This window comes from Nostoc sp. DedQUE04, from assembly GCF_034530995.1.
GTDB lineage: Bacteria > Cyanobacteriota > Cyanobacteriia > Cyanobacteriales > Nostocaceae > Nostoc.
In genome coordinates this window covers 1-57671 of the sequence record NZ_JAVRCA010000033.1, presented here as the reverse complement: position 1 = coordinate 57671, position 57671 = coordinate 1, and the positions used below count along the sequence as shown (strand labels likewise).

Here is a 57671-nt window from a genome sequence, read left to right as displayed (position 1 = left end):
CCAATCCCACCTAATACTCGCCAAAAGATAAAATCCCAGATAGTGAAGGCAATCCCAGAGCCAATGGCACTGATAGTAAACAATGCCGAAGCAACCACCATTGCGTTGACTCGACCATAACGGTCTGCAATCTGTCCGGCAAAGAAGGCTCCGATGGCAGACCCCAGCAACGCTAGGGATACTGCCAGCCCTGTCACCCAACTACTGGTATTAAAAGCTTTTGCTAAAGATAAAACCGCACCGTTGATTACAGCAGTATCAAAACCGAATAAAAACCCGCCGAGGGCAGCGGCACCAGCAATCAAAATTACATAAAACGTGCTGGCTTTACGACGAGTAGTAGTGGAGGTCATAGTTTATATATTTATTATTGGGGATGGGGCATTGGGCATTGGGCATTGGGAATTGGGAATTAGGAATTAGTTCTTTTCCCTCTGCTCCCTGCCCCCTGCTCCCTTGCTTGTTTACCGTCTAGAACGTCTGCGTAACCGATCGATAGTTACTGCCAAAATAATTACTAGTCCTTTGACGACTAGTTGCCAGAAGTAAGATAGGTTCAACAAGGTTAAGCCGTTGTTGAGAATCGCAATAATCAATGCACCGAGAAGAGTGCCGCCAATGGTGCCAATACCGCCTGTAAAGCTGGTTCCACCTAGAATAACAGCTGCGATCGCATCTAATTCATAACCCTGACCTATTACGCCACTGGCACTATAAAGACGGCTGGCGCTCATGATTCCTGCTAAACCTGCCAGTAATCCGCTAATACCATAGACGAATAGCAACACCCGATTAACTTTAATCCCTGTTAATCTGGCTGCCCGTTCGTTACCACCCACAGCATATATCTGCACTCCTAAAACAGTTTGCCGCAGGATAAACCAGCTAGCTATCACAGTCAGTAGCGCAATTATCACTAGCCAAGGAATGGGGCCGATATATGTATTACCCACCCAAGCAAAATTTATGTCAGGGTTAATCAGGGTTGTACCTTTGGCAATTAAAAAAGCAACACCCCGCAAGGCTGTAAGTGAACCCAGCGTCACAATAAAAGGTGGCACATCCAAGAAGGTAATGAGCGCACCGTTGAGTAAGCCTAACAGCAATCCTGCAAGTAACGCAGCAGGTACAGCCGCCCAACTTAAAGCCGGTAGTAGCGATACCAGTAATGCAACTACCGCAGAAACAGCTAAGATTGACCCAACTGAAAGATCAATACCGCCAGTGAGAATTACAAAGGTCATTCCTGTCGCTAGCACAATATTGATTGATGCCTGACGCAAGATATTGACGATGTTAGCACCGGTGAGGAAGTTGGGAGAAAGGAATGTAAATAAGATGCAGATAATTACTAAGATTGGCAAAATACCCGCAACTTCCAACAGGGTGCTGATTGATTTCCGGTTGCGAGCTGCGGGATTGTTGGCTGATTTATTGATAGGCGGTCTGACTGTCTGACTCATAATCCTGATACCTCCGATGCTCCAGTTGCGTAGTGCATAATCTTTTCTTGGGTGATTTCTTTGCCAAGACTGCCATCCAGTTCGCCTACCAGCTGTCCTTCTCGCATCACTAAGACGCGATCGCTCATGCCGACAATCTCCGCTAGTTCGCTGGAAACCATTAAAATAGCAACACCTTGCGCTGCTAATTCGCTCATAATTCGGTAAATTTCGCTTTTGGCACCAATATCTACGCCGCGTGTCGGTTCATCTAACATCAACACTCTCGGTTTAATGGCTAACCAACGCGCTAGCAGTAGCTTCTGTTGATTACCACCAGAAAGATCCAATGCTCTAATTTCCAAATTGGCTAGGCGGATATTGAAGTTTTCCACCGCGTCTGTTGACAGCCGATTCACTGAAGGCCAGTTAACAATTCCACCCCTTGCATCCTGCTTGAGTGTATTGATAGCAATATTCTTGCGGGCGCTCATTTCCAGAAATAAACCTTGGTCTTTGCGGTCTTCTGGAACATAGCCAATTCCGGCTGCAATGGCATCACTGGGCGTATTAATTTCCAGTTTTTTGCCATTCAAGAATACTTCGCCACTAGCTTTACGGTCTGCACCAAAAATCAGCCGGGATAGTTCTGTGCGTCCGGCACCAACCAACCCAGCTAAACCCAGAATTTCTCCAGCATGAAGTTCAAAACTAGCCGGCTCAATCTTCTTGCGGGCATCGCTCATATTTCTGACTGACAGTACCACTGGGCCAGGATTCATTTGCCGTTGATGTTCGTAAAAGTCTTGCATGGAGCGACCAACCATCATCTGCACTAATCGCTGGGGAGAAATTTCACTGCGTGTCAGACTGCCAATATATTGACCATCACGCAACACGCTAATCCGGTCAGCTAAGGCATAGATTTCTTCCATGCGATGGCTGATGTAAATAATCGCAATACCATCACGCCGCAGTTTGCGAATCACCTCAAATAAATGGTCGCTCTCGCGGTCAGACAATGCTGCTGTTGGTTCATCCATCACCAAAACGCGGCTTTTATCCTTCAGCGCCCTAGCAATTTCCACTTGCTGCTGTTCGGCGATGGACAAAGTACCAACTATAGTCTGCGCGGTAAAATTGGCTCCAAGGCTGTCCAGCACTTCCTCTGCTTCTAGTTGCATCGCTTGGCGGTCTAAAAGCTGACCTCGCCGCAACTCGCTACCCATAAACATATTTTCGGTAACGGTTAAATTCGGTGCAACATTCAATTCTTGATAAATGAGATTAATACCCGCTTTGCGTGCTGTCGCCGGATCGGTAATTTTCAAGGGTTGACCATTGATGCGAATTTCTCCTTCATCGGCAATGTAAGCCCCTGCCAAGATTTTCATCAATGTGCTTTTACCCGCTCCGTTTTCACCCATGAGGGCGTGAACTTCTCCTGGGTAAATCGTCAGATTAACATTTTGGAGCGCAGATACACCATGAAATCGTTTTGTAATCCCTTGCATTTCTAACACTGGGGTGCTAGTTGGTGTATCAGAACGTGAAGTTTCAATATTGGTTGTCATCAGCAAAACCTGTAAAAACTATTTAAAATTCGCGAATCTGAATTAGAAATGAATAAAGTCATATTTTATCGATTGCAAAATCATGTTTTAAAAGCTGAATATGAGTGGGAAAGAGATATTTTCATCCTTTGTTATTAACGTTAGTTCAGAGAGATTGTTGGGAAAGTTCAAGTACTATAAATAGACACTCAAACTTTCCACTGATGCACATACATAGCGGTTATCAATTCGGTGCAGCAGAGTTTTAACCTCTTTATAAATCCATCTTTCTATTAAACAAAAGCCAAGAAATAGAAATGAGGTTTGGTATTAATTTAAATGAAAACTGTCGGACATTCTAGGTATGTGCAAAAACTTTACAAATGCGCCAAAAGAGTTATATCAAAAGACATAATTTTCAATTGCAAATTCATAATTTTTATTACTCCCAGCCTTTTTCCGTGCTGACGTTATCTTTTGCGATCAACTTAACTGGAATCAGAATGGTTGGATTAGCAGGTTTCTTACCATTTAAAATGTCATTCCCAACCTGAACTGCTTTTTGGGCCATTCCTCGTGGATTTTGAGTAGCAGTTGCTGCATATAAACCATCTTTATTGGCGATCGCAGTTATTGCTTCTGGCGCACCATCAACTCCTACAATAAAGAAATCTTTACGTTGTGCTTGCTTTGCTGCTAGTTCTGCACCAAGTCCACTCGGATCGTTAATGGCAAAAACAGCATCAATCTTCGGAAAGGTTGTGAGCAAATCAGTCATAACTCTCAGTCCTCCATCCCGGCTACCATCTGCATTCTGGTTTTTAGAGAGGATTTTGATATTGGGATATTTGGATAACACATTTTCGCAGCCACTAACTCGCTGAATTACTGAGTCCACCGGCGGCCCGTTAACTATTACTACATTGCCTTTACCCTTGAGGCGATCGGCAATATATTTGCAACTAACTTCTCCAGCTTGGACATTATTAGTTGTGATGGTGGCATCTACGCCTCCCTCTGCACCTGTGTCTACGGCAATAACAATTTCACCTGCTTTTTTTGCTCTTTCAACTATTGGTCTAATTCCACTTTTATCAGCAGCATTTAAAACAATAACATCAGTATTTGCAGCAGTAAAATTTTCAATTTGGTTGGCTTGTTGATTAAGGTCATAAGCACTGGAAGCTATAATAACATTGACATCTTTTCCGCCAATTCTCTTCGCTTCTGCCTCAACTGCTTGTCCCATAACGACGAAGAAAGGGTTACTCAGATCGCCAACAGTGAAGGCAACCGATCGCAACTTTCTATTCCCAGTGGCGGTTTTAGTTTCTGCACTAATATTCGTAGCAGGTTGAGTATCAATGTTAGTAGCTGTGTTGTCATCGGGAGAACCATTTGTACAGCCGATAAGACTGCCACTGATGATACTTAATAAGCTAGCTGTAATTACGCTTCGCGTAACGCCAGAGGTGAACGCAATCTTTTTCACATTCATATATCTCCTACAAGTCATTCTGACTTACACAAATTTGAAAACGACGTACTAAAAAACAGGGTAAAATGTTCTAATCTTCCTGTATCAAGCCTTTTGTGTGTTTTGTAATTACGAATTACGTTAGCGTAGCGTTAGCGAGTCTTCGTTCGCTTTTAGCGTCTCGTAGAGAGCGTCATTACAAATTACCAGCCTTGATAGCTGCTGAGGTTCTCTCTAGTAACCAACTTGACTGGAATTAGAATCTCAGATGACTCAGGTTTTTTACCCTGAATGATATCGTTGCCAATCTGAACCGCTTTTTCAGCCATCCCTGCGGGATTTTGAGCCGCAGTTGCAGCAAATACACCATCCTTATCTTCCATTGCTTTGGTTGCATCTGGCGATCCGTCAACCCCAACAATAAAAAATTCATTGCGTCTTGCTTGTCTAGCTGCTAAATCTGCACCAACACCGCTTTGATCGTTCGTAGCAAAAACGGCATCAATTTTCGGAAAGGTTGTCAGCAAATCGCTCATGACTCTCAGTCCTCCATCCCTAGTCCCTTCAGCGTTTTGCTCTTTAGAGATGAGTTTAATATTCGGATATTTAGACAATGATTTCTCACAGCCACTCACTCGCTGATTGATTGAGTCCATTGGAGTACCGTTGAGGATGACTACACTACCTTGACCTTTGAGGCGATCGGCAATATATTGGCAAGCAACTTCACCAGCTTGGGTATTGTTGGAACTAATCATCGCATCCACATCTGCATCAACGGCTGAATCTAATGCAATCACAACCCTACCTGCAAGCCTTGCTTGGTCAATAACTGGTTTAACTCCTTTTTTATCAACAGCGCTGAGGATAATTAGGTCAGTATTTGCAGCCGTAAAATTTTCGATTTGATTGGTTTGTTGATTTAGGTCAAAGGCACTGGAAACTGCATTAACTCTGATATTCCCTCCGATTTTTTGGGCTTCTGTTTCGGCCCCCTTCTGCACAGCATTATAGAAAGGATTGCCTAAATCACCCAAAGCTACACCGATTGTTTGCAATTTTCTATTTGAAGTACTAAGACTCTCTGCACTGATATTAGTAGCCTTGTTAGTAGTATTAGTAGCAGTGTTGTCATTATGAGCGCCATTTGTACAACCAACAACCACAAAACCTAATATACCAGCTATGAGCAAAATTCTTTTCATATTCATCTATTTCTAACAACTGATTTAATTTGAGAAAGGCGATCGCAAGATAAACTAAGTCTTAAAAACTTAGACCTAACCTAGTGATACTACTAGCTTTTGCAATTTAAACTCCAAAGGTATTGGATTTGGAAGTAGTGGAGTTATTGCTATTAGTTTCACAAAACAAAATGGGTTATTTTTAAAGCAGAATTACGAACATTACACTACTTAAAATACTCACATTCTTTTGGTGAGATGACTTTGTAGTGCATAGCCTGAAAACAGCTTTTAAGTGAAAATTCCAAAAATTAGTATTATTAAAGTTGTCAATCTTTATTTATTTTGACTTTTTTCATTTTATCCCGATCCAGTGCAAAAATTATTTTTGTTTATCGAACTTTACAAATATAAAAGGTTTTAAATCTCTCGATAGAACCCAAAGTCTTTATTCCAAAGTATTTGGATAAGTTAGGCTATTCAATATTAGGATTGATGTTAAAAACGTTAACATTTCTCAATCAATCTTTTTCAGAAAAGATACTATTAGAGTAGAGAGCTTTTTGATTGTTAGTGCGAAATTTCGGAAAATGTAAACATCCTTTGGTTAGATTTTTAAAATCAACTTTCATCAGCTTGACAAGTGTATTTGTTTGTTATTGCTCTTCTTTCATATGCAGGCAATAAAAGAGTAAACAAGATGATATTTGTAAGCTTGATTAGGGATAAAAAAAGTTTGCATATCAATTCTTGTTCTTATTTTATCTCCCCAAAATAGAAGATTACAAATTCTTCTAGCAGTTTAAAACTTTAATGTTGTCGGTAAATATTTAGCCACCAAATCTTCATAGTATGGTTTTAATTTCTGCCAATCAGGAGGAATAGGGTTTTTGGAATACAAATCGTAGGGATTGAATAAACGTACCCATTTAAACATTTCTCGATCGTGTTTATCCATCAAATGCTCATAGGCATTTTCACGATGTTGAGGATAAAATGAGTGATAGCGAAGCATATACAATGCAGGTTCGGGCAAATAGTTTTTCATCATCTGATAAAAATACTCATCATGCCCCCATGATATATGTACATTACTTAATCCACAGTTAGGCTCGTAAATGCCATATTTAGTGTTGTAATCGGGGTTATTATAATCAAGATTTTCTTTAAAGAATTCTGAGAAAACAATTTTATTAGAAAATGCACAACCTACAGGATAAGTATCCCCTACGGTAGCCCATTGAGGTTCACCAAACAGACAAAGCACTTTCCCCATATCGTGAAAGAAGCCAGTAAGTACCATCCAGTCAGGATGACCATCAGCGCGAATCGCTTCTGATGTTTGCAATAGATGCTGTAACTGATCCATGTCTGTATCAGGATCGGAATCATCAACTAATTGATTCAAAAATTCGACCGCATCCCAAACAGACATTTCTTTTTTATCAAACTTTAAAAATTCTTTTTCTTTTTGAAGGACAAAATTATATGTTTGATTAATATGATTTAACCGATAAAACTCTTTTACCGTATATCTAATAGTAGTTTCGTAATTCCTGTACTCTTCGGTGGTTTTACCTTCTTTAACGATGTTATCTGGATTGGGATAGCGATTTAGTAAGTCTTCTTCCCATTCTTCTAGCGAACGTAAGGGATTGTTTTGAACTTGAGCAATGGCATTATTTAGAGTTTGAGACATATCTTCCTAGTTGTCGATATTGTATTTGTTAAATCGTACTTTCGCACTCTATTATGCACAGGTGTGCAAAACCTGTATTAGACTTATTTATTATTTTCGCACACGTGTGCAAAAATAGGTGTTAAGTTTCATTTCGTCTTTGCATACCTGTGCATAATTCAACCTGAGTTCGACAGACCTCTTCCTCCCAGCCTCCCTCTCCTTTTAGGAGAGGGAGGAGTAACAAGTAAGGAGGGTTTTTGCTCCCCTCTCCTGGTAGGAGAGGGGCTGGGGGAGAGGTCAAAATAGCACTCGTCGAACTCACGTTAATTTATTTCTTCCAGTGTTTTATCCAATCTGCTTGGATCGGAGTTAAGACGAAGCACTGATGCGATCGCTAATTAATTCTCAGAGACTTTGATGCCTTCTGGGTAGCGACAACCTTGTACCACAGCACCCAATCGCCCAGCGTCGGCATATTGCTACGCCTCTATAGCTGATTTTTGTGTTGGATAGATTTTTGAAAAGGCTTGTGTATACGCGTACACAAGCCTTTGATTATATATAAGCTTCTCTTTTGTTTTACACACGCGTGCAAAACCTCTGTTAATTTTTTATCGAACTCAGCCAAGGGAGTCGTTAACTATTTTATTAATTGTATGACAGTGGAATCCTTGACAATATTAGCCAACTCTTGTAGCTGGTTTATCGCTTCTGCACCCTCCAACTTCATTAATTCGCGATCGTCCCACAATTCCATCCAAGTAATTCCGTAATCAGACACTAAAAACCGAATTAGGTGCTTTTCTTTCAGGCTAACCATAAATGAAGCACTGTTCATTTGCTCGCCGCATGTATAACAAGACGCAGTATAGCCATGCCGCTCAAGTATAATTGTCAAGGCTTGCAGGTTCATTACCAAGTCTTGGACGAATTCCTGATGCTGTTGCGCTAATCTTATAAACACTACTTTTCTCCTACCATTACAGTTATCTGCTTGCTTTTATATTTTTTTAGACTTACATCTGATGTGATTTAGTTGCCAAAAATTCGTGTTTTCCTAGATACGTGATTAATCTTAATATTACGGTTGCACCACTCAGCTAAATTTCTAAAGCAGTTCTAATGTTTTGGACAATTATCTGGGGTGGCTGTGCAACATCCATAGATAGAGTATCTACTGGTTCTTCAAGTGTATAAAACTGACTATTGAGTAGTTTTTCACTCATGTAATGATTGCTACGCTCTTTTAAACGCATTTGAATCAACTCGTAAGATCCTTTGAGGTAAACTAACTTGATGCGATCGCTATCCACTACCAAAAATTGCCGATAGCTATTTTTTAAAGCCGAACACGCCAGCACTACATTTTTATTTTCTTGCAACCAATGCTTGATGGCTGTTTGCAAATCTTGTAACCAAGGTATTCTGTCCTCTTCACTCAGAGGGATACCGCGCCGCATTTTCTCAACATTTTCTGGCGAGTGGAAAGTATCAGCGTCGCTAAATTCCCATTCTAAGGAGTTTGCTAGTAGTTTTCCGATGGTGGTTTTTCCCGAACCAGATACACCCATGACGATAATAATCATTTTTTTCTTAATAAAAGTTCAACTAATTCGGAATTTGTAATTTGTAACTTGTAGTTGTAATCATTGACGGAGGTGAGAGTGAGGATTTTTAACTCCTTGCCACGCAAAATGTGAGTTGTATTCAAATCTCTTGACAAATGACGATTATTTTCTATAATACATACAAATGCACACGTGTGCAATATTTAAAACCTAAAATAAAATAATGAATAAACGAAGAATTTCAATTGAAGATATTGCCCGCAGAGCAGGGGTTTCTCATTCTACAGTTTCACGCGCTTTGCGAGATAATGCTCTCATTAGCCCGAAAGTGCGAGAAGAAATTAAGCGACTGGCAGAGGAGATGAGTTATGTGCCAAATGCTATTGCTCAAAGCTTGCAAAATAAACGTACTAATACTATTGGTGTAGTAGTAACTTCAATTTCAGATCCCTTTTACGCTGAGGTGGTAGAGGGAATCGAGAAGATAGCCAAACCAGCAGGTTTGAGTGTTTTGTTGAGTGCTTCACACCGAGATTTTGAGGAGGAAATGGCAGCTATTGATACTTTTCATCGCCGCAGGGTAGACGGGATTTTAATAGCTGACTCGCGAATTAGTAAACAGCATACTAAACAACTCACACAAATTGCTGTACCAACAGTTCTAATTAATAGTCAAACTGAAGACCAATCAGAAATATTTCATTCAGTTGCAATAGACGATCGCTTAGGTGCTAAATTAGCGACAGAGCATCTAATTAGTTTAGGACACACGGCTATTGGTTATTTGGGTGTAGGCGATCGCAGCAGATCGAACCAGCAGCGCCTAGAAGGATATCAAATGGCCCTTGCAGAAGCTGGTATCCCACAAAATACTGATTGGGTTTCAATTAGTGACGAATATAATACCAGAACCAGCGACGTAAACACCGGACAAAATATGCTATCTAAACTATTGACTGCGGAAGTTACAGGCATATTTTGTTACAACGATATGGTGGCAGTTGGCGCTCTGTTAGCTTGCCAAGAATTAGGTATTTTAGTACCGCGAAATTTAAGCCTCGTTGGATTTGATGGTATTGCTTTGGGCGGTTACGTTACGCCGCCGCTGACCACAATTAGTCAGCCAATGTTGGAAATTGGTGGCTATGCCATGCAAATGTTACTCGATTTAATAGAAGAAAAAACTGTGGAAAACCTCGTTTTATCTCCTTTTCTACTAGAGCGTGGTAGTAGTGCAGCATTATTAACAATTTAAAATTTAAAACAATTTATACAAAAATTATGTTAACTAAAAAACTGGGTTTATCTCCCGATCGCTGCTTTTCTCCTGAACCAGTTCAAAGACGATTAGCTCATCAATTTTTTGACAGTATATCTGCGTTACCTCTAGTTTGCCCACACGGACACGTAGATCCAGCTTTGTTAGCTAATCCGGCAGCCCGTTTTGGTTCGCCCACGGAATTACTGATTATCCCTGACCACTACCTTTTGCGGATGCTCTATAGTCGGGGCGTATCTCTGCAATCTTTGGGCATACCAAGCAATGATGGTTCGCCAGCAGAAACCGACCACCGTAAAATCTGGCAATTGTTCGCCGACCATTTTTATCTATTCCAAGGTACTCCGTCAGGGTTGTGGCTGAAAGAGGAACTAACTAACGTCTTTGGGGTGGATGAACCTTTAAATTCTCACAATGCCGGACGTATCTATGATTATCTGGAAGGTTTGTTAGCCTCACCGGAGTTTTCCCCTCGTGCTTTATTCAAACGCTTTAACATCGAAGTGCTTTGTACTACCGATGCCGCCAGTGATAACCTAGAGAATCAGCGATCGCTCCACGAAGAAGGTTTTACTCAAATTAGACCAACTTTTCGCCCTGATGCAGTAGTTAACCTGGATGCTCCTGGTTGGCGCGAAAATCTTTCCAAGTTGGAAAGCACTATTGGTAGAGAAATTAACACTTATGCCAATTTTGTAGAAGCTTTAGAAGAACGTCGAGCTTTCTTTAAAAAAATGGGTGCGACAGCTACCGATCAAGGTGCAGCTACACCTTATACCACACGCCTTTCTGACCAAGAAGCTGAAGCTATCTTTGCGAGAGCATTAGCCAGTAAGCTGAATTTAGGTGATGTAGAACATTTTACCGGTCATATCTTCATGGAAATGGCGCGGATGAGTGTGGAAGATGGGTTAGTGATGCAAATGCATTGTGGTGTGATGCGTAATCATAACCCAGCTTTATTTGAGAAATTTGGAGCTGATAAAGGTGCTGATATTCCCGTAAAAATCGAATGGACTCACAATCTACGCCCATTGTTATCAGCTTACGGTAGCGATCGCCGCTTCCATTTAATCATTTTTGGTATGGATGAAAGCACTTATAGCCGCGAGATGGCTCCGTTAGCTGGTTATTATCCCAGTGTATTGCTCGGCCCGCCTTGGTGGTTTCACGACAGCGTAAATGGTATGGAGCGTTATTTCAATCAGGTTATAGAAACTGCGGGAATTTATAATACTGCTGGATTTAATGATGATACACGGGCTTTTGTTTCGATTCCGGCTCGTCACAATGTTTGGCAGCGGGTAGCTTGTAATTGGTTGGCTGGATTGGTCGCACGGGGATTGGTTGAGGAAGAGGAAGGGTATGGTATGGCTCGTGCTTTGGCTTATGACCTCGCTAAGGTTGCTTATAAGTTTGAGGGGAGTTGAAACGCAAAGGGGCGCGAAGGGAAGCGCAGAGGTACGCAGAGAATTTTACTAAGTGGGGGAATCATTTTGATTTTAAGTAAACTTTTTAGTTTGAAGGAGCGGGTTGCGGTAGTTACGGGTGGTTCTGGTGTGCTTGGTGGGGCTATGGCAAAGGGTTTGGCTCTGGCTGGAGCGCGAGTGGTGGTTTTGGGTCGCAATGGAGTCAGGGCGGGGGCGGTGGTGGCTGAGATTACTGCTAACGGTGGAGAAAGTATGGCTGCGATCGCAGATGTTAGCGATCGCTCTCAATTAGAAATCGCTAGGGATGTTATTATACAGCGCTGGGGTGAAATAGATATCTTGGTAAATATGGCTGGCGGTAATATTCCGGCTGCCACAATTACTGCTGATGGGAATATTTTTGAGATGCCACATACAGCTTTTGAGGAAGTAGTTAGCCTCAATTTAGTTGGCACTCTCCTACCTTGTCAGGTTTTTGGTCAAGCAATGGTGGAAAGAAGTCAACCCCACGGTTGCATTGTAAATATTTCTTCTATGTCTGCTATCCGAGCGATTAGCCGCGTGGTTGGTTACTCAGCTGCGAAAGCGGGAATAGATAACTTTACTCGTTGGCTAGCCGTAGAACTCGCCCAAAAGTATGGTGATGGAATGCGAGTAAATGCGATCGCACCAGGTTTTTTTATTGGGGAACAAAATCGAGATTTACTCTTAAATTCTGATGGTAGTTTGACCGAACGCGGACAAAAAATTATTGACCATACTCCCGCCGGACGTTTCGGGAAACCAGATGAATTACTCAGCACCTTAATCTGGTTATGTAGTTCTGGTTCTAGTTTCGTCAACGGGGTAGTTGTGCCGGTAGATGGTGGATTTAGTATCTACAGTGGAGTTTAATAATGTATTCACTGGCTGTAAATAATGGGACACTTTCAAATGAGCAAGTTTCCGAGCTAGTTCATCAAGCTTTCGCAAACCCTAAATTTGATGGACAGCGCATCTTGGTGTTAATTCCAGATAGTACCCGTACTGCTCCCATCCCGCAAATGTTTCGATTGCTGCATCAGGAGTTGGGTAAGAGGGTAGCGGCTCTGGATTTTTTAATTGCTCTGGGTACACATAATCCGATGAGTGAAGAACAAATCAATCACTTGGTAGGAGTAACGCCACAGGAGCGAGAGACAACTTTTAAAAAAATTCGCATATTTAACCATCTGTGGAATGAGCCAGATACTTTTATTTCTTGTGGAGTAATTTCGGCAGATGAAATAGCAGAAATTAGCAGTGGAATGCTACATCAATCAGTTGACGTGCGGATTAATAAGCTGGTAACAGAATTCGATTTGCTCGTGATTTGCGGCCCAGTTTTTCCCCATGAAGTTGTCGGTTTTTCTGGTGGAAATAAATATTTTTTTCCTGGTATTGGTGGTCAAGAAGTAATTAATCTCTCACACTGGTTAGGTGCTTTAATTACTTGTTACGAAATTATTGGTACGCTGGGAATCACACCAGTCCGGCGTTTGATTAACCGAGCCGCTAACCTGATTTCTACCCCAAAGCTTTGTTTGGCGATGGTGGTCGCACCGAAAACCAATCAGCTAGCTGGACTTTATATAGATAAACCAGAGTCAGCTTGGGAAGCTGCTGCAAAACTATCAGCTAAACTGCATATTAAATATGTAGATCGGCCTTTTAAACAAGTGCTTTCAGTCATGCCCCAAATGTATGATGACATTTGGACAGCAGCAAAAGGAATGTACAAGCTAGAGCCAGTATTAGCTGACGGAGGCGAAGTAATTATATATGCGCCTCATATTACCGAGTTTAGCTATACACACGGCGAAATTTTATCCCAAATTGGCTATCATGTGCGGGATTACTTTCTCAAACAGTGGCATAAATTCCAAGAGTATCCTGCTGGAGTGCTGGCCCATAGTACTCACTTAAAAGGGATGGGTACTTTTGATCCGATAAAAGGAGAACAAGCGCGAATTCGCGTGACTTTAGCTACTGGCATTTCTGCTGAACGCTGTGCTGCTCATAACTTAAACTATCGCGATCCGGCAACTATTCAACCCACCCAATGGGCTAACCGAGAGGATGAAGGCATATTACTTGTGCCGAAAGCTGGCGAGATCCTGTACCGTTTAAGTGACAGTAATTTTCAGGTAACTAAATCGTAGTTTTTGAGACGCGATAAATCGCCGTCTCTACAGGTGTTTTGGTCTTATCTGAACTGTATTGAATCATAAACTGCGATCGCAGGTTAATTTTACACTTCGCGCTATTCTTGATCTGATGAAACGTCAGCGAATCAGTTTATAGCAGCGAACAAAAAAGCATGGGTGGGAAATTAATTGTATTTGAAGGGGTGGAAGGCTGTGGCAAAACAAGCCAAATGCAGCTTTGTTCTGAGTGGTTGGAAAGTCTCGGTGTTTCTGTGGTGGTAACTCGCGAACCGGGGGGAACAGAGTTAGGTGTACATCTTCGCCGCTTGCTACTAGAAAAGGCAGAGGACAAGCCAGTTGCAGAAGTGACAGAACTTTTGTTGTATGCTGCTGACCGATCGCAACACGTTGAACAAGAACTTAAACCAAATCTCGCAGTTGGGAAATATATTTTATGCGATCGCTACACTGACTCTACCATTGCCTACCAAGGATATGGTCGCGGTCTGAATATGAGTTTAATCAATCAGCTTAATAATATTGCCACTGGTGGTTTAGAAAGCGATCTAACTATTTGGTTAGATGTCGATGTCGAAGTGGGACTGTCCCGCAAACGGGGAGATGGAGTCGGACTAGACCGCATTGAACAGGAGACAATCGCTTTTCATCGGCGCGTTCAGCAAGGATACGCACATTTAGCAGCATCCCATCCCTCACGAATTGTGCGGGTAGATGGCAGCTTGAGTAAGGAAGCTGTACAACAGGTAATTCAAGGAATTTTACGCGTACATCTGCACTTGGTGAGGTAGGCAAAAATAAACTTCAAAGTTTTTAATGAGAGTTTGGGCAAACTAGATATGGAGAAAAATCTAGTTAATACAAGGCAAGTAGTAAGAAATAATGTATTGTAATCATCTGGATTATATCAAAAGTGTCACTGACAAAGGTGATGACAGAGAGTGGGCATATCCTAACTATCCTATTGGAGCTTACTTTCAGTTGAACTTTAAAAGACGTGAAAGTACAACAGTAGTAGAATCTCACGCCCGTAAATTACCAAAAGGATCTCTTATCATCCTTTCTCAAGTACCGCATGAATCCAAAAAAGATACCGCAGGAGATCAAAAAAAAATACCAGATGGACGCAAAAAGAGATACCTAACACACGTAGTTGAACTGGTGAATGAAGGAAGTGAAGATGAACCTCAATGGGAAAAGCATCCGTGGGGGATTTTTCGATGGGTTAAGGTTCATTGGATTGCTGATTTAAGGGATTGCTCTGCTGATTTGAGGAATTGGGACAGTATTCCTGTTGATTGGGAGGTAATGCGAGCCAGATGGGGTTGGTATGACACTTGTGCTAAATCGTTGTCTGGTGACAAGTTAATGGAAAAGTGGTGTACTATCGATCAATTAAGAGAACACTTAAAAAAAGAATTAAATTTGGAAGCCATCAAATAATTTGGAAACCTCAGAACCCAGCACGGTGAACTGGGAATCTAAAAGCCCTATCACCGCGATTGTGGACGCGCCTCGTAGGCATTTTGACCCCAAACTCTACAACCGCCCTATCCCTACCCAAAAGGTAGGGATTTTTAGCATTTTCGGTTATTTCAAAAAGTGGTCTTTTTGACTGATTTTTTTAAACCAGCTGCAATAGACTTCAGTTAATTAAAAATCTCATTTTTTTGAAAAGTTGCTGTACTAAACTCCAACAAATTTTCACTACTTCCCTTTTTTCTCATCCAGTGCTTTCTGAATAGCTTCTCTGCAAAACTCAGGAGGGTCATCTTGTGCCTTCACCTCTTCCTTCATTTTTTCGGTGACACGAAAATTAAGATTTTGTGTTAGCGGTTCTTCTCTATCAGACTTAAGTGGTTTTAAATTTTCTGGATTACCTTTAGGGTTAGGCATTGTTGAGAGATGTAAATATAGCTTGAACGATACGTGAACATATAGATAGAGTTTTATATCGGTGGTGTTCGCGTCTGTCAAAACAGTTCACCACCGATACCACTTTTACAAATGGGTAATTCTATTTTATGTTCACAAGGTCAGAACTCGAAATCAAAACTACTGCTGAGTTGAGAGACTTATGTAGGCGTTACGGATTGAAGCCTACCGGGAATGGAGGGTACAAAACTAGTTGGATTGTTACCTTGATGGCATTCCCACAGATAGCACTCTCGCAATTAAGGCAAGGAAAAGGTTTAAAATCACCAGGTTTTAGTGTTATTCAATTCCTCGAAGGAGTCGTAGATGAGATGAACTCCCCCACTGATGAACAAGCGGCACTAATTCGGATAACTTTAGAGCGCAAGGCTATGAGTTACCCTGACCGATACGACCAAGAGAGTTTACTAAACTTGCACAAAGCGAAGATGCACCTTGAGATGGCGATCGGACTGCTAAATCAGTAAATCAGTTTACAAGCCGAAAGTAATTAGTCCCTAGCAACCTAAAGCTGGGGACTTTTTTATATCCTATATACTCAAAGGGTTTGCTGTCGCTATTAACCTTTATGCGTACATTTACTTATCAAGTTTTTTCCTGATTCTTTAAGTATTCTGGCTCCTGAATTCAGAAGGACTGAATTCTTACGACAAGGGATGCAGAGATTTTTCACATAATATCAGCATTTATCTGAGATTTTGACGATTTTAGAAATTTTTTTATTATCAGTAAAATATATATTTAAGATTGTCCAAAATCATCAAAACTTCATCATTCAGAGTGTATTTACCTCTTGAGGAGTGTGTAATTTCCGTACTAGGATAGATGAAAAATATAGAAGTAAAAGCTTAGGATTTAAAGATAATTGTTAATAAGTTTAGTATCTGAAGTTAATTTCTGATGCAAAGTGAATCAATAAAAAGCACTACAACAACAGAAAGAACAAACTTCTAATTCAAGTTTTATTTGTTAGGAGGTTTATGATGCGAATTGCTCAAGTAGCTCCACTGTGGGAAAGAGTTCCACCTCCAGCTTATGGTGGCATAGAGTTAGTAGTAGGGTTACTGACTGATGAATTAGTCCGGCGCGGACACGAAGTAACTTTATTTGCATCGGGAGATTCGATTAGTCTGGCAAAACTAATTTCAGTTCATCCCCGCTCTCTCAGACTCGATCGCACAATCAAAGATTACAGCATTTACGAGATGCTGAATCTAGCTTCGGTATATGAACGTGCAGAAGAGTTTGATATTATTCACTCCCATATTGGTCATGGGGCACTGTCTTATGCAAATCTAGTAAAAACTCCTACAGTTCACACGTTGCACGGTACTTTTACCCCTGACAACGAAAAGATGTTTAGTTTTGGTAAAAAACAACCCTATATCAGTATTTCCAATTCCCAACGAGAACCAAGATTAGGGTTGAACTGTATAGCAACGGTTTACAACGGGATTGATGTTAGCAGTTATGAGTTTCACTCCCAACCAGAAGATCCTCCTTACCTAGCATTTTTAGGTCGGATGTCTCCAGACAAGGGAGTGCATTTAGCCATAGAAATTGCAAAACTTGCTGGTTGGCATTTAAAAATGGCGGGTAAGGTGGATGTCGTTGATGTGGAATACTTTGAGAAGGAAATCAAACCACATATTGACGGCGAGCAAATTGAGTATTTAGGTGAAGCCAACCACGAGCAAAAAAATGCTCTAATGGGAGGTGCAGTAGCAACTCTGTTCCCCATCACTTGGCGGGAACCCTTTGGATTGGTGATGGTAGAGTCAATGGCTTCCGGTACGCCAGTGATTGCGATGAAATTGGGTTCTACTGAAGAGGTAATTTCCCACGGTAAGACGGGTTTCCTCTGCAATAATATTCAAGAGTGCATCAGTGCGATCGATCGGGTAACAGAGTTAGACCGCTATGCCTGTCGCCAACATGTCGAAAATCTTTTTAGCGTTGAGCACATGACTGATGGCTATGAGGCGGTTTATCAACAGATAATAGCAGAACGATTTTCTCAGAATGGGCGTTTCCGTAGTTTGCTTAGTTTAGGTAGCAGCCAAATTTAAATATGGTATTTGTGTAATCTTAGATGTTTTTAACTAGGTAGAATACTCGTTGTAGGGATGTACAGCTAGCTGTACGCCTTACAAAGTCACGCGATATCTACGACGGGCTATCTTTTTCTAAAGTTATAGCACTCACTCCTGGAACTTTTCCTAAGTCTTGTAAAGATATAAATTGTTCCTTCTGCCCTCTGCCTTCTGCCTTCTTCAATTGAGGACATCGTGTTTGTTCTAATTTAATTTTTTGTTGAATTGCTGGTGGTAAGCCTGGTTTTACTTTGGCATAAAGACGAGCAAATTCTCGCACATAATGGGCAGCAACTACCGGATTTTCGATCGCTACAAGCGTCTCATCGTTACCATTATTGGCTGCATCTGACCAATTATGAGAACCTGTAATTACTGTTTGACTATCAATAACAGCAAATTTGTGATGCAATAAATCGCCTTTGGGTAATACAGGTACACCTACGGTAGTAATTGGATTTGACCAAGGATGATTGTCAACTTCATATTTACATTTGTTACTAAGAGCAACCCCCATCATATCTAAGGCTTCGCTGTAAGGACGGTAGGCAAATTGTGGTTCAATTAAAGCGCGAATTTGCACGCTTTGTTGATGGCGTTTTTCTAAAATATTGGCAAGAGGCTGTTCGGAAAAGACAAATAACGCCATGTCAATAGATTTGGTTGCTGAATCTAAAGTTTTACCAATTAAACCATTACTACTGTTACTCCAAAGTTGAGTTGGAGAAGTAGGCGAAAATTGCACAGTAATTTTGGTGTTACCTACAGTTATTTCTTTAGGTAAACGCATCGGTTTTTTCAAACCAAATTGACTATCCGGCTGACCTCCTGGGCCATCACCCCACATAATATTAAACTCTTCTGTAAATAAAGCAGCTAATTCCGGGCTGTCAATCTGCAATAAGTTATTGGCATTGCCTAAACTACTAAGATTTGTAAAATCACCAGAAGTATCACTTAATGTAAAATTAGCTGAAGTGATAATTACGAGGCGATTGTCCACAATCACAAATTTATGATGCATCAAGCTGCTACCTGCTGAACCATCGGCTCGATCGTCTAGCCAGGGAATTTGGGCATTCTGCAAAATTATCAAAGCATCTCTTTGATTGATTTCGCCTGGACTGAGTTGATTATCTTGGTTAAGATCGATAAATTTGCGAAATTCGTTGTAACGTTCCTGTTCTCTTTTATCTAACTTACCTACTTCGGCAGATGTTAAGCTACTCCAAGGTCGGCTATAGGTATTTTCTAAAATTATTCTCACTTTTACCCCAGCTTTTTGTCTATCAGCCAATGCTTGGGCAACTTTGGGCAAACGTAATTCTTGTACCGCCACATCTACTGTAGATTTAGCTTGCACAATAGCATCGACAATCTGTTTTTCTAAATCATCCCCAAGGCGAGTTTGCTGACGGTAAGCTTCTTGGTATTCTGAAGACTCAGAATGGTTAAAGTAAACTCGAACTAAGGGGTCTTGTGGTAAGGGTGCTGGACGCTGATTAAATGACTGGACTCGTTGACAACCAGCGAGGGAAAATATCAGTAAAAAGATATATAAAAAATATCTTGGTCTAGAAATAAGTTGCACTGTAATCTGTTAAAAGTGGATTGAGAGTGGACATATTTATCATTCCCAAAATTTTGCGTTCGGAATTAAGTAGAGAAATAGCTTTCCAAGTACAGGAAAAAAGCCGCTACTAGATGTAGAATTACAGATATTTTTTCAGGATTTGTCCACTAAAACTGTATCTGCTGGCAAGATCGGCAGTCTATCACCAACGTGTGTTCTCACCATTATCGGTTATATGCAAATTTATCTAGATTACAGCGCCACTACTCCGACTCGAAAAGAAGCGATCGCAGTTATGCAAACAGTCCTCACTCAACAGTGGGGCAATCCTTCCAGCTTACATGAGTGGGGACAACGGGCGGCAATGGTTGTAGAACAAGCCAGAGTCCAAGTTGCTGGTTTAATTAACGCCGCCACTCCTGAATCGATCGTTTTTACTTCTGGTGGCACTGAGGCAAATAATCTAGCAATTATGGGTGTAGCTCGGTTGTATGCTGTACCTCAACATATAATTATCTCCAGTGTTGAGCATTCCGCAATTTCTGAAACAGTGCGGTTGCTAGAAATGTCGGGTTGGGAAGTTACGCGCTTGTCTGTAAATGTTAAAGGCAGAGTCAACCCCTTGGATTTAAAGGCGGCGTTGCGACACAACACAGCCTTAGTTTCTATAATTTACGGTCAAAGTGAAGTTGGGACTGTGCAAGCGATCGCAGAACTGGGTAAAATTGTGCAATCGCATGGTGCTTTGTTCCATACAGATGCGGTGCAAGCTGCGGGACGCTTACCCATAGATGTGCAACAACTACCTGTAGACTTACTTAGCCTTTCCAGTCATAAAATCTATGGGCCGCAAGGTGTAGGGGCGCTGTATGTGCGTCCTGGTGTGGAGTTAATGCCCTTGCTGGGTGGTGGTGGACAAGAAATGGGACTGCGTTCTGGTACGCAAGCAGTACCGATAATTGCCGGATTTGGTGTAGCAGCAGAATTAGCAGCCGAAGAATTAGCTACAGAAACACCACGATTAATTGAGTTACGCGATCGCGCTTTTGCCCAATTAGCTGAAATTCCTGGTTTAATTCCTACAGGGGATGTTTGCGATCGTTTACCCCACCATGTCAGTATGTGCTTAGAAAACGCCGACGGAAAAAAACTCAGCGGTAAAGCCTTGGTGCGACAGCTAAACCTTGCTGGCATCGGCATCAGTGCTGGTGCTGCTTGTCACAGTGGTAAACTTAGTCCTAGCCCGATATTGTTAGCGATGGGTTATTCAGAAAAAGCTGCTTTGGGCGGAATTCGCATCACATTGGGGCGTGATACGACGCAAGCTGATATAGATTGGACGGTGATGGTATTGAAGCAAGTTTTGCAAAGGCTAACACCAGTTATTAGTGGGCAACCTAAGTATATTTCAAAAATCAAATAGGAGTCATATAACAGCGAGCCAACTGTTGCTGCGATCGCCTAATAACAAGTTTTGTTTGTATAACAATCCGATTTGATTTGCGAGAATTGTATGCCACAGATATCTGACTTGTTTTAGAAGTCAGATATCTAGTTTGTTACAAATAATTCAGCATTGTATCAGACTGATAAAGCCTCAGTCTGATTCGTAGTTGTATGGGTAATAGGATTAACTTTTATAAATTGTTCGATTGCATCTTTTACTTTCGGCCCTTTACCATATACTCTAGAATCATAAATCAAACCAATATCAATGAAAGCTTGAGCCGCAGCGATCAAAGTTTTAATATTTTTATTGCTGGAATCATCCATCTCTTCATTTACACGGATATTCTTAACTATGCAATCATCATTGTATTCTTTGAGGTTTGTATTTACAGCTTGAACTAAATACTGATTTTTCCTTAGATATTTTTTTTCTATGAGAGTACGAGTCATTTTATAATCTTCATTTGCTAAGGGTTTATATCTCTCATTTAAATCAAAATCCAATCGAAGGTAGTGCCCTGACTCGAAACCTCCAAGGATGTTTTGACAAATCGTACTATTTATTTCACCTGTTGGTTCCATGAACACATCCACAAGCCGCTCTACCCAGTTTAACGTGTGCCATTTTTTTATTTGTTCATATTCAAATGGGTTGGCGCTTTTACCCGTACCGATAGAGAGTACAGAAATATCCTCTAGTTTGAGATTTTCTAAATTATATTTTTTCTTATCCTCTGTTGATAGCTTAGGAGAACGACTCACTTTTAAAGCTTGACTAATTGCTGCCAAGGATGGATTATTAGCACAAACTCCGCCATCAATATGAGGGAATGACCATTTACCAAATTTGTCTTCGTCAGATGCTTTTAACTCGCGTGGTGGGAAGAAAGTTGGCGCTGATGCTGAACTAATACATATATCTTTGAGTGGAATTCCATCGTACCAGCGAGCGCCCAAATCAGGATGTAAATTGGTGAAAAAAGTTGTGTTGCGATAACGCATATCATAGGCGAGAATCAACAATATAGTGTTGGTAATCTCGCCAATTTTAGTTTTACCCAAAGCAGATTCATCTTCCAGGGCTTTTTCTAATCCATCATGAGAATATTTGGGTGAAAATATATTTTTGACAAATCGCCAGGGTTTTTCAAAATTCCTTGGCTGCGGGAAGATTTGCTCAGCTTTTGTTTCATATAGTTTCAGCAGTTGAGTGGTATTTAAGCCTTTCGCCAGTCCCGCAGCAATAATCGAACCAGTAGAAGTACCGGTAATCATGTCAAAATATTGGTGTAACTCTAAGCCGTAAGTTGCTTGGATTCGACTTTCAACCTCTTTGAGCATTTGTACCGAAACTACACCACGAATTCCACCACCATCTAAACTGAGAATTTTAAATGTCATAACCTACTCCTAACAAGACAACCATTAAAACGATGGTTATATGGTTCCCAGTTATTGGTGAAAAATTTCACGGCGTGTCGGAAAAGAGAAGCAAGTGTCCGTAGCAATACTTTTCGATTAAAGGGGAAAGGAGAAAGGGAAAAGGTTTAAATTTACCTTTCTCTTAAACCAAAAAAGAGATTGTTGGGATTATCCGAAAAGTATTGTGTCCGTAGAGTTTACGCTTTTACCACAATGATTTTGCCTTTCTACAAAAAAAATCATACATATAATTAGCAACATCACCAAAAGGGTTAAAGGAGTTTATCAATTAAGTACTGTACAACTAACCATGATGTAAATTATGAGAATTGGTCATTTCGAGCGTTTCACATAACCCTAATTTACTTACATATTTGCGTAGGCGTAGCCCTTCAGACATCGCATCCTGTAATATCAATCAAAATAACTTTAAGAGCAGCATCATGAGTATTATCGTTTTCGGCAGCATAAATATAGACTTGGTAGCAACAACACCCCGGTTGCCAGTCGCAGGAGAAACGTTACTAGGAGAAGAATTTTTTAAAGTTTCGGGAGGGAAAGGAGCCAATCAAGCCGTAGCATTAGCAAAATTGGGCATTCCTACCCAGATTGTGGGGCGTGTAGGTGCAGATGATTTTGGTAAGGAACTTGTTAACAATTTGCAAACATCTGGTGTGCAGACTGATAACATTTTTGTGGATGAAACTGTTAGTTCTGGAGTCGCTATTATCACCGTGAGTCAGACTGGTGAAAATCAAATTGTCGTCATTCCAGGTGCAAATGGGCGTGTCAATCAAGAAGATGTAGAACGATTATTCCACTTATTACCAGCAGCTACAGCACTACTTTTACAACTAGAAATTCCGATTACTGCCGTGATTGCTGCTGCTAAAGCCGCAAAAGGTGCAAACATAAAAGTGATTTTTGACCCCGCACCCGCACAATCTAATTTACCAGATGAATTGTATCCATTGGTAGACATTATTACACCGAATGAAGTTGAAGCAGCGCAATTGGTAGGTTTTCCTGTGAATGGTGAGGAACAAGCCGCTAAAGCAGCTGCGGTTTTATTGCAACGGGGTGTGAAATGTGCGATCGTCAAACTGGGTGCTAAAGGTGTTTTTTGTGCCACTGCTGAAGAAAAGTTTTTTGTACCTGCGTTTTCAGTTCATGCAGTTGACACAGTAGCCGCAGGCGATGCTTTTAATGGTGGTTTAGCGGCGGCACTTTTTGAAGGACTTTCCTTACATCAAGCAGTTGTTTGGGGTGCAGCAGCAGGTGCTTTGACAGCGACAAAACCAGGCGCACAAACTTCGCTACCGGATAGGTTTACATTTGATGCATTTCTTCAGGAAAGGGGAATGAATAGTGGCTATCAAGGATAGGTATTTAAAAAAGTATAGAATAAACAGGTAAAATGCTTATCCGATCGGGATTGGCAGAAATATCAGTGCAAAGCTTCTGAACGATGTAGGGTGTATAGCAGGAGAAATGCAGGTAGGAAAAGTGAGGAATTAAGTATGGTACTATATTTAGACTCCGCGATCGCATCGGAAGCTGAAGTTATTAAGCTTTGGGGATGGGTGAAAGGTATCACAACAAATCCCACGTTGTTATCTCAAAGCGATACTCCACCAGAAACCACGCTCAAAAAGTTGGTTGCCTTGACAAATGGCCCGTTATACTATCAACTTATGGCATCTGATAAAGCTGGGATGCTAGCTGAAGGTAGAAAGGCTTTCGAGATTATTGGTTCGCAAACAATTTTGAAGATTCCCGCAACACCGTTAGGGTTTGAAGTGGTGGCGAGTCTATCACCAGAGATTACCTGTTCGGTGACAGCGATTTATAGTGCAGCACAGGCAGCAGTCGCACGAGAAGCAGGAGCTAAAATTGCCATAGCTTATGTAAATCGAGCTACTCGATTGTTAGGTGATGGTATTGCTTTAGTGCGGGATATGGCTAGCGTACTCAAAGGTAGTGATACGGAAATCTTGGCAGCTAGTATCAAATCTCCCGAAGAAGCAGCCGCATCGTTGCAAGCCGGAGCGGATCATTTAACTTTACCACTGGCAATGTTGCAGGCGATCGCAACTCATGAATTCTCACAAAAAACCGTTGAAGAATTCGCTAAAGGAGGCATCGGTTTAAGTAATTCGTAATACTTCGGCTACGCTCAGTACAAGTTCGTAATTCGTATGCGCTCAATAAGTGAATTTAGCTAAACTATAAAAATCAAATTTACTCAACATCTCCAAAAAGGTGAATACCGCAGGTACTTGCAGAGTATTAGATAAAGTTGCCGTTGCAATTACTCTTTCGAGCGGTGCAGGTAAACTGTATACTTGCACCTTTGGGGGAATGGGTACAGCTGCTAAACGAGGCATAATAGCTGCTCTCAGTCCTTGATTCACCATGCTAACGACTGTGGAATCTTCTTGAATGTCGGTAGCAGTATTGATTGGAATTGCGAAAGTCTTTAGGTGGTTGTGAAGAATGCGTCCGCAAGGTGTACAAGGAAGCAAAACTGGCGGATAGGCTGCGATGTCTTCCCAAGTAATTTGCGGACTGCTAATTTTGCTATCTGGTGGTAGTAAAGCTACATACTCATCTCGAAAAATTTCCCAGGTTTCAAATTCTTCACCAGTTGGCAGACAAGTAATACCAATATCGGCACGTCCATCATGCAAACACTGCTCTACATCCGTGAAAGCAGCACACTCTATGATTGTGACAGCAATTTCTGGGAATTGATTGTGAAATTGAGCGATCGCTTTTGGTAATAAATGAGTAGCAACGCTCCGAAAAGCCGCAATTCGCACATGACCACCGTGTAAACCTTTATGCGAGTTTGCTTCGTGTTGCATCATCTGTAGATGCTGCATTGCTTGACGCGCATGATACAAAATGCGCTCTCCAGCAGGTGTCAGCACAGCACCGTGACGACCTCTCGCAAATAATGGCACACCTAATTCTTCTTCTAGCGTGGCGATCGCATGACTAATTGCAGGCTGGGAAAGCTGCAATTCTAAGGCTGCTTCACTAAAGTTACCACAATCTGCGACTGCAACTATGGCTCGGAGTTGGGAGAGTTTCATAGGCAATTGATCGGAACAAGGGTATACACATCCTGACTTTATTGTGGCAAAAAGGTTGTATAGCAATCTGATTTGATTTCTGAATTAATCGTAGGGACTAGGGACTGGGGACTGGGAAGAAGGAATAAAGCTGTACTGAGTTTTTTTCAAAAATCAAATATGAGTCCTATATTAGGGACTTCCAAATAAAAAAATATATAACTTTTATTGTGGGGTGGGCGTCTCGCCCGCCCAGTTCATAGGGCGGACAAGATGTCCACCCCACAAGAGCGGATAATTTATTTCTTGGTAATCCCTTAATGATTTCTCATATCTATAAATGGAATTTATAGAACCTATGCAAGCCATGATTTGATTCCTAACTGAGATGTTGTTACTGTTTTATTTACTGAGCAACTTTCAAGAATAATTATTATGAACAATAACATTAAATGTCTATCAACAGAAGATATAGAAATAAATTGTAGTCCGTCATTCCAGAAAAAAACCAACTCAAAGTTATGGAAATCTCTGCATCTGATTTGGGAGAATTTTGTCAAAAAACTCTTAGCAGATCGTAATGAATTACAAGTTTGGCAAAAGGTTGACCGCCACGGTAATATCTATTGGCAAGCTTACGACCCTGTAACCGGAAAATCTTTCTCTTCAGGTTCGGAAACTGATGTATCTATGTGGATTGAACAACTTTATCGGTATTAAAAACATGACACAACTTACTTTAGTAATTGGCAACAAAAATTATTCATCTTGGTCGCTTCGTCCTTGGTTAGCGATGAAGCAATTCGGTTTGGAATTCAATGAGATTCGGATTCCTCTTTATAACCACCCAGATTGTTCATTGAAAATTCGGCAATATTCGTCATCGGGAAAAGTACCTGTGTTATTGCACGATAAACAAACAGTGTGGGATTCTCTCGCTATTTGTGAATATCTAGCTGAAACTTTTCCAACCCTGCAATGGTGGCCAGAGGATAAGGCTGCAAGAGCATTAGCTCGTTCTATCAGTGCAGAAATGCACTCAGGATTTCAAAACTTGCGTCAGAATATGCCGATGAACTGCCGTACTAAATATCCTGGTAAAGGTTTAGAACCCGGCGTACAGCAAGACATTGACCGCATTACTACTATTTGGCAAGAATCACGTCAAAAGTTTGGGACTGGTGGCAATTTTTTGTTTGGCAATTTTACGATTGCCGATGCGTTTTTTGCTCCAGTTGTCCTGCGGTTTGTCGCCTATGATGTGCAGTTAGATACTGTTTCTAGAGATTATGTAGAGTCAGTTTTGGCACTTCCAGCAATGCAAGAGTGGATAAATGCAGCAAAGAATGAGACAGAAGTTATTCCTCAATATGAGTTTTAGGAAAATATTAGATAGCGAGAATAAAAAGGGTAGGAATATTTTAATTCGATATGCGAATAAAAAAGATATTCCTGCCATTATGGAATTGATTCATTTGAAAGCTGAATTTGATGGTTGTCCTGAATCTGTAGAAGCAACTCCTCAAAAGCTAGAAATTGATTTATTTGGAGAAGCGCCTCTTGCTTTTGTTCTTTTGGCTGAGGTTGATGGCGATACTATTGGGTTGGCAACTTATCATTTTATCTATTCAACTTTTTTAGCAAAACCTGGAATTTGGCTGGATGATTTATATGTCAAAGCTGAATATCGAAGCCACCGAGTTGGTCAGGCACTCATGCTACGCTTGCGCCAGATTGCCAAAGAAAAAGGTTGTGGCAGAATCGATTGGACTGTAGCTGTGTCTAACGAGCGTGGAATCAATTTTTATGAAAAAATAGGTGCAAAGATCATTAATAAAGTCAAATTATGCCGCTTAGACGGTCAGATGTTATAGTTGCGATCGCTCTCTTAAGCCACTCTGGTAAGCTTTAAGGTCTATCCAGGGAAATCGCCCGATCCATCCTGACATTGTTCAAGCTCTAGTGCTTATGGAGCATAGATTGTAGCTTTACAAACGTGCTATTCTTCTCTAACGACTGTTTAATAGCGTTAAGCTCTGACTTTTCACGTTATGTGGAAAAGTCCACCAAAAACCTAATCCTCTAACCCCCTTCCCGCGTCGGGAAGGGGGAAAATTCAAAGTCTCTCTCCTTTTAGGAGAGAGATTTAGAGAGAGGTTTTCCAGATGCCGTGAAAAGTCAGCGTTAAGCTAGAATAAATCCATTTTAATATTAGTAATGCCTAATATTCAAGAACACGTAAACACTCTAGTTACGAAATTGGTTCCGGGTTATAGATTTTTTCGTTTACAAGAACTCACAATTGACAAAAATAATTCAATTCAAACAGAAATTAATAGTCAATCAATTAAAGTTCTCAGTTGGAATATTGCTAAACAAAACTATAATAATGCTTGGGTAAAAGATTTTTCCAAAATTATTGCAACTTATCAGCCAAACTTCATATTTTTACAAGAGTTTTCTCTAAAGTTAGAGGCAAATGAATGGGGAAAATGGTTGAAAATGAATTGGAGTTTTGCTCCTAACTTCGTAGATATTCATCACCAAACTTATTCAGGAATATTTACAGCCTCGACAATCAGCCCAATTACCAAAAAAGTTATAGCTACTAAACATTATGAACCGATTGTTAAAACTCCTAAAATTTCTTTAATAACTGAGTATCTGCTACCTGAGCAAAGCATAACTCTGCTGACAATTAATACTCATCTGATCAATTTTGTAGATATAAATAAATTTAAAATCCAACTAAATGAATTAGAGCAAGCCTTATCTACACATCGGGGCCCACTAATATTTTCAGGAGATTTCAATACTTGGAGTCGAAAAAGAGCAGTTATTCTCAATCAAGTAACCACTCAATTAGGATTAACGCCTGTAATTTTCGCACCTGATGAGAAGGAGAAAATTAAACGCTTTTTGTTATCACCTCCTTTAGACCATATCTTTTATCGAGATATCAGTGTGAAAAAAGCCAGTGCTAAAGTGCTAGACCAAATTTGTTCATCAGATCATAAGCCATTGCTGGCAGAATTTACTTATACCAATACTCAAAAAAATTAAGATGCTTGTAGATGCTGGTGTTCTAGCGATTTTTAGCACAGCTACAGTTGTTGTTCATGTCGTGGGAGTTGCACATGCAGCCCATGCAGTGATGAATGTGCGTTCTTCTCAAGGGGCAATTGCCTGGAGCATTTCTTTAATTACCTTTCCCTGGCTAGCTATTCCGTTGTATTGGATTTTAGGAAGAACTAAATTTCATGGATATGCTGAAACACTGCGCTCAGTCTATGCACAACACTACCAGCTTGTTCGTTCGACTTATAGCGAACTGATTAAATTTCAGGTTGCGCCACCAGATAATCTAGCCGAGTTGCAACCATTAGCGGAGGCTTTTACAGAAATTTCTTTCACATCAGGCAATGCTGCCGAATTACTAATTGATGGTCAGCAAACCTATGAAGCAATGCTGAAAAAAATTGCATCGGCGAAAAATTATATTTTGTTCCAATTCTATACTGTTAACGATGACCAATCAGGTAATGAGTTTAAAGAAGCGTTGATTGCTAAAGCCAAGCAAGGAATAAGCATCTATTTTCTCTACGATGAAATTGGTTCAAAGAAACTATCTCGCTCTTATATCGAGTCTCTACAACAGCATGGAATTGCAGTGAGTGCATTTAACACTACTAAAGGTCAGGGTAATCGGTTCCAATTTAATTTTCGCAATCATCGGAAAATTTTGGTGGTGGATGGAGAAATCGCATTTGTAGGTGGACTAAATATTGGTGATGAATATTTAGGAAAAAATCCTCGCTTGAGTCCCTGGCGCGACACCCACATGATGCTCGAAGGCCCAACTGTACAATGCCTACAAAGCTCTTTTGTGCGAGATTGGTATTGGGCAACTCGAAAACTTATCGAAGTTAACTGGCAGGTAAAAATTAATCAGGATAATCAAACTGTATTCATACTTCCTACAGGCCCCGCAGATCATTTGCCAGCTTGTAAGCTTTTTTTCGTCGAATTAATTAATCAAGCTCAAACTCATCTCTGGATTGCTAGTCCATACTTTGTGCCGGATGAGGCAACATTGTCAGCTTTAAAACTGGCAGCAATGCGAGGTGTGGATGTGCGAATTCTCTTACCAAATCGACCCGATCATTTATTTGTTTATTTATGTTCCTTTTCTTACTACACCGAAATGGAAAAAATCGGTATCAAGTTGTATCGTTACAAAAATGGGTTTATGCACCAGAAAATTATAGTCATTGATGAGAATTTAGCAGGGGTAGGAACCGTTAACTTAGATAATCGCTCTTTTTCCCTCAACTTTGAAGTTATGGGTTTTGCTACCGAGCCTCGGTTTGTCCAAAGTGTGAAAAAGATGTTAGAGGATGATTTAGCTGTCTGTGTTGCTGTCGATCTTAATGAGTACGATAAAAAACCTTTTTGGTTCAAGTTAGCTGTGAGAGTCTCTCGATTGCTGACTCCTTTACTTTGATCGCTAATATATGGATTAATAGAATAATCCATCAGGCAAAGTTAGAGTAATTTACTCAGTGGTGTTGCTAAACCGTCAAGGCTGACAAGATTTTTCTTCTGTTGATATTCTCTAACTCCTTCTTCGCCTTTTTTAGTAGCCCAGTTTACTAGAGTCTGGCGCTGACCTTGATATTCATAGAGTGGTACGCCAAAACCACAGGAGGTTTGGATTTTTTCAATGTCAGCGACGATAATTTGACGAGTTCCTGGTATCGGCAAAAATAGAGAATACAACGAGTCCCACTCTGGAGAACTCGGTAAAATGGTGGTTCCTTGGCCGTAAAGACGCAAGATACACGCGGGTTCTTGAAAGGCACAAAACATGAAGGTTATCCGCCCATTTTCTTGCAAATGGGCTGATGTTTCGTTACCACTACCTGTGAGGTCTACATAACCTACTCGGTTGGGAGACAAGATACGAAAACAGTCCTGACCTTTAGGAGACAGGTTAACATGACCCGTAGGACTCAAAGGTGCAGAGCCGACAAAGAAAAGGTGTTGGGCAGCAATAAAGTTTTGCAGTTCTTCAGTAATACAGTCAAATAATTTAGACATAGACTGTCTGATTTATATTTACAAATTGATCGTTTTCTCAGCCTATGTCTTAGCTAAAAATCTAGCAAGGTATAATTACCGATGTCTGGTTTATCCCAAAGGAATGGGGAGTTGGGAGAAAACTCTTACTGTCTCATATATCGACTAGCCATTTGGATGGCATCAGCGATATCGACATCACCATCACCATCAGCATCCAAAAAGGAATTTAGGACAGGATTGCCGCCAGCTTGGGGATTTTGAGCATTGGCACCTGATTGCAAAAATTTTAGCACCAGAGGTACTGCCAAAGGTAGCAATTGTTGAACGATACCAGCATCCAACCCAGTGCGCTGGGCAGCAACTTCAGCTACTTGCTGTTGTATCTGAGGAGAAAACAACGAATTGACGGCTTGGGGGTTGGCAGAAGTACCAGCATATTGACTGACTAAATTTTGTGTGGCTTCATTACCATCTGTGGCTTGTTTGTCTTGTAAAGCAGAACGCACTTGACCACCTACAATTGACAAAACTGATTGGATGGTAGAAGGATTTGCGCCTGTGCGATCGCTCAACTGCTGTACAGTATTAACAATATTTCCTATTTCACCTAAGCTGCCCTGTTGATTGGGATTAGCGACGGCACCAAGAATTTGATCGAAAAGTCCCATAAGTTTGTTTCTCTCTTTGTTCTCAAAAACTTGCCAAAACTGGCTTAAAGTTTTTTGTGTACACAGACTTTTGTAAGTCTACTAAAAGATTAGAACACGCTTGCCTCTAAATTTTAACAACTACTAGCTTAAGGATGAAAAGTCGATCGAGCGATCGCAAAACGCTCAACTTATTTGCTTTACGCTAATGCCGCTACTTTCTCTAGTAAGCCTTGAAACAACCTCAAGCCGTCACTACCCCCTAGCATTGCGTCTGATGCCCTTTCTGGGTGCGGCATCATTCCCAACACATTACCCCGACGATCGCAAATCCCGGCGATGTTGTTCAGTGAACCGTTGGGATTTTCGCCTTCATAGCGAAATATGACTTGCCCGTTATTTTCAATTTCTGCAAGAGTGGCTGCATCAGCGTAGAATCGCCCCTCTCCGTGGGCAATGGGCAAAGTGATAACTTCACCAGTTGTATAAGCTTGCGTCCATAGATTAGTACGCTCAACTTTCAAGGGGACGCGATCGCAAATAAAATGTAAATCCCGATTTCTGGTTAACACCCCTGGCAAAAGGCCAGCTTCAGTTAATACCTGAAAGCCGTTGCAAATACCGAGGACAAACTTACCCTTTTGGGCGTGTTCCACAACCTGTTGCATCACAGGTGAAAAACGCGCGATCGCACCACAGCGTAGATAATCCCCGTAACTAAAGCCACCAGGAATAATCACAACATCCAAATCAGCAATATCTGTTTCTTGATGCCAAACCATGCGCGTTGGTTGCCCCAGTAAATCTCTGATTACATAAGCAACATCGCGATCGCAATTAGAACCGGGAAAAACAACAACACCGAATTTAGTCATTTGTCATTTGTCATTTGTCATTTGTCATTGGGCATGGGGCATTGGGTATTGGAAAACTTTTTCCTAGTCCCCAGTTCCCAGTCCCCAGTCCCTAGTCCCTAAAATACTCCAGTTTGAGTTTCGACCTCAATTAATTCAAAGCGGTAATTTTCAATTACCGGATTTGATAGCATTTGGTCACAAATGGTATCAAGGTCTTGACGGGCTTTCTTCTCTTCAGTTGAAGTGATGGTGAGTTCAATGTACTTGCCAATCCGCACCTGGTCAACGTTATCGTATCCCAGTTGCTTAAGACCGGATTGTACTGCCACACCAGCGGGGTCTAAAACTGAAGGACGAAGGGTCACGAAAATTTTGGCTAGATACTTGGTTTGCACGGGCTTTTGCTGAATGCTGCGATCGCTATACTATAACTTTCTGTTCCAACTGAGTGAAAATAAGATTACGAAGCGGTTAAAGTTAATCGATCGATTAGCTCATCTAACAGCTTCAAACTACAGTGGCATACTTAAATAATTGTCTATGAGAGCCATACGCACCCGCAGTCAAGAGCGTATTTTCAACCTCCTGAAAAATATCAAAAAAGGCATTTCCGCCCAAGATATTTACGTAGAACTACGTAATACAAATCAGAGTATGGGTTTAGCAACAGTTTACCGTTCTCTAGAAGCCTTAAAACTAGAAGGTATAGTACAAGTGCGGAATTTGGCTAATGGTGAAGCCCTCTATAGCCTAGCACAACAAGATAAACACCACCTTACCTGCTTGCAATGTGGTGTCTCAATTGCGATTAATCAATGTCCAGTTCATGACTTAGAAAACCAGTTAGAATCAAGCCATAAATTTAAAGTTTTTTACCACACCCTAGAGTTTTTTGGGTTGTGCAGTCAATGCCAGGTGAATCAAAATTTATGAGACGGATAAAGCGTGTTTTATTTGTGATTTTTGATTTCTGATTTCTGCTGTAATAAATGTTTTATTCAAATAAAACTCAACCAACTAAATACATCTGCAACTGTTAATTGCCAATTTTCTAAAACACTCAAAACTGGTAAGATATCTTGCTGTTCTTTTAATTCTGGTAATTTATTAGGTTCAAAAATCATGATGGATTCATCAGCAGAATCGAGTAACCAACCTAGTTTTGTTCCATTTTGAATAGAAAATGTAATTTTGTTGATAACTCGGTTAGGCGATTGTTCCGGTGAGAGAATTTCGATTATCCAATCTGGGGGAATCTCAAATTTATTTGTAACTCTACCTTTAGCATCAAGGGGAATTCTTTGCCATTCAAATACAGCAATATCTGGTACTATTGAACGACCTTCAAATGTACAGCGTAATTCAGGAAAGGCATAAGCAATTTTTTGCGGTTTAGCAATCTCATTAATAGCTGTGATTAAACTGCTTTGTAAAGTACTGTGTTCTCCTTGCGGCATAGGTTTTTGGTATATTTTTCCGTTAAAATACTCGCTTGCTGGTTTTGTCTCCGGTAGTTTTAAGAACTCTTCTATATTTAATGCTGTAGTTGACTCAATAGATAAGGTCATAATTTACAACTTATCAAAGCTTGATTATTTTATCACTAGAAGAATGCGACAATTTAGTGCTTAGACGTAGCCCGTCATAGACATCGTATTCCTCTCACTAGTCATTGTAATTTTATCAAATAGGTCAGATGAAATATTAGGCGATCGCATAAAGTTTATTGCGTTGTAGAAGAAAATCGATTAACACGAATCACTTTTCCTGTTAATGTTGATTCCGTAGAAATCACTCCATCAATATTTGTTGCTAATCGATTCCAATCTAAATCATCTTTGCAGGCAATTATCCCAGTATGTTCTGGTTTAATCTTATGTAATTTAAAAAAATCACGACGATTAAGAGTTAATACAGCCCGATTTTCTAATATCGCAAACTCTAACACCATATCATCAGAAATTCCAGCTTTGCCTGCTTCTTGTATAGTGATAACATCATATCCAAAAGTACGTAGTAATTCTACCGATTTACGCGGAAATTGCTCATCTGCTAACAATCTTGCCATACATCAACAGGATATTTTAAGAAGCATCTAAAATTGCATCAGCTTCTTCTTGTTCGTGAATAGCAATATCAATTTCGTGAGAAAATGCTTCAGCATAAAGCCATGCTGTTACCAAATCAGCTGCGCTAAGTTGAGGATATTGATCTAGAATATCAGCATCTTTAGCACCTTGTCGTCGATAAGTTACTAACAACCAAACAGGAATGCGTGTTCCGGCAATACAAGCATCAGCACCCATTACACCAGGGGTTTTGGTAATTCCATGATTGTTCGTATTAATACCTTGGGTTAAGATGCGAATTGCTTCAACTTTTTGGACTGGTGTTAAGGATAGTAACTGTGTTTCTAACTCTTGGGCTGTCATTGGAAACTATCTAAGATTAACTATATTTTAACGGGGTTTGAAAATTTACTACATAAGAGGTTAAACTGCTGAAATAATTTAATTACAGTCTCATTGCGCTGAATTTTTTCCTTAATTAAAGGATTAGCGATCGCAATAATAGCGTTGATAACCTGTTCTGGGTTAATTATCATTAGTCATTAGTCATTAGTCATTAGTCATTTGTCATTTGTCATTTGTCATTGGGAATGGGGCATGGGGCATGAGGCATTGGGCATTAATTATTCTTTCTCTCCGTACCTCCACTGTCTCCTCTGCTCCCCTGCTTCCCATTTCCCATTCTTAACTAGAGCGGTTATTTTCTAATCCTGGGATTTGTTTAGAAAACAATTCGTTAGAGTTAACCTGACCATCTGAAACGACGGAGCGTATACCCTCTAAGGCAGCGGGAATGGAACGCGGATCTATAAAAATCACTTTACTGCTATCGCTTTTACCAATTGTCGCGCCCATATCGAGATAACCCAAGGCAAACAAAACTTCCACTGCTTTATTGGCATTGGGATTATTGTGGAGCTTTTGGGCAATAATTTCTGATGACTCTGCGATCGCCTGGGCTTTCAAAACTTGTTGTTGACGTTCTGCTTGAGCCTTCAAAACGATCGCCTTTTGTTCGGCTTCCGCTTGCAAAATTACCGATTTTTGACGAGCTTCCGCATCCAAGATTTGCGCGTCAGCTTTACCTCTGGCGCTATTGACAGCAGCTTCGCGATCGCCTTCAGAAGTTAAAATTGCAGCCCGTTTACGTCGTTCTGCTGACATTTGCAATTCCATCGATTCTCGTACTGCTTGAGACGGAATAATATCTCGCAGTTCTACCCGTGTCACTTTCACACCCCAAGGATCGGTCGCAACATCCAAATCTTGTAATAAAAGCTCACTGATGTGGGAACGAGCAGTAAAAGTTTGATCCAACTCCAGTTGTCCCATTTCGGCACGAATTTGAGTCAGCACCATATTTATCATTGCCGCTTGGAGATTTTCTACCTTGTACCAGGCTTTTTCCATATCCACAATGCGCCAATAAAACACTGCATCTACCTCAATACCAACGTTGTCACGGGTAATGCACTGTTGAGGAGGAATATCTAAGACTTTTTCTTTGATAGTTTCTCGGTAGACAACTCTATCTACAAAAGGAACGACAAAGTTTAGTCCTGGTTCTAGTTTTTTGTTATAGCTACCCAATCTTTCCACCAAAGCTTCATTGCCCTGATTGACGACTTTCACCGAACCTGCTACAGCAGAACCACCAAGAGCTAAAAATACTAGTAAAAAAAACTGTTCCATTGTAAATCTCCTAATTTTTAATAAAGGGAGTGCAAAGTGGAGGAGATGAGTGAGCAGAGAAATTAGAGTAAAAAGAACTATTGAATTGTGACAAATGACAAATGACAAATACTTCGACTTCGCTCAGTACAAGTGACAAATGACAAATACTCAAGAATTCAACAGATTTTCTGGTACAACAATCAAAGTAGTACCTTCCCTCCTAACTACGTAAACTCTTTGATGGGGTGGTATGGTAAATTTGTCATCGTCACATCTTGCTTGCCAAGAATTTCCCTCATACCGTACCCGCCCTGTTTTTCCAGGCAGAATTTCTGTTAAGGTTTCAGCTATGACTGCATCCCGAATTTTTGATTTGCGTTGTCTTGGTTGCAAAAACCGACGAGAAAGCACGATTAGGGCTATGGAAAGCAACAGCCAAACTACAATTTGCAACCATACACTTCCCATACCCACTCCAGACAGCAGCGCCACCACAAAAGCGCTAATTCCCATCATCAAGGCGACAAACGCCGACGGTAAGAACAGTTCCATTAAACACAGAACTGCTCCTGCCAGAAGCCAGATTAAGGTAAAACTTGGCATAGCGCCATCCTAAACTCTACATTGACGTAAATGCATTTCTACGATTAGATACAGCCAGATATAAGTTATTTACAGAAAACAAAACTGGGTATTTCTACCAATAATTTTGTAATTTTGATTAATTTCAGTAACAAGGTGTAGCTAACGGTACACAAGTCCAGTTTATTCTAGCCTTCAATCCATTGCCAGCTAAAGTTAATCGAAGTTTATGTATAAATAAGAATTCTGACTCCTGACTCCTGACTCCTATATTTATGATTTCTACTCAACTGATAATTTTTTGTATAAATCCACGCTGTAATAGCCCCATTAATCCTATGGGAGATAATGTTTGTGCCAGTTGCCAAACTCCTTTAGTTCACCGCTATCTTTGGGCGACTGGCTCATTGGCTGCTTGCATCCCACCAGGCACAAAGGTAGCAGATAGGTATGAGGTAATTAAACAACAGATTTGGCTGGATACTCAACCGGGACTGCCGCCAGATGTACCTGAAGAATTGCCAACGGCAGTAATTCCTTATTTACGGTTATATCAAGAGCGGTTGCATCTGCCCCAGGCTTATGGGTTTGCTAGTAATCTTGAAGAAGATACAACTGATATCCTCTTATTGGAAAATGCGCCGATAGATAAGACAGGAAATATCTATCCAACTATTGTTGAGGCTTGGGAGGAAGCCACGGCAATACGACAAGTTTATTGGCTGTGGCAAATTCTCCAACTTTGGACACCTCTAGCAGAATTGGGACTTAGCCGCAGTTTACTAGTAATAGACAACTTGAGAGTCGAAGGTTGGTGTGTGCGACTGTTGGAACTCTACCAAACACCAGCTGATGAGAAGTTGAGTTTACAAAATCTGGGGGAATGTTGGCAGTTTTGGGTAGTTTCTGCGAAGGCATCAGTAGCTAAAGCGTTACAGGACATTGTCCAAGAGATGTGTGAAACTGAGATTGAGTTAGAGGAAATTAGTATTCAACTCAATAATTTACTACTAGCAGCTGCGGCAGAATTGCCATTAGTCTTGAAGGTGGCAGGTTCTACAGATATTGGCCCAATGATGGCGCAAAATGAAGATGCTTGCTATCCCAATAGTTTGAGTGATTTAGATGAACCTTTATTGCGCCACTTGTCGATTGTATGCGATGGCATTGGTGGGCACGAAGGCGGTGAGGTTGCGAGTCAGTTGGCAGTGCAGTCTGTAAAGTTGCAAATTCGCGCTTTACTAACTGAGGTGACAGAACAAACTGCACTTTTTTCACCTGAGTTGTTGCAGGAACAATTAGAAGCAAGCTTACGGGTGGTAAATAATGTAATTTGTGCCCGCAATAACGAACAAAAACGCCAGGGCAAAGAACGCATGGCTACAACTATTGTGATGGCGTTGCAAGTTCCACAACGAATCCAGACAAGTACTGGGTGGCAATCAAATAATACCCATGAGCTTTACTTAGCTAATGTTGGCGATAGCCGGGCCTATTGGATTACTCGCAATTATTGCCAGCTACTAACTATAGATGATGATGTGGCAACGCGAGAAGTACGCCTTGCTAAAAGTTTGTATCGAAAGGCACTCTTCAGACCAGATGCGAGTGCTTTAACTCAAGCATTGGGGACAAGAAATTCAGAATCTTTGCGTCTCAATGTTCAGCGATTTATTCTGGAAGAAGATGGCATTTTGCTACTGTGTTCTGATGGTTTAAGCGATCGCAACTGGGTAGAACAATCTTGGCAGGATTATGCAATACCCGTGTTAACAGGGCAAATGACAGTTGAAGATGCTGTCCGCAACTGGATTAACTTAGCAAACGAAAAAAATGGGCATGATAATACATCGGTTGTTATGACCTATTGCCGTGTCTCTCCAGAATACTTAGTACCCGTGACTCCGGCGTTGCCAGAAGAGATTATAGAAACAGAAATACAGGAAGAAGAACTAGAGAAATTAGAAGAACTAGAAGAACCAGAAGAACTAGAGGAATTAGAAGAACCAACTTCTTTTACAGAAAGTTCCCAAGCTTTGCTAGATTTGGATCTAAATTCGGATCTAGATTTGGATCTTTCAGAAGAACCACCTCTTAACCCAGAAATTCCACCAACTTTAATTACAAAACCGAAGTGGCGTAAACCTTTGGTAATGCTGGGGGGAGTGTTGGCGTTGCTTGTAGGGGGTACAAGTCTGGGATTATTTGCTTGGTGGCAAATTAATCCTCAAGGATTACAGCAGATGTGTCGGCAACTTCCCCAAGAAGTGCAGTCAGTGTGTCCGAGTGGGAAATAGATTATACCGAAATATTCTAATGTTGATGATAAATATTGCAATGTTTGCCAGGAATATTCTAATGTTTGCCAGGAATATTGCAATGTCTGCCAGGAATATTCTAATGTTTGCCAGGAATATTCTAATTTTGATGAGAAATATTGCAATGTTTGCCAGGAATATTGCAATCTTGACAAGAACTACTTGTATATTCACAGTGATGGAAAAGAAAGTGGCGATCGCTAGTCAGTAATCATTGACTTTTTACATAAAATATGATATAACCGATTGCTATCAAGAAAAATCATATATAAACGTGAATATCTCTCCATTTATCAAAAAACCGCGTGTCTCATGGCAAGCGGTTTTCTCACTGCTGATATTTGTGTTCATGTACCTGCCCATACTGGTACTTGGCTTTTATAGCTTCAATAAGTCGCCTTACAGTGCAACTTGGCAAGGATTCACTCTCGATTGGTATCGCAAGTTGTTCAGTGACGATCGCATTTTATCAGCTTTGCAAAACAGTATGATAGTTGCGGGTTGTGCCGTGGCAATTTCCGCAGTGCTAGGAACCTTGATGGCGGTTGGGTTGGCGCGTTACGAATTTCCTGGTAAAAAATTGTATCTGGGTATTGCTTACCTACCATTGATTATTCCCGATATTGCGATCGCAGTGGCTACTTTAGTATGTCTAGCAGCCTTTGCAGTACCTTTGAGTTTGTGGACAATAGTTGCAGCCCATGTAGTGTTTTGTCTAGCCTACGTTGGACTTGTGGTTGCTTCCCGACTGACTAATTTAGACCCCCACTTAGAAGAAGCAGCACTAGATTTAGGTGCGACACCAACCCAAGCTTTCATCAAAGTATTGTTACCTCAATTAATGCCTGGGATTGTCGCTGGTTGTCTGTTGGCTTTTGTTCTTAGCTTAGATGACTTTCTGATTGCTAGTTTTACTGCTGGTAGCGGTTCTAACACCCTGCCAATGGAAATTTTTAGCCGCATTAGAACCGGAGTTAAACCTGATATTAATGCTCTCAGTGTAATGTTAATTTTAGTATCTGCGATCGTTGCCTTTGTAGCTGAATTAATTCGCGCTTCTGGAGAGAATAAAACTTTCAAATAAGACTCGTTATTACCAATAAAAATTATGAGTAATTTGGTTCTTTATGAACTTTTTTGGATAGCGAACAACAGCTATATTAAAATATCGGGTGAGTTATGCTTGTCATAACGCACAAATATCAGTGTCATTCGGAATTTTAAATCTCCTAAGAGGTTGTTTTAAAAGTAGTTGACTGTGATTTTAATCACATTTTACTCCCCTTAATCCCCCCCTTATAAAGGCAGGAAAAAATAAATCTATTTCCCTCACCTTTCCAAATACCGTGTATACACAAGTCAAATTACCCCCCTTAATCCCCCCTTATAAAGGGAGGAAAAAAGAAAAATCCGGTTCCCTCCCCTTTGCAAGGGGAGGGTTAGGGTGGGGTAAACAAATACTTTATACACTACTACAAACTTTTTAAACATCCTCTAATGTAACTCTCTTAAATTTTGAATTTTGAATTTTGAATTTTGAATTGTATTCATCCTTATGCCCTCGTGTAAACATAGTTTTAAACACATGAATAAACTTCCGTGTTCGCTTCTCTACATAACTGTTTTCAATTAGATAATATTGGGGCTAACTTTGGATAAGATGCTATTTCCCCCTCATTATGCAAATCTGCCAAAATCCCAATTGCTCAAATCCATTCAACTCTGATAGCAATAGATTTTGCGTGAGTTGCGGACAAAGCAACTTTGGCAAACTTCTCAGAAACCGTTACCGCGTATTAAGACTCTTAGGTGAAGGTGGATTTAGTAGAACGTATTCTACAGAAGATGTAGACAGACTAAACGCCCCTTGCGTCATCAAGCAATTTTTCCCCCAGTTCCAGGGAACAGGACAACGCACTAAAGCCGCAGAATTTTTTAAAGAAGAGGCTTTTCGGTTGTATGAATTGGGAGAAAATCATACCCAAATTCCCAGATTACTAGCTTATTTTGAACAAGGTACTAGCTTGTATCTTGTACAAGAATTTATTCAAGGAAAAACTCTTTTACAAGAAGTTCAGCAGCAAATTTATGGCGAACAACAAATTTGGGAACTTTTAGCTGATTTATTGCCAGTTCTGGAATTCATTCATACCCATAACGTCATTCATCGAGATATCAAACCAGAAAATATTATCCGCCGTGCAAGTGATGAAAAACCCGTCTTAATTGACTTTGGCGGTGCTAAACAAGTAACACAAACCAGTATCGGAAGACAAGCTACGGTAATTTATACCCTTGGCTATGCCCCAACAGAACAAATGGCTGGATTTGCTTGTCACGGCAGTGATTTGTATGCTTTGGGTGTAACTTGTGTGCGTCTTTTAACTCAATGTTTGCCCTTGCAAGATGCTTCTGGACAGATTAACGATCCTATTTATGATGCCATGAATGCTAAATGGTTGTGGCGCGAACGTTTACAGCAAAAAGGCATTACTATCAGCGACGACTTAGGGAAAATTTTAGATAAATTACTCAAACATCTACCGAGTGAAAGGTATCAAACAGCAGTTGAAGTCATCAACGATGTCAAGTTTGCCACATCGAACATTGAACCTGTTGCCTTAAAAATTGTTTCGATACCTCAACCTATATTATCGCCGCTACCACAAAAAGTAATCCTCCCATTACCGCCATTAGAAACCTTTGAATTTGATGTAGTGACAGTAGACACAGGTGGTAGAGAAGTAAACCGCATGAACTGTAATGCCAACTTCTTTGCTGAAGAATTAGGTAAGTCTGTCACATTAGAAATGGTATCGATTCCTGGTGGTACTTACATGATGGGTTCACCAGAATTTGAAGGAGATGCTGACGAACGTCCACGACATCAAGTTACCGTTGAACCATTTTTTATGGGGAAATTTCCTGTAACTCAAGCACAGTGGAGAGTAGTAGCAGCTTTACCTAAAGTCAAACAAGCTTTAAATCCCCATCCATCGAAATTCAAAGGTCTAGATAGACCAGTGGAAAATGTATCTTGGTATGAAGCTGTAGAATTCTGTCTCAGGCTATCAGAAAAAACTGGACGCGACTATCGTTTACCGAGTGAAGCTGAATGGGAATATGCTTGTCGGGCTGGAACTACAACGTCTTTCCACTTTGGCGAAACCATTACCCCTGAGTTAGTCAGCTGCACAATGGAACCAAAAAGCAAATTCCGTAAAGAAACAACAAACGTCGGTAGTTTTGAAGTCGCCAACGCCTTTGGATTGTACGATATGCACGGGCTAGTTTGGGAATGGTGTGCTGATTCGTGGCATAACAATTATAACGACGCACCCTTAGATGGAACAGCTTGGGAAGTTGGCGGCGATATAAATCGCCGGGTGCTACGCGGTGGTTCTTGGAGTTTCAGTCCAGAACTGTGTCGCAGTGCTAGCCGTAGCTGGAATGAGTCAGACGGTGGACTGAGGGTTTGTGGCTTTAGAGTAGTATTTTCTGTAGAGGAGATTATTTAGTAATTTAATACCAAGCTATATAAATTATGAACAATAGAATTGAGAAAGGTGACATAGTAGTTATAAATAAAAGTGGAAAACATTATCAGCAAGTGGGTGAAGTTAGTCAAATAGATTACAATATTTTCTTTGTCAAAATAGTTTTAGTAAAGTTAGGTAATCAAGAAGAAGCCTTTGAAGAAAAAGATTTACAATTACAAACTAAAAAACCGAGTCTACAAGAAGTTATTACATCAATAGACAAAATTTTAGAACAAGTCGATCGAATTCAGCACTTGCCGACACAAGAGAAAGTAGAATTACCCAACCGTTTGAAATATCTGAAATTAGATATTCCTAAACTAGATAAACAATTGATTCAAAAAAATTTCGACAGTATAGATAAAATACTTGCAGCAGCAAGAGAAGTAGACTTTTCAGCCAGCTTTTGGCAGGAAATAGATCCTAATTTGGAGAAAATAAGCTGGTGGATTAGAACAAGTCTGTGAACTAAAAAGTAAATCGACAAGAAAAAATCAGCTTTCTCTAGTTCTCAGCTAAGTCTGGGAATACCTATTGTAAAAATACGCCTCCTAAATTTCCAACAGAACCGCTTTTAAGGCATTACCTCTGGCTGTAAACGAAAATTTTCTCTTGTGTTTTGGTTGAAATTGATATGTATGAGCATTGCTGTGCTTTTATCAACGTATTTATATCATTTTTTTATCATTATTACACTGAAATTATATAAGACAGTACTGCAACTCTTAATTTAAACTTATCAATAATTAAAGGTAAGCTTATGTTTGACCACTTCATAATTATTAGATTGAAGGGTAAATAATTGGTATTGGACATAATTAAACGTAACTATATTTTTTTCATTTTCTATCCTTAAAGCTTTATACTTCATGCTTTATACTTCATTCTGATGATTGATTTTTATTTGTACCTACTTACTTAACTTGGGTTTTTAAATACCTGGTTTAAATATTGTTATTAACTGTGTATTTACACAAACTTAACTTTTGCAAATATTTTTTTAGAGTAAATTTTGACTTTATAGATTAATAAGAAAGGTTTTATTATTTAAAATAAAATACGAAGATCATCAGAAATATATATGCATTTTTTTCAGTTTGCAGGGATTCTTGGTTGTACTACAGCAGCTTTCATCTCAATAGCACCCATACAGGTAGAAGCTGCAACTTTTAAAGTGATATCTGGAGTCACCAGTATCGATCGCGATCACGAAGAGATTCTTAGTAGTATTGGGCTAAACTTGACAGGTACTAATCAGACAGTTGCACCAATTCCTAGCAATTATTTAGTTGGTTTCAACATCGACTCAGCCACCAACTTCACGTTCAGTGACGAGGGCGGTTTTACTCCACTCTCTGGTACAATCGAGCATACTGGTACTGTTACATTCAACAATCAAATTACTGTTGGTAACTTTTCAATCGGTTTTGCTCCAGGACGTACTGTCACAGGTGCCAGCGGACTTGTTTTAAGAGATACGTTTTCTTTAAATACAATTTTGTTTGATTTGAGCGCTCCAGGACTTGTAGCATTTGATGGCTATAATTTAACCATCCCTGATGTGAAATTGTTGATTTCTCCAGAGTTTGCTAATATATTAGGCGACTCTAAATTGACCGGTTTGTTTGCTGGAACTGCACGAATTGATGCTCAAGTTGCTGCCGTCCCCGAACCTAATAGTGTACTAGCAACTTTAGTAGCAGGTGCGGCTCTTTTAGCAACTAGATTTTATACTCAAAAAATTAAATGCACCCGATCTTTTGAAGCATAGCCAACCAAAAGTTCGCTCTACAACCTAACGCTTCATCTTTTTAAAATCTCGTTCCTAGTCTTTGCTGGAATGAGACAACCCAATTATCAGGAGTGCTGAGTGAGGAATCTTACTTCTTTACTCAGCACAGGCTAAACGTCCCGCTAACGCTCAGTAAAAGTGCCCTACGATCCAAATACTTTCCGTTCTCATATTGATGCAATGGCTAACTATGTTTCCGTGAGCAGCCTCAACGTTGGTACAGAGATTATTAAACTTCTCTGCTTCTGAGATTACTTATTGTAAGAAGTTTACTTTCTGAGCGCTGCACAGCATATATATAGTGCGGTATGTTTCGCCATAGTGTCTCCTGAACGACCTTGAGTCCGTTCTTTTCAGCGACACGGCGAGAGGGGATGTTCTCTGGGCGAATCAAGGAAATGACGCGATCGCAACCCAGTACGTTAAAGGCGTAGTCTTGGCAAGCATACGCGGCTTCGGTGGCGTAACCCTGCCTTTGTTGGTCGCGGCGGACATGATAACCAATTTCGAGTTCTCGATGTCCCTCGACCTCTTGCCAAACCAGTCCGCAGTCGCCAATTACCTCGCCCGTTGCTTTAAGAACCATCGCCCATAAGCCTACGCCATGCTGTACGTAGTTGTGGCGATGTCGGTCAATCCATTTTTCCACCATCTCGCGGTCAAAGGGCTTTGGGTAGTAGCGCATCGACTCTGCATCGCCGAGGACAAGCAGTAGCGCGTCAAGGTCAGAAAGCGTCATTTCCCGCAGGAATAGGCGTTGAGTTTCCAATATCATTAGTGAATCCTCCTTTATGTCTGGTACGTAGTAAGGACTATTGACAAAGGCAACTCTAGCCAGATGACTAATAAAATTGCACTTTACCAAGTTTTTTGAGAGCGAAGAATAATGAACTAATATGTAATGTTTGCAGTAATATATTATTCTCAATACCTTCAATTACCTTTTCTAGGGGTAATAAAACTACATCAATTTGTTCTGTAACGTCTAACTTTAAATCAGCTACACATTCCACATCTGTTGCTAAAAAACAATGGGTGAAATTGGTATGAGTAGCTGGGTTTGGTGATAATATACCAGTTTCAATAAAATGATTGCTCGTGTAACCAGTTTCTTCTAATAATTCGCGTTTTGCAGCTTCTACTGGAAAAAAATCTTCAGTCTCTACAGCACCACTGGGCAATTCTAGAATTGTTTTTTTCAGACCGTGGCGATATTGCTTTACTAAAATAAGTTCTTGATTTTTGGTTAAAGCTACAACATTTACCCATGTTGGATATTCCAGAACATAATAGGGTTCAACTATTGTTCCATTAGGCATTTGGCAAGTATCAGACCGTACTGAAATCCATCTGTCTTTTACTATATGTCTAGATTTTAATAAAATCCAATCAAATGGACTTACCATATTTAAACCTCTGTTTTTCTACTTTTTACAATAATTATTTCATTGGATGCGTGTTGCTAAAATTACTGCATTTTTTGCCGTCACGCAGATTTATGTGGCAGTAATCTGATTCACCAAAACTTCTCGCAACACAACTGCTAAATCTTGCAATGCACGTTCACCATCTCCCACAAACGTTGAACCATGCATTGTCGCCAGTGTACGCGGCTTGAGAACTGCTAATTCTTGGAGAATGCGTTGGCGCAGCCCGCCGCAGGCATCGCTATGTGTTGTATATGGTATGTAATTGGGAAAAGGACTTGCTTCATAATTGACGATTGTTTGACGGAACCGTTCAATCACATCAGACTCAGTTATTGCTTCCACATCTCCAAACTGGTGGAAAAGGTCTGAGCAAAATAAGGTTTTATGACTAGTTTCCAAGAATAATCCTGCATCCCAACCATGAGGAACTTGGGGTGTATGGTGAAACTGAAAATTATATTTACCAGTGTTTAAAACTTCAGCGTGTTGCATAATTTTGGATGGACGAATTGCAAAATCATCTACACTCACAAAGGCTGCTATGGGGCTACAACCTGTCTGAGCATTTGGCGCAATAGACAGCCATTCATTTAGCGATCCACATTCATCAGCTTCAAAATGGCTAAAGCTAATCCAGCGAATTTGTGATGGGTCAATAATCTTTGCCACTGCATCATGTACTATTGAAAACATCCCCTTTAGACCCGTATGAAATAATAATGGTTTTTCATCCTTCACTAAAAACTGGATGAATTGCATATCTATTTTTGGGTCATAGGTTGAGATGCGATAGATATCTGGGGCAATTTCGGTAATGCTAGTCATAGTTTTAAAATTCACACTGGCAATAATGAAACATGGGCTGATACCACCTTCCAGCCTTCAGTAAACCTGTACCAAGTCTGGCTTTGTCGCCCGAAACGCTCTACACCATTGATAATTCGGCGAAACTCTAAAGTCACTGTTGCTGCATCTTTCCCAAAGGTGACAACCTTGAGATTCGAGATTTCTCGCTCTATTTTCGGGTTGGGTCGATTCTGACGAAAGTTACGAATTTCATCGCTACCATAGAGGTTTTCTGTGATTCCAAAGCGCACGACTTCAACCGCATCCCAAAACAAGCTATCCATCACCTCCAAATTGTTATTAAAAAGGGCTTTTTCATATTTGAGATATAAATCAGTTACTTCAGCTACAACAGTAGGGTCATTTATAGTAGTCATTGTGTTACCAATTTTTGATGTTATGGCTGATTATGCACTCTTTTAAATAGCCAGAGCTATTTTTTTTAAGCTCCTTCAGTAGGTAAATTCAGACGAACTAGATCGCGAAAGGTGGAGATTTGCTGCATAAATAAAATTGAGCCTGCAATACAAATACTTGCACCAAGGATGACAGTATTGCTACTACCAATTTTGCTTGCTAGTGCGCCAGCTATTAAGTTGCCTATAGGTACTGCGCCTGTAGATGCCATAACATAAAGACCTGTAATTTGTCCGCGATTTTCATCGCTCACCAATAACTGAAGCAAAGTACGTCCGGCAATTATTTGCAAAATAAAGCCGAAACCAGCCGCTAATAATGAAAGCAGCGAAAGCCAGAACACACGGGATAGGGCAAAGACAATTAAGCTTACTCCCATAAAACCTATACCCAAAGCTAGAACTTTACCCGATTCCAGTACATTGCTATGCTTCGTTAAATAGATACCACCTGCTAAGGTTCCCAAACTGGAAGCTGTCATCAAGAAACCGAAGGTGTTAGGGCCACCTTGCAAAATCTCCTTGGCAAAAATCGGCCCTAAAGCTAAATAAAATCCCCAGACGCAGCAAACTAAAGCCGAACCAATTAAGACTGAGCGAATTGGCAAAAACCCAAAGGCATATTTAAAACTAGTTTTTAATTCTTCTAAAGGTTTGCGCTTGGAAATAACTACTTTTCTAGATGTCAGTTGTATTGCTAGCAGGGCAATAATTACAGCGAAGTAACTGATGCTATCAATCAGGAAACACAACCCCGATCCCAGCGCTACAATCAGCAAACCTGCGTAGCTTGCCGCCGTAGGCATCGCAGGGCCTACCATACTCGTCACACTCACAAGAGAAGAGTATAAGGCAAAGGCATTACCGAGATTTTCCTTACTAACTGTTTCTGGAAGAAATGCCTGTCGAGTCGGAATATCGAAGGCGTTGATAATCCCTTGCAGCACACCAAGAATTGCAATGTACTCGATATTAATCGTACCGCTTAGGGCTAGCCACGTTAGAGCCAAAGACTGAAGCATTCCCAAAATCTGGGCGACAAGCAGAATGCGATGGCGGTTGGTGCGATCGGCAATGATTCCACCCAGAGGAATCAACACAAGTGTGGGAATTTGGCTGGTAAAGCCCACTAGACCAAGTAACCAAGCGGAATCAGTGAGGCGATATACTAACCAACTAGTAGCCACTTGAGTCATTGATGTACCAATCAAAGAAATTGCCTGACCTGTGTAGTACAGGCGAAAATTTCTGGAACTAAAAGCACGCAGCATGACTTGTGATTTGTTTGATGCTTCCATACATCACCCCTGAGTAGTTCCCAGTTCTTAACCGTGAATAAAAAAGTAGGCAGTCATGCTAAAGGCAACAATCATCACAAATTTCCGAATTAAGTGCGGTTCAAGTTTACGAGCATAATGGGCGCTTAAGTAACCACCAAGAGAGCCACCGACTGCCATCAAAATAGCTTGATGCCAAGCAATCACACCAGCAAAAAGAAATGGAACGATCGCAATACCATTGATACAACTCCCTAAAAATGTCTTAAAAGCATTCATTTTGTGGATACTTTTGATACCTAAAAACGTTAAAGCTGCCAGCATTAAAATTCCTATACCTGCGCCGAAGAAACCGCCATAGATGGCGATCGCTAGTTGAGCCAGTACCAAATTAAACAACGGTACAGATTCCGGTGATGTATTCTGGTTTTGACGCTGCAACCACTTTTTGAACGGTTCGCCAAAGGTAAATACAACTGTTGCTAGCAGCAATAGATAGGGAATCAGCTTTTTAAAGACATCTGGCGATGTATACAACAAAGCTATGGAGCCAATCATGCCACCAACTAAACTGACACCACATAAAAGTAAAAAATCTCGCCGCTCGATGCCTAAATCTTGACGATATGCTCCAGCACTGGCTAGGGAAGCCACCCAAATTGCAGTATTATTGGTGGCGTTAGCTGCGATCGGAGGTACACCCGTAAAGATGAGAGTCGGAAACGTGATAAAGCTTCCACCACCGGCTACAGCATTTAAGCCGCCTGCAATAAAAGCAGTACTAAACAACAGCAAGCTATGGATAAACGTTAATGATGGCGGCATTATTTTAAATTACGAATTACGAATTACGAATTACGAATTATAAATTATAAATCTGGGAATATCACTTGGAGAATGGGCAATCAAGTCAGCACCATGAGCCTTCAATTCCTCCTCGGTTCCATAGCCATAGGTGACACCAATTGAGGCGATTTGATGGCGCTTGGCTCCAATGATGTCATGGGAGCGATCACCTACCATCACCACAGTAGAGGGTAAAAGTTTTTCTGTTAATAAAATATGGTGAATTAAGTCACCTTTTATGCTCCGGGTTCCGTCAAGTTCACTACCATAAATACCATCAAAAAGCAATGATAAGCCAAAATATTCAATAATTTGCGTAGCATAAATATATGGTTTAGAAGTCGCAACAAAAGTTTTATAACCAGCACAACGAATTGCTTTTAAAACTTCTGTAATTTGGGGATAAAGTGAGTTTTCAAATAATCCAATTGTGGCAAAACGACGACGATATAGTAAAAGAGCTTGTTCAATTACTGTACCATCCAAGGTATTGAGTAATTGCGAAAAGCTATCTTTCAGTGGCGGGCCAATACACCAATTTAATTCATCAGCATTCGATGGTTTGTAACCAAGTTCAGAGAGCGCATACTGAATACAACCAGTGATGCCAGGTTTCGGATCTGTCAAAGTCCCGTCAAGATCGAAGAGGATAGCGGAGAAAGGCATATTTTAATTCGTAATTCGTAATTCGTAATTAAGAAAGTAACGTTCTAAAATTACCCCATGCCCCATGCCCAATTCCCAATTCCCAATTCAACTCCTAATTTTGAGCGATTTCATAAAGCCTTCTGCACTAAGTAAGGCGATGCCTAATGTGACAACACCAATCCCTATACTCTGAATCACGTTTAAAGTTTCGTTAATGGTTATCCATGCCACTAACGCCGTCAAAGCTGGACTGCTAGAGCCGATTATGGAAGCAGTAGATGCGCCAACCATCTGAATCCCTACATTGTTTAAAGTGTGTCCCAGAAAGCTAACAAGACCCGAAAAGATGCTACCAATCCATAAAGGTGTCCAGTCAAGTTGGGCGTTATTAGCTGGCCAAAACAGTAAACTAATACCGGAGAGCAGTAGAGTGGAGGCAAAACTGATCCAGGTAAAGGGAACTGGATGGAATTTTTCCAAACATTTTTGAGCAATGATGCAATAAAAGGCGTAAACGATCCCAGCGCCAAAACTAGCGAAAATGCCGATCGCAATGGTATGACTGCTATAGGTGGCAGAAGATTGGGGAATGGTGAGAGCGCTTCCCACCAGAATAATACCCATCACCAGCCAACGGAACAATGTGGGGCGATCGCCAAAAAACCTCCAAGATAGCAGCGCTGTAAATACGGGATAGGTGAAGAAAAGGGTCAAGGCAATACCTGTGGGAATCAAGCCAATAGCAATGTAGAGTGAGGCAATATACACAAACATCAGCACTCCACAGCCAAGAGCTTGAATCAAAATATCCTTACCGTTTCGAGTGAACAAGTCTTGAAATTCTGTCCAAGCAGATGGATATAGCTTGAATGATAAAGATGCCATGAGTGGAACCACCAGCAGCATTCGCATGAACATCAGCAAGAATGAATTCTGCAAATCCGGTTTAACGTATCCACCGAGTAAAAATAAACCTAGTACGAGATGTTCTGAAAACAAAACTCGGACTGTAACGTTGTGAAACGTCAAAACAAAGGAGGATAGAAGAACCGTCAGGATGCCCAACACGATAAAAAGTTTCCTTAGAGACGACTTGATTGTATTGTTAAAACTACTGGAATAACAAACCAGATGAAGTTTGAGGAAATCAAAGCCGTCGCTTCAAAAACACTGCCAGTTCAATCAAAACTATGCCAAGGAACCGACGCCCACAGGTTCAGGAGCAGTCTTTGTGCTGAACTGGTTCACCGGACGAGGCAAACCAAGATTTTCACGCAAAGTACTACCTTCATACTCAGTACGAAATATTCCTCGGCGTTGCAGTTCGGGAATTACCAAATCCACGAATTCCTCTAAACCCCCAGGTAGCCAGGGCGGCATAATGTTAAATCCATCAGCCCCACCATTGACGAACCAATCTTCTAACTGATCGGCAATGTGTTCTGGTGTTCCGAGAATCGTTCGATGTCCCCGCGCTCCTGCAATCCACAAATACAGTTGTCGGATTGTTAAATTCTCTCTGCGGGCAAGATCGGTAATCAACTGCAAGCGGCTTTTGCCACCGTTGGTATCTGGCAGATCCGGCAGCGGCCCATCTAGGGGATACTTAGACAAATCATGGCCACCCACTAACCCAGAGAGCAGCCCTAATCCGACCAAGGGATGAATCAACTTCTGAAGTTGCTCATATTTATCTTTAGCTTCCTGCTCAGTCTTACCAATTACGGGGAATACACCTGGCATAATTTTGAGATGGTCAGGGGAACGTCCGTATTTAGCCAATCTCCCCTTGACGCTGGCGTAGAAGGCTTGAGCTTCTGCCAATGTCTGTTGTGCAGTAAAAATCGCCTCTGCTGTTTGGGCAGCTAAATCCTGTCCAGCCTCGGAAGATCCAGCTTGTACGATTACTGGATATCCCTGTGGTGGACGCGCCACATTGAGCGGGCCGCGCACCGAGAAATATTTACCCTTGTGGTGGGGAACATGCAACTTTTCTGCATCAAAGTAAATACCTGACTCCTTATCGTGGAGAAAAGCATCGTCTTCCCAACTGTCCCAAAGTTTGGTGACAACATCCACAAATTCCCTCGCCCGTTCATAGCGGAGTGAGTGTTCTAAGTGGTTTTCTTGGCTAAAATTCTGCGCTGCGGCTTCAGCAGCAGAGGTTACAAGATTCCATCCGGCACGACCACCGCTAAGATAATCTAGTGATGCAAACTTGCGGGCGAGATGAAAAGGTTCATCATAAGTCGTTGATGATGTCGCCACCAATCCGATATTTTCTGTCACCGCAGACAGAGCCGACAATAAGGTTAAAGGTTCAAAATGGACACTGAATTGTCCCGAACGGCTAAAAGCCTCAGTCCCTTGCCCTCGATCCCAGACAGCTAAACCATCTGCGAGGAAAAGCATATCAAATTTACCCCGTTCAGCCGTTTGTGCCAGCTGCTTGTAATGCTGGAAATTCAGACCTCCGTCAGCCGGGGTGTTGGGATGTCGCCATGCTGCGACATGATGACCACTACCGGGTAAAAATGCTCCGAGTTTAAGTTGTTTTTTCGTACTCATGTTTGTATTTGCGAGGCGTACTCATGCTTTTTTCGTTCTTTTATTTGGAACAAGAAAGTGTTGGTTATTAAGACTCTGGTTTTGTTACTTGCATGGAAGGTCGTTTAGAAAATTCATCTTCAGTTCTAGTGTTGCTACTCGTGGAATGCGTGCATAAGGTGAGTTAGGTGTATAGAAAAGTTTCATAAAAAAGCGCGATCGCCATTAGTCAGCAAAAGGTTAAGCCAGCAAGGGGGAGGGAACAGGGAAGTGGAGTTCAAAGACTCATTAATGAAGCTCAAAGACTCATTAATGGAGTTCAAAGCCTCATTAATGAAGCTCAAAGACTCATTAACGAGTATCAAAGCCTCATTAATGAAGCTCAAAGACTCATTAACGAGTATCAAAGCCTCATTAATGAAGCTCAAAGACTAATTAATGGAGTTCAAAGCCTCATTAACGAGTATCAAAGCCTGATTAATGGAGTTCAAAGACTCATTAATGAAGCTCAAAGACTCATTCACGAGTATTAAACACTCGTTCACAAGTATCAAAAACTGATCTCTCTCCTATTCCCCATGCCCCATGCCCCATGCCCAAGTATTATGCAGTCACCGCCTCACGTCGGTTGTACTGAGAAGCATCTCCTTTGATAGCCTCACTTTGTTTACCATCGATGCCAACTGGGAGATCGCCGACAATTGTGACTCGTTGAACGTGGCGGGGCTGATCGCCGTAATCTGCGATCGCATAATGTTGAGTAGCCCGATTATCCCAAAAAGCTACGTCACCAACTTGCCAACGCCACCGGACTGTGTTCTCAGGACGTGTGATGTACGCTTGCAACAGCCGCAGAATATCATCTGATTCAGTCGTTGATAAGCCACGGAACTGGCGCACAAATCCGCCGATGAATAGCCCGCGCTCTCCAGATTCGGGATGGACGCGTACAACTGGGTGCAGAGTCTCGTACACAGTCGAGGTGAAGACAGCCCGGTAAGCCTTGGCATCTTCAGGTAAGTCAAATGCAGTAGCATAGTCGTATTTGTTGCTATGTACTGCCCAAAGTTGGTCTGCGAGATTACGCAGATGAATAGGTAAATCTTGGTATGCAGTCACCGAGTTTGCCCAGATTGTATCGCCACCAGTTGGGGGAATATCAAGCGCTCGTAAGATAGAACCGAGAGGTGGACGGTCTACAAATGTCACATCGGTATGCCAGCTATTGGCGCGGGAAGTGGTACGACCATAATTCAGGTCTAAGACTTCTGGGTTTTCTGGCAGCGATGGTATAGTTGGGTGGGCTGTAGTGACTTCACCAAAACGACGAGCGAAAGCAACCTGTCCATCAGCATCAAGCTGTTGCTGACCACGGAAAAATATCACTTTGTATTTGACTAAAGTCTTGCGAATATCGCTGATGATGTCATCACTGAGATTAGAACTCAGATTAACACCAATAATTTCAGCACCGATACGTCCTGCAACTGGTTTGATATCAAAGTATTGAGAACCCATGTTTTTGATCTCCAAGAAGTTTATGTTTTTACAAAATGTAGAGACGCGATTCATCGCGTCTGATGAATTGCGTCTCTACTAAACACCAGGGGTAGATCCGCCATCAACGATAATCTCTGTTCCTGTAATCGATGCAGCAAGATCAGACACCAAAAATAGCGCCAGTGCGGCAATTTCTTCTGGCTGGGCGATTCTTTTTAAAGGAATACTTTGGATATTTTGTGCCTTTACTTGCTCAACGGTGATGCCTTGCGCTTGGGCGTTTTGCCGAGCTAAAGTCTCGGCACGCTCAGTAGCTGTAGCACCAGGGGAGATAGCGTTAATCCGAATTTTGTACTCGGCTAGCTCTTTAGAAATGCCCTTCGTGAAATTCAACAAAGCAGCATTGCTTGTACCGCCAGCTAGGAAGTTCGGACGAGGTGTCCGTCCTGCACCGCCGACTATATTGACAATCCGCCCATCACCGCGACTTTTTTGATGGGGAACGACGGCTCTAACTAAGCGGATATAGCCCAATAATTTTAAGTTCCAAGCATCCAAAAATAAATCATCTGTGGATTCTAGGAAAGACCCAGCACGGGCTGATCCGGCATTGTTAATTAAGATATCAATCTGATTAAACTGGGCTAATGTTGTGGAGACAACTTTCTCAACATCCTCTGCTTTAGTTAAATCAGCGCTGATGGCAATAACTTTAGCGCCAGAAGTTGGTAAAGACTGGATGTCAGCTACTGCATTTTCTAGTCTTTCTTGATTGCGGGCTGCGATCGCAACATTCACACCCTCACTATAAAGTGCTTTGGCAGTAGCTAAACCAATTCCCGCACTTCCTCCTGTAACGATCGCAGTTTTACCTGATAGTTTTAGTTCTAAACTCATACAAACTTACCCTCAAAAATCTAAATAATTTAATTGCGAACCAATAATATTGCTGATTGAGAGCCTGTATTGTGGACATCCAAGATGGTTTGATTTTCCCCAGAAGTGCAGCCCAGAAGTATTTTGATTTCTGTATCCCGTTTTTCCAAGTCAACACTACAAATGACGGCGGTGACTTTTTTACTAGACAAACTACCTATCCAAACATCAATATCGGCTCCATCTCCAGAGCGAGTGTTTTCCAAGTATCCATAGTCCAACGGATAAACAAAGGATGAATAACGTGGATGTGATGTCCCTTTTGGGCGATCTATCTTGAGATTACTAATGGCTACAAGCCGATCTAGTTTGAACCAAAAATCAGCATAATTCGTAGTTTTTAATTCATCATTCGTAATTCTCACCTCACAAATAAATCTGCCTGATTGCAACAAGGAAAAACATTAGTCTTTCTGAATAAATTAGTGCATGAAAAAATTAATTACGAATTACGAATTACGAATTACGAATTATTTTGAAATGTGCAATACAGCCTTGCCAGGAAAACGCCTGTCGAGTAGTTGTTGTGCTACATCAGCTATTTGTGTCCAAGAAGCTTCTAAATCAATGTGAGGATGTAACTCACCTGCTTCTACTAGACTCAAAAGTCTTTTTAGACCGACTGCTGCTGATTCAAATCTCAATTCATCAAACAGACGTAAACCATACAGGCTGACGCTACCAGTCCCAAAAAATTGAGCCGCATTGAATGTCACTTCAGCTCCCCCAGAGACTCCATACAGTACAGTTTTTCCATCCTGTGCCAGTAAGCTAAGGGCTATACCCAAAGTCTTGCCACCCACTGACTCTACAATTAGATCGTAGGGCCCATACTCGCTGGCAGGTGAAAGGTCTTCGCCAATCACCACCGATTGCGCCCCTGCTTCTCTAACTAAAGTTTCATAACCAGCTTGACGAATATGTGCCACGACTTGCGCTCCTGACAGTTGCGCCAATTGGATAGCGAAGTAACCAACGCCTCCTGATGCGCCTGTAACCAGAACTGTCCGACCCAAAAGTGAACCACCTTTTAACACCGCATGGTATGCAGTTAAACCCGCTACAGGCAATGTGGCAGCTTGAGCAAAAGATACCGATGATGGCACTACTGCTAAAGCATTGGTGGGAACAGATACGAGTTCTGCCCAAGCACCAGCACGACGCAAGCCAACTACACGCGCCCCTTGGGGAGGCCCCGAACCATCGGCGGCGGCGATTTCCACTACACCTGCCAAATCCCAACCAGGCTGCCAACCAGCCTCAGCAGTGGTTGAACGTTTTATCTCTCCCCGATTGAGGGAGATTGCTGCTACCCGCACTAGAGCTTCATCTGGGCCAGGCTTTGGTGCAGTCACTTCAGTCAGTGCCAAACGCCCCGGCACATTGGGATCAACAATCACAGCACGTATTTTGCTCATAAGGTTGCCCTGGCTTAGAGATTAATTTCTAGTTTGTTGGTTCGCAATGTATTCCCTGCAATAAATAATCTCGATAGATTAGCTATTTATTCTTAACTCCCAATCTGTGTAAATAGGTTAACGAGATTTAAAAACAACGGTATCTTGATAAGATTACAGTATTTTATGGTTTGTACAAAAAAAACTATCACAGACAGCCAGAAGAATCAAGCACCTTGTGGAGAAATTCGCCGTTGACACTTCTTGCACTGTAGTCAAGCCAAGTAGCTTCCGTATGATTCGGAGTTCTTTTTGTAATTTCTCAATTTGACTCCAAACAGTGTAAACGCGAAAATGATTAGCAGGTCTGCGTTATTTTGGTGTTTTCGCCTCTATTGTTGAGTTTGAACCTCTACCTTTGCATCCGATTCATCTCCACTTTGAGAAACTTTTTCTGGGCCGCACTGTACCGGAGTTACTCCTGTACCTTGAGTGAGTCCGTGTTTCGTTGTGGTGTCGTAAGCATTATTATCAGTATTTGCTTGGGCGTAAGTATCGTTAAAAATCTTGTCAGATGCTGAGGTTGTTTTGCCAAGAAGCTTTTTGTGTAAATCTTTAAAAGCCTTCTCGTCAATACTAATGTGCCCATTCTCGTGTGTATCAAGAGCGCTATAAAACCTTGCCCATTCTTTTTTAACAGGTTCGCACTGTTGATCGAGTTCCGTCCAGACGGGCATTGCCTTAGTTTCTGTTACTAAGACATCTGCCTCATAAACAATTTCATCGGATTTATCTTCTGCTTGATAAGTTTTGACATCTTTTGCGGGGGCACAAGTAACACTGCCCGCTTCGCCCTTTCCTTGTGATGTTAAGTTTGTAATTGCTTCGGTAATATTTTTTCCCGAAGCAGTAATTGTGGCATTCTTTTTGTCAATTTTAGTTGTCCCTTTTTTGGGCGGCATACCACTAGTCTGTTCAACAGGGGCTGGTGCTGTAGATGCATCGCTTTGTTTCTGCACTTTGCCTGTCTGCTGTACCACATGGGTTAACTCATGGGCTGTCAACTCGTTATTACCAGGTGATTTCTCGGCGCTAAAGTAAACATCACTACCATGAGTAAAGGCCTGCGCTCCCAACGACTTACTCATCTGCGTAGCATTGGAGTCAGTATGTACTCGCACATCGTCGAATTTACTACCAAAGCGTGGTTCCATAAAGTCTCGCACTTCGGGAGATAACGGGCTTCCTCCACCCTTACTATTATTTAACTGACTCTCAATATTATCTTGGGTTTGGACGCTGCGATCGCTAACCCTTTGTAGCGACAACTCGGTTTGTACTTCCTCTTTTTCTTGTTCACAATCTGCACATTTTCGTTGTACTATATATGAATCTATTCCACCAATATTTATATTTGACTTAGGTCTAGGTAGAAGCATAATCTGGTCAGATGACTGCTCATACTGGTCTTTTGGCTGGCTACCTATAAGTTGCGGCTGTGGACGATGCAAAGATATGCGACTAATGTCATGAACAAGAGGTTTTTCTTTAATAGCTTCTGGTTCTAATAATTGCTCATTAACAGACGTAGTTTCTTGAACGTCGCCATTGAGCGCAGTATTATTATTTGTTGGTAAACCAAAACCGCGTGTTGGATTGGCCAATGTGGGAATATTGGATGAGACAAGCGATGGATTCGTAAAATTTGATGTCCCTATGTGGGGCCGCTTCCATGTGGTTAAAGGCAAAGCGGCTTGTCTTTTAATGTCGCTCATCTCTCAATTCCTACATTTTCTAGATTAATTAGTAACCTCTTATCTATTGCATTCCAGTATTTTCTATACAAAAATATAACTATTTTATTGACATAAACCTCATCCACCTTGAGAACTGGAGTTTTTCAAGAAGATATATTAGTTTAA

58 protein-coding genes (1 of these 58 running past the window's edge) are annotated in these 57671 nt (G+C 41.1%); 22 read left to right on the top strand and 36 right to left on the bottom strand.

The window, feature by feature from the left end; genetic code table 11:
* The 8 genes from RM049_RS21705 to RM049_RS21670 form a co-directional block, all read right to left on the bottom strand.
* Positions 1–353, bottom strand: partial view of a sugar porter family MFS transporter gene (locus RM049_RS21705; protein WP_322671914.1) — the 5' end (the start) only. 1048 nt of this gene lie to the left of the window's left edge; the window shows 353 of its 1401 coding nt (coding positions 1–353); the start codon lies at positions 351–353; its stop codon lies off the left edge, out of view.
* A gap of 111 nt (positions 354–464) precedes the next feature.
* Positions 465–1463: an ABC transporter permease subunit gene (locus RM049_RS21700; RefSeq protein WP_322671913.1), complete on the bottom strand. Its 999-nt coding sequence runs from the start codon at positions 1461–1463 to the stop codon at positions 465–467.
* A complete protein-coding gene (locus RM049_RS21695; protein WP_322705637.1) occupies positions 1460–3016 on the bottom strand; it encodes a sugar ABC transporter ATP-binding protein in 1557 nt (518 codons plus the stop codon). The genes RM049_RS21700 and RM049_RS21695 overlap by 4 nt, the downstream gene beginning before the upstream one ends.
* Positions 3017–3437: 421 nt before the next feature.
* On the bottom strand, positions 3438–4493 hold the full coding sequence (locus RM049_RS21690) for an ABC transporter substrate-binding protein (RefSeq protein WP_322671911.1): 1056 nt from the start codon (positions 4491–4493) through the stop codon (positions 3438–3440).
* Positions 4494–4675: 182 nt separating this feature from the next.
* On the bottom strand, positions 4676–5677 hold the full coding sequence (locus tag RM049_RS21685) for an ABC transporter substrate-binding protein (protein ID WP_322700542.1): 1002 nt from the start codon (positions 5675–5677) through the stop codon (positions 4676–4678).
* Between the two features lie 781 nt (positions 5678–6458).
* Positions 6459–7355, bottom strand: a complete 897-nt coding sequence (locus tag RM049_RS21680; RefSeq protein WP_322671909.1) for an inositol oxygenase family protein — start codon at positions 7353–7355, stop codon at positions 6459–6461.
* A 622-nt stretch (positions 7356–7977) separates the two neighbouring features.
* Positions 7978–8301 (bottom strand): DUF1815 family protein, encoded by a 324-nt coding sequence (locus RM049_RS21675; protein ID WP_322671908.1) that lies wholly within the window; start codon positions 8299–8301, stop codon positions 7978–7980.
* A gap of 136 nt (positions 8302–8437) precedes the next feature.
* Positions 8438–8923 (bottom strand): gluconokinase, encoded by a 486-nt coding sequence (locus tag RM049_RS21670; protein WP_322705636.1) that lies wholly within the window; start codon positions 8921–8923, stop codon positions 8438–8440.
* Between the two features lie 205 nt (positions 8924–9128).
* Here RM049_RS21670 and RM049_RS21665 point away from each other — a divergent pair, with 205 nt between their 5' ends.
* The 6 genes from RM049_RS21665 (at position 9129) to RM049_RS21640 (ending at position 15240) form a co-directional block, all read left to right on the top strand.
* A complete protein-coding gene (locus RM049_RS21665) occupies positions 9129–10160 on the top strand; it encodes a LacI family DNA-binding transcriptional regulator (RefSeq protein WP_322671906.1) in 1032 nt (343 codons plus the stop codon).
* A 26-nt stretch (positions 10161–10186) separates the two neighbouring features.
* Complete coding sequence (gene uxaC, locus RM049_RS21660) at positions 10187–11614, top strand: glucuronate isomerase (RefSeq protein WP_322705635.1); 1428 nt, start codon at positions 10187–10189, stop codon at positions 11612–11614.
* A gap of 66 nt (positions 11615–11680) precedes the next feature.
* On the top strand, positions 11681–12508 hold the full coding sequence (locus RM049_RS21655) for an SDR family oxidoreductase (protein ID WP_322705634.1): 828 nt from the start codon (positions 11681–11683) through the stop codon (positions 12506–12508).
* 2 nt (positions 12509–12510) lie between these two features.
* A complete protein-coding gene (locus RM049_RS21650) occupies positions 12511–13794 on the top strand; it encodes a lactate racemase domain-containing protein (RefSeq protein ID WP_322705633.1) in 1284 nt (427 codons plus the stop codon).
* A 158-nt stretch (positions 13795–13952) separates the two neighbouring features.
* Positions 13953–14588 (top strand): dTMP kinase, encoded by a 636-nt coding sequence (tmk, locus tag RM049_RS21645; RefSeq protein WP_322705632.1) that lies wholly within the window; start codon positions 13953–13955, stop codon positions 14586–14588.
* A gap of 91 nt (positions 14589–14679) precedes the next feature.
* Entirely contained in the window at positions 14680–15240 is a 561-nt protein-coding gene (locus RM049_RS21640) for a hypothetical protein (protein WP_322705631.1), read from the top strand.
* Positions 15241–15504: 264 nt separating this feature from the next.
* Here RM049_RS21640 and RM049_RS21635 read toward each other — a convergent pair whose 3' ends face one another.
* The gene (locus RM049_RS21635) at positions 15505–15693 is read right to left on the bottom strand and encodes a hypothetical protein (RefSeq protein WP_094353117.1); all 189 of its coding nucleotides are present in this window, start codon (positions 15691–15693) and stop codon (positions 15505–15507) included.
* 128 nt (positions 15694–15821) lie between these two features.
* Between RM049_RS21635 and RM049_RS21630 the strand changes: the two genes are divergently transcribed.
* Both RM049_RS21630 and RM049_RS21625 read left to right on the top strand, forming a co-directional pair.
* On the top strand, positions 15822–16199 hold the full coding sequence (locus RM049_RS21630; protein ID WP_292718534.1) for a hypothetical protein: 378 nt from the start codon (positions 15822–15824) through the stop codon (positions 16197–16199).
* Positions 16200–16715: 516 nt separating this feature from the next.
* Positions 16716–17801, top strand: coding sequence for a glycosyltransferase family 4 protein (locus RM049_RS21625; protein WP_322685564.1), 1086 nt, complete (start codon positions 16716–16718; stop codon positions 17799–17801).
* Between the two features lie 97 nt (positions 17802–17898).
* Here RM049_RS21625 and RM049_RS21620 read toward each other — a convergent pair whose 3' ends face one another.
* Entirely contained in the window at positions 17899–19416 is a 1518-nt protein-coding gene (locus RM049_RS21620; protein ID WP_322705630.1) for a phospholipase D-like domain-containing protein, read from the bottom strand.
* Between the two features lie 217 nt (positions 19417–19633).
* Between RM049_RS21620 and RM049_RS21615 the strand changes: the two genes are divergently transcribed.
* Positions 19634–20821 (top strand): cysteine desulfurase family protein, encoded by a 1188-nt coding sequence (locus tag RM049_RS21615; protein WP_322705651.1) that lies wholly within the window; start codon positions 19634–19636, stop codon positions 20819–20821.
* Between the two features lie 158 nt (positions 20822–20979).
* Here RM049_RS21615 and RM049_RS21610 read toward each other — a convergent pair whose 3' ends face one another.
* Entirely contained in the window at positions 20980–22248 is a 1269-nt protein-coding gene (locus RM049_RS21610; protein WP_322705629.1) for a patatin-like phospholipase family protein, read from the bottom strand.
* Positions 22249–22712: 464 nt separating this feature from the next.
* Between RM049_RS21610 and rbsK the strand changes: the two genes are divergently transcribed.
* Together rbsK and RM049_RS21600 are read left to right on the top strand one after the other, a co-directional pair.
* Entirely contained in the window at positions 22713–23654 is a 942-nt protein-coding gene (rbsK, locus tag RM049_RS21605) for a ribokinase (RefSeq protein ID WP_322705628.1), read from the top strand.
* 135 nt (positions 23655–23789) lie between these two features.
* The gene (locus RM049_RS21600) at positions 23790–24431 is read left to right on the top strand and encodes a transaldolase family protein (RefSeq protein WP_322705627.1); all 642 of its coding nucleotides are present in this window, start codon (positions 23790–23792) and stop codon (positions 24429–24431) included.
* A gap of 42 nt (positions 24432–24473) precedes the next feature.
* Here the strand turns inward: RM049_RS21600 and RM049_RS21595 are convergent, their stop codons facing one another.
* Positions 24474–25367: a LysR family transcriptional regulator gene (locus RM049_RS21595; RefSeq protein WP_322705626.1), complete on the bottom strand. Its 894-nt coding sequence runs from the start codon at positions 25365–25367 to the stop codon at positions 24474–24476.
* A 414-nt stretch (positions 25368–25781) separates the two neighbouring features.
* Between RM049_RS21595 and RM049_RS21590 the strand changes: the two genes are divergently transcribed.
* The 5 genes from RM049_RS21590 to cls all read left to right on the top strand — a co-directional run bounded on the left by RM049_RS21590 (position 25782) and on the right by cls (position 29850).
* On the top strand, positions 25782–26066 hold the full coding sequence (locus tag RM049_RS21590) for a hypothetical protein (protein ID WP_322705625.1): 285 nt from the start codon (positions 25782–25784) through the stop codon (positions 26064–26066).
* 4 nt (positions 26067–26070) lie between these two features.
* Positions 26071–26727 carry a glutathione S-transferase family protein gene (locus tag RM049_RS21585; RefSeq protein ID WP_322705624.1) on the top strand — a complete coding sequence of 219 codons (657 nt, stop codon included), beginning with the start codon at positions 26071–26073 and terminating at the stop codon, positions 26725–26727.
* Entirely contained in the window at positions 26717–27220 is a 504-nt protein-coding gene (locus RM049_RS21580; protein ID WP_322705623.1) for a GNAT family N-acetyltransferase, read from the top strand. Before RM049_RS21585 ends, RM049_RS21580 begins: the two co-directional genes overlap by 11 nt.
* A 343-nt stretch (positions 27221–27563) precedes the next feature.
* Positions 27564–28409 (top strand): endonuclease/exonuclease/phosphatase family protein, encoded by an 846-nt coding sequence (locus tag RM049_RS21575; protein WP_322705622.1) that lies wholly within the window; start codon positions 27564–27566, stop codon positions 28407–28409.
* A 1-nt stretch (position 28410) separates the two neighbouring features.
* Positions 28411–29850 carry a cardiolipin synthase gene (gene cls, locus RM049_RS21570; protein WP_322705621.1) on the top strand — a complete coding sequence of 480 codons (1440 nt, stop codon included), beginning with the start codon at positions 28411–28413 and terminating at the stop codon, positions 29848–29850.
* Positions 29851–29891: 41 nt separating this feature from the next.
* On the opposite strand, the gene RM049_RS21565 is transcribed toward cls, so the two are convergent.
* The 4 genes from RM049_RS21565 to purS form a co-directional block, all read right to left on the bottom strand.
* Entirely contained in the window at positions 29892–30446 is a 555-nt protein-coding gene (locus RM049_RS21565; protein WP_322705620.1) for a pyridoxamine 5'-phosphate oxidase family protein, read from the bottom strand.
* A 125-nt stretch (positions 30447–30571) separates the two neighbouring features.
* Positions 30572–31096, bottom strand: coding sequence for a DUF937 domain-containing protein (locus tag RM049_RS21560; protein WP_322705619.1), 525 nt, complete (start codon positions 31094–31096; stop codon positions 30572–30574).
* A gap of 179 nt (positions 31097–31275) precedes the next feature.
* Positions 31276–31950 (bottom strand): phosphoribosylformylglycinamidine synthase subunit PurQ, encoded by a 675-nt coding sequence (gene purQ / locus RM049_RS21555; RefSeq protein WP_322671887.1) that lies wholly within the window; start codon positions 31948–31950, stop codon positions 31276–31278.
* 98 nt (positions 31951–32048) lie between these two features.
* A complete protein-coding gene (purS, locus tag RM049_RS21550) occupies positions 32049–32327 on the bottom strand; it encodes a phosphoribosylformylglycinamidine synthase subunit PurS (RefSeq protein WP_292747447.1) in 279 nt (92 codons plus the stop codon).
* A 145-nt stretch (positions 32328–32472) separates the two neighbouring features.
* Here purS and RM049_RS21545 point away from each other — a divergent pair, with 145 nt between their 5' ends.
* Positions 32473–32865, top strand: a complete 393-nt coding sequence (locus RM049_RS21545; RefSeq protein WP_322705618.1) for a Fur family transcriptional regulator — start codon at positions 32473–32475, stop codon at positions 32863–32865.
* A gap of 65 nt (positions 32866–32930) precedes the next feature.
* Here RM049_RS21545 and RM049_RS21540 read toward each other — a convergent pair whose 3' ends face one another.
* The 6 genes from RM049_RS21540 to RM049_RS21515 all read right to left on the bottom strand — a co-directional run bounded on the left by RM049_RS21540 (position 32931) and on the right by RM049_RS21515 (position 36278).
* Positions 32931–33500, bottom strand: coding sequence for a Uma2 family endonuclease (locus RM049_RS21540; RefSeq protein WP_322705617.1), 570 nt, complete (start codon positions 33498–33500; stop codon positions 32931–32933).
* Between the two features lie 155 nt (positions 33501–33655).
* Positions 33656–34000: a DUF5615 family PIN-like protein gene (locus tag RM049_RS21535; protein WP_322705616.1), complete on the bottom strand. Its 345-nt coding sequence runs from the start codon at positions 33998–34000 to the stop codon at positions 33656–33658.
* 16 nt (positions 34001–34016) lie between these two features.
* Complete coding sequence (locus tag RM049_RS21530) at positions 34017–34364, bottom strand: DUF433 domain-containing protein (protein WP_322705615.1); 348 nt, start codon at positions 34362–34364, stop codon at positions 34017–34019.
* A gap of 20 nt (positions 34365–34384) precedes the next feature.
* Positions 34385–34537: a hypothetical protein gene (locus tag RM049_RS21525; protein WP_322705614.1), complete on the bottom strand. Its 153-nt coding sequence runs from the start codon at positions 34535–34537 to the stop codon at positions 34385–34387.
* 148 nt (positions 34538–34685) lie between these two features.
* On the bottom strand, positions 34686–35693 hold the full coding sequence (locus tag RM049_RS21520; protein WP_322705613.1) for an SPFH domain-containing protein: 1008 nt from the start codon (positions 35691–35693) through the stop codon (positions 34686–34688).
* A gap of 150 nt (positions 35694–35843) precedes the next feature.
* Positions 35844–36278 (bottom strand): NfeD family protein, encoded by a 435-nt coding sequence (locus RM049_RS21515; protein WP_322671881.1) that lies wholly within the window; start codon positions 36276–36278, stop codon positions 35844–35846.
* A gap of 254 nt (positions 36279–36532) precedes the next feature.
* Between RM049_RS21515 and RM049_RS21510 the strand changes: the two genes are divergently transcribed.
* The 5 genes from RM049_RS21510 to RM049_RS21490 all read left to right on the top strand — a co-directional run bounded on the left by RM049_RS21510 (position 36533) and on the right by RM049_RS21490 (position 43885).
* Entirely contained in the window at positions 36533–38554 is a 2022-nt protein-coding gene (locus RM049_RS21510; protein WP_322705612.1) for a protein phosphatase 2C domain-containing protein, read from the top strand.
* A gap of 295 nt (positions 38555–38849) precedes the next feature.
* On the top strand, positions 38850–39659 hold the full coding sequence (locus RM049_RS21505; RefSeq protein ID WP_322671879.1) for an ABC transporter permease: 810 nt from the start codon (positions 38850–38852) through the stop codon (positions 39657–39659).
* A gap of 595 nt (positions 39660–40254) precedes the next feature.
* Entirely contained in the window at positions 40255–42093 is a 1839-nt protein-coding gene (locus tag RM049_RS21500) for a bifunctional serine/threonine-protein kinase/formylglycine-generating enzyme family protein (RefSeq protein ID WP_322705611.1), read from the top strand.
* 26 nt (positions 42094–42119) lie between these two features.
* Positions 42120–42581, top strand: a complete 462-nt coding sequence (locus RM049_RS21495) for a hypothetical protein (protein ID WP_322705610.1) — start codon at positions 42120–42122, stop codon at positions 42579–42581.
* A 614-nt stretch (positions 42582–43195) separates the two neighbouring features.
* Positions 43196–43885 (top strand): hypothetical protein, encoded by a 690-nt coding sequence (locus RM049_RS21490; protein WP_322705609.1) that lies wholly within the window; start codon positions 43196–43198, stop codon positions 43883–43885.
* 250 nt (positions 43886–44135) lie between these two features.
* Here RM049_RS21490 and RM049_RS21485 read toward each other — a convergent pair whose 3' ends face one another.
* From RM049_RS21485 to RM049_RS21420, 14 genes are all read right to left on the bottom strand, one after another.
* Positions 44136–44681, bottom strand: a complete 546-nt coding sequence (locus tag RM049_RS21485; RefSeq protein WP_322705608.1) for a GNAT family N-acetyltransferase — start codon at positions 44679–44681, stop codon at positions 44136–44138.
* 67 nt (positions 44682–44748) lie between these two features.
* The gene (locus RM049_RS21480; protein WP_322705607.1) at positions 44749–45312 is read right to left on the bottom strand and encodes an NUDIX hydrolase; all 564 of its coding nucleotides are present in this window, start codon (positions 45310–45312) and stop codon (positions 44749–44751) included.
* A 90-nt stretch (positions 45313–45402) separates the two neighbouring features.
* The gene (locus RM049_RS21475) at positions 45403–46161 is read right to left on the bottom strand and encodes a hypothetical protein (protein ID WP_322705606.1); all 759 of its coding nucleotides are present in this window, start codon (positions 46159–46161) and stop codon (positions 45403–45405) included.
* An 11-nt stretch (positions 46162–46172) separates the two neighbouring features.
* The gene (gene hpxZ, locus RM049_RS21470) at positions 46173–46559 is read right to left on the bottom strand and encodes an oxalurate catabolism protein HpxZ (protein WP_322700520.1); all 387 of its coding nucleotides are present in this window, start codon (positions 46557–46559) and stop codon (positions 46173–46175) included.
* A gap of 65 nt (positions 46560–46624) precedes the next feature.
* Complete coding sequence (locus tag RM049_RS21465) at positions 46625–47896, bottom strand: MFS transporter (RefSeq protein ID WP_322705605.1); 1272 nt, start codon at positions 47894–47896, stop codon at positions 46625–46627.
* A gap of 27 nt (positions 47897–47923) precedes the next feature.
* On the bottom strand, positions 47924–48700 hold the full coding sequence (locus tag RM049_RS21460; RefSeq protein WP_322671870.1) for a sulfite exporter TauE/SafE family protein: 777 nt from the start codon (positions 48698–48700) through the stop codon (positions 47924–47926).
* Between the two features lie 30 nt (positions 48701–48730).
* Positions 48731–49387, bottom strand: a complete 657-nt coding sequence (locus RM049_RS21455) for an HAD family hydrolase (protein WP_322705604.1) — start codon at positions 49385–49387, stop codon at positions 48731–48733.
* A gap of 87 nt (positions 49388–49474) precedes the next feature.
* Entirely contained in the window at positions 49475–50398 is a 924-nt protein-coding gene (locus RM049_RS21450) for a DMT family transporter (protein WP_416212653.1), read from the bottom strand.
* 159 nt (positions 50399–50557) lie between these two features.
* A complete protein-coding gene (locus RM049_RS21445; protein ID WP_322705602.1) occupies positions 50558–51937 on the bottom strand; it encodes an LLM class flavin-dependent oxidoreductase in 1380 nt (459 codons plus the stop codon).
* Between the two features lie 582 nt (positions 51938–52519).
* Positions 52520–53434: a TauD/TfdA family dioxygenase gene (locus RM049_RS21440; protein WP_322705601.1), complete on the bottom strand. Its 915-nt coding sequence runs from the start codon at positions 53432–53434 to the stop codon at positions 52520–52522.
* Between the two features lie 78 nt (positions 53435–53512).
* Positions 53513–54313: an SDR family oxidoreductase gene (locus RM049_RS21435; protein WP_322705600.1), complete on the bottom strand. Its 801-nt coding sequence runs from the start codon at positions 54311–54313 to the stop codon at positions 53513–53515.
* A gap of 29 nt (positions 54314–54342) precedes the next feature.
* A complete protein-coding gene (locus RM049_RS21430) occupies positions 54343–54717 on the bottom strand; it encodes a hypothetical protein (RefSeq protein WP_322671863.1) in 375 nt (124 codons plus the stop codon).
* A 105-nt stretch (positions 54718–54822) separates the two neighbouring features.
* A complete protein-coding gene (locus tag RM049_RS21425; protein ID WP_322705599.1) occupies positions 54823–55770 on the bottom strand; it encodes a zinc-binding dehydrogenase in 948 nt (315 codons plus the stop codon).
* A 371-nt stretch (positions 55771–56141) separates the two neighbouring features.
* A complete protein-coding gene (locus tag RM049_RS21420; protein WP_322705598.1) occupies positions 56142–57524 on the bottom strand; it encodes an eCIS core domain-containing protein in 1383 nt (460 codons plus the stop codon).
* Between the last annotated feature and the right edge of the window lie 147 nt (positions 57525–57671).

Excerpts from the sequence above, each read along its gene's own strand:
- RM049_RS21700 (WP_322671913.1), bottom strand. The coding sequence starts at position 1,463 with ATGAGTCAGACAGTCAGACCGCCTATCAATAAATCAGCCAACAATCCC.
- RM049_RS21695 (WP_322705637.1), bottom strand. The coding sequence starts at position 3,016 with ATGACAACCAATATTGAAACTTCACGTTCTGATACACCAACTAGCACC.
- RM049_RS21690 (WP_322671911.1), bottom strand. The coding sequence starts at position 4,493 with ATGAATGTGAAAAAGATTGCGTTCACCTCTGGCGTTACGCGAAGCGTA.
- RM049_RS21685 (WP_322700542.1), bottom strand. The coding sequence starts at position 5,677 with ATGAAAAGAATTTTGCTCATAGCTGGTATATTAGGTTTTGTGGTTGTT.
- RM049_RS21680 (WP_322671909.1), bottom strand. The coding sequence starts at position 7,355 with ATGTCTCAAACTCTAAATAATGCCATTGCTCAAGTTCAAAACAATCCC.
- RM049_RS21670 (WP_322705636.1), bottom strand. The coding sequence starts at position 8,923 with ATGATTATTATCGTCATGGGTGTATCTGGTTCGGGAAAAACCACCATC.
- RM049_RS21665 (WP_322671906.1), top strand. The coding sequence starts at position 9,129 with ATGAATAAACGAAGAATTTCAATTGAAGATATTGCCCGCAGAGCAGGG.
- uxaC (WP_322705635.1), top strand. The coding sequence starts at position 10,187 with ATGTTAACTAAAAAACTGGGTTTATCTCCCGATCGCTGCTTTTCTCCT.
- RM049_RS21650 (WP_322705633.1), top strand. The coding sequence starts at position 12,511 with ATGTATTCACTGGCTGTAAATAATGGGACACTTTCAAATGAGCAAGTT.
- tmk (WP_322705632.1), top strand. The coding sequence starts at position 13,953 with ATGGGTGGGAAATTAATTGTATTTGAAGGGGTGGAAGGCTGTGGCAAA.
- RM049_RS21640 (WP_322705631.1), top strand. The coding sequence starts at position 14,680 with ATGTATTGTAATCATCTGGATTATATCAAAAGTGTCACTGACAAAGGT.
- RM049_RS21635 (WP_094353117.1), bottom strand. The coding sequence starts at position 15,693 with ATGCCTAACCCTAAAGGTAATCCAGAAAATTTAAAACCACTTAAGTCT.
- RM049_RS21630 (WP_292718534.1), top strand. The coding sequence starts at position 15,822 with ATGTTCACAAGGTCAGAACTCGAAATCAAAACTACTGCTGAGTTGAGA.
- RM049_RS21625 (WP_322685564.1), top strand. The coding sequence starts at position 16,716 with ATGCGAATTGCTCAAGTAGCTCCACTGTGGGAAAGAGTTCCACCTCCA.
- RM049_RS21615 (WP_322705651.1), top strand. The coding sequence starts at position 19,634 with ATGCAAATTTATCTAGATTACAGCGCCACTACTCCGACTCGAAAAGAA.
- RM049_RS21610 (WP_322705629.1), bottom strand. The coding sequence starts at position 22,248 with ATGACATTTAAAATTCTCAGTTTAGATGGTGGTGGAATTCGTGGTGTA.
- rbsK (WP_322705628.1), top strand. The coding sequence starts at position 22,713 with ATGAGTATTATCGTTTTCGGCAGCATAAATATAGACTTGGTAGCAACA.
- RM049_RS21600 (WP_322705627.1), top strand. The coding sequence starts at position 23,790 with ATGGTACTATATTTAGACTCCGCGATCGCATCGGAAGCTGAAGTTATT.
- RM049_RS21595 (WP_322705626.1), bottom strand. The coding sequence starts at position 25,367 with ATGAAACTCTCCCAACTCCGAGCCATAGTTGCAGTCGCAGATTGTGGT.
- RM049_RS21590 (WP_322705625.1), top strand. The coding sequence starts at position 25,782 with ATGAACAATAACATTAAATGTCTATCAACAGAAGATATAGAAATAAAT.
- RM049_RS21585 (WP_322705624.1), top strand. The coding sequence starts at position 26,071 with ATGACACAACTTACTTTAGTAATTGGCAACAAAAATTATTCATCTTGG.
- RM049_RS21580 (WP_322705623.1), top strand. The coding sequence starts at position 26,717 with ATGAGTTTTAGGAAAATATTAGATAGCGAGAATAAAAAGGGTAGGAAT.
- RM049_RS21575 (WP_322705622.1), top strand. The coding sequence starts at position 27,564 with ATGCCTAATATTCAAGAACACGTAAACACTCTAGTTACGAAATTGGTT.
- cls (WP_322705621.1), top strand. The coding sequence starts at position 28,411 with ATGCTTGTAGATGCTGGTGTTCTAGCGATTTTTAGCACAGCTACAGTT.
- RM049_RS21565 (WP_322705620.1), bottom strand. The coding sequence starts at position 30,446 with ATGTCTAAATTATTTGACTGTATTACTGAAGAACTGCAAAACTTTATT.
- RM049_RS21560 (WP_322705619.1), bottom strand. The coding sequence starts at position 31,096 with ATGGGACTTTTCGATCAAATTCTTGGTGCCGTCGCTAATCCCAATCAA.
- purQ (WP_322671887.1), bottom strand. The coding sequence starts at position 31,950 with ATGACTAAATTCGGTGTTGTTGTTTTTCCCGGTTCTAATTGCGATCGC.
- RM049_RS21545 (WP_322705618.1), top strand. The coding sequence starts at position 32,473 with ATGAGAGCCATACGCACCCGCAGTCAAGAGCGTATTTTCAACCTCCTG.
- RM049_RS21540 (WP_322705617.1), bottom strand. The coding sequence starts at position 33,500 with ATGACCTTATCTATTGAGTCAACTACAGCATTAAATATAGAAGAGTTC.
- RM049_RS21535 (WP_322705616.1), bottom strand. The coding sequence starts at position 34,000 with ATGGCAAGATTGTTAGCAGATGAGCAATTTCCGCGTAAATCGGTAGAA.
- RM049_RS21530 (WP_322705615.1), bottom strand. The coding sequence starts at position 34,364 with ATGACAGCCCAAGAGTTAGAAACACAGTTACTATCCTTAACACCAGTC.
- RM049_RS21525 (WP_322705614.1), bottom strand. The coding sequence starts at position 34,537 with ATGATAATTAACCCAGAACAGGTTATCAACGCTATTATTGCGATCGCT.
- RM049_RS21520 (WP_322705613.1), bottom strand. The coding sequence starts at position 35,693 with ATGGAACAGTTTTTTTTACTAGTATTTTTAGCTCTTGGTGGTTCTGCT.
- RM049_RS21515 (WP_322671881.1), bottom strand. The coding sequence starts at position 36,278 with ATGCCAAGTTTTACCTTAATCTGGCTTCTGGCAGGAGCAGTTCTGTGT.
- RM049_RS21510 (WP_322705612.1), top strand. The coding sequence starts at position 36,533 with ATGATTTCTACTCAACTGATAATTTTTTGTATAAATCCACGCTGTAAT.
- RM049_RS21500 (WP_322705611.1), top strand. The coding sequence starts at position 40,255 with ATGCAAATCTGCCAAAATCCCAATTGCTCAAATCCATTCAACTCTGAT.
- RM049_RS21495 (WP_322705610.1), top strand. The coding sequence starts at position 42,120 with ATGAACAATAGAATTGAGAAAGGTGACATAGTAGTTATAAATAAAAGT.
- RM049_RS21490 (WP_322705609.1), top strand. The coding sequence starts at position 43,196 with ATGCATTTTTTTCAGTTTGCAGGGATTCTTGGTTGTACTACAGCAGCT.
- RM049_RS21485 (WP_322705608.1), bottom strand. The coding sequence starts at position 44,681 with ATGATATTGGAAACTCAACGCCTATTCCTGCGGGAAATGACGCTTTCT.
- RM049_RS21480 (WP_322705607.1), bottom strand. The coding sequence starts at position 45,312 with ATGGTAAGTCCATTTGATTGGATTTTATTAAAATCTAGACATATAGTA.
- RM049_RS21475 (WP_322705606.1), bottom strand. The coding sequence starts at position 46,161 with ATGACTAGCATTACCGAAATTGCCCCAGATATCTATCGCATCTCAACC.
- hpxZ (WP_322700520.1), bottom strand. The coding sequence starts at position 46,559 with ATGACTACTATAAATGACCCTACTGTTGTAGCTGAAGTAACTGATTTA.
- RM049_RS21465 (WP_322705605.1), bottom strand. The coding sequence starts at position 47,896 with ATGGAAGCATCAAACAAATCACAAGTCATGCTGCGTGCTTTTAGTTCC.
- RM049_RS21460 (WP_322671870.1), bottom strand. The coding sequence starts at position 48,700 with ATGCCGCCATCATTAACGTTTATCCATAGCTTGCTGTTGTTTAGTACT.
- RM049_RS21455 (WP_322705604.1), bottom strand. The coding sequence starts at position 49,387 with ATGCCTTTCTCCGCTATCCTCTTCGATCTTGACGGGACTTTGACAGAT.
- RM049_RS21445 (WP_322705602.1), bottom strand. The coding sequence starts at position 51,937 with ATGAGTACGAAAAAACAACTTAAACTCGGAGCATTTTTACCCGGTAGT.
- RM049_RS21440 (WP_322705601.1), bottom strand. The coding sequence starts at position 53,434 with ATGGGTTCTCAATACTTTGATATCAAACCAGTTGCAGGACGTATCGGT.
- RM049_RS21435 (WP_322705600.1), bottom strand. The coding sequence starts at position 54,313 with ATGAGTTTAGAACTAAAACTATCAGGTAAAACTGCGATCGTTACAGGA.
- RM049_RS21425 (WP_322705599.1), bottom strand. The coding sequence starts at position 55,770 with ATGAGCAAAATACGTGCTGTGATTGTTGATCCCAATGTGCCGGGGCGT.
- RM049_RS21420 (WP_322705598.1), bottom strand. The coding sequence starts at position 57,524 with ATGAGCGACATTAAAAGACAAGCCGCTTTGCCTTTAACCACATGGAAG.